This is a genomic window from Vreelandella sp. F11 (genome assembly GCF_042466685.1).
GTDB lineage: Bacteria > Pseudomonadota > Gammaproteobacteria > Pseudomonadales > Halomonadaceae > Vreelandella.
Map to the genome: position 1 here is coordinate 1,084,742 of NZ_CP170448.1, position 57,671 is coordinate 1,142,412.

A 57,671-nucleotide genomic window follows, 5' to 3' on the forward strand; every position below is an offset into this window, starting at 1 on the left:
TGATGTTCCTCGATCCATCGACGTCATTCCTGAGCAGTTCTTGCTTGATCAGCAGGCTCGAGAAATGGCCGATGCCTTTCGCCTATCACCCAATGTGGTTGTGGCTGATGGCTATGGTGGCACCCGGGAACACTCATTGATTCGTGGCTTCAACCGCAACGATAACTTTTATCGTAATGGCGTTCCTTTTAGCCATGAAAGCCGTATTGATCCAGCCACTATTGATAATGTTCAGCTCATCAAAGGGCCCGTGGCCGATATCGGCCGGATGTCGCCAGGTGGCATCGTTAATATAGAAACCAAGCAACCACAGTTTCAACGCGAACATTCCATTTCGACAACCTTCGATGAGCATGGGCAACGACGTGGAACCCTCGACCTCACGGGCCCCGTCGGTGAGAGCCAAAACTTGGCCTATCGGATCACGGGCTCGCTTGAGGACAGCGAGACATTTCGTGATACCAACGTTGATCGGCAGTTTTTATCTTCTGCGTTACTCTGGCAAGGTGATTCCGGTGCAAGCGTAGGCTTCAATCATGAGTATTCTAAAGATCGCCGAGAAATAGATAGAGGATTAATTACGGTACCAGTGGGGGATTTGCGACGCCGACTAGCGGATGTTCCTTTTGATACTCGCTTCGATGGAAATATTCCCAATGAGCGCAACAGTGAATATCACCTGGCTGAGCTTGACGTTGTCATTCCGTTGGCAGATTCAGCCTGGGAAATCGACAACAAGCTCTTTTACTCAAGAGAAACGGGAGAAGACCTTCGTGCCGAAGTCATTTCTGTTGGAGCCGATGTTAGCAGCGAGCTTGCTGGAGATACACTAATCCGGCGTGTTGGTGCCAACCAAGACCGCATGCGTATATATAAATTTGCTCGCTCCCAGCTCATCGGTGAAATCGATACGGCTATACCAATACGTGTAGCAACGGGCGTGGAATATCGAGAGTTCAGCCATGAGTGGCGTTACTTAAGCGGTAATCCTCAGATTGGGGGCACTGTATCATCGCCGGACTCTTTCACTCTTATTAATGACCTTGACTCTCCCAGCAGCGAACAATCTTACGATGTTAGCCAAAAATCGCATGGCGTGTTCTCGGCTACCGAGTTCTCGCTAACGGATTCAGTGACGCTTGACATTGGGCTTAGATATGAAATATCGGAGAGCAGCTACCATAACGATAACTATTTGACAGGTTCAACAAGCGATATCGATTCAGGTAGTAGCAGTAAGCTTACGAAGGGGCTCGGATTAGTCTGGGAGACCATGCCGGGCCTGAATCTATACTTCAGCTATGCAGACACCTTCGAGCCTCAAAATATATATGTAGGAAATCAAGAAGTTTTCGAACAGGATCCTAGAGAAGGTCGACAGGTCGAAGCAGGCGTGAAGTGGAGTTCTGCCGATAACCGCTACTTTATTACCGGCGCGGTTTTTGATCTTGAAGAAGATAACGTGGTCGAAACCATCAACGGAGAGCCAGTGCCTACTGGTGGCATCACCTCTAGAGGCGTAGAGGTCTCTATCGCCGCTAACCCTGTCGATGGCTTCAACTTGCGTGGCGCTATTGGGTTGCTTGATGCTGAGATAGTTAGCGATAACGAAGCAACGAACGGCAATCAACCGCGTAACGTACCTGACACGACTGCCAGCCTTTGGGCAAGCTACGAATTCCAGAACCCTGAAAGCGCTCTTCGGGGGCTAGGTATCGGCAGTGGCATTACCTATGCTAGCAACCGCTATGGTGATAATGGCCACGTTAATAATCTTGGCGAGACTCTTCATGGCTTTGAACTTGGTGACTATACCGTTGTTGATGCCGGCCTCTGGTACTACCTCCCTGTCGGTAACGGCAATCGCCTACGTTTTGACTTGGGCATCAAGAACGTTACCGATGAAGAGTATATTGTTGCCTCAGGCGGCAATACCCGGATAAGCGTGGGTGACCCGAGAACACTCTATAGCGGTGTCCGCTTCGAGTTCTGATTGAACTTGCTATGTTCAAAACATCAGCCTCAAAAAAAGAGGAAGGGGGCAGCAGCCCCCGTTCTTGGAATTATCAATACTCGTTCTTAGTCGATCATAAGAGAATATCATGCCGGGTTTCACGATCATCCTTAGGCGTTTATTTAATAGCGCAGTGACAATTGTCGTCATTGCGATTTTAACGCTGCCTACTATAAGCCTAGCGTCTTCTAATAGTTCAGCCATTGCCGCTCTCGATATCCGTATCGTCGAAACAATGGTAGCGATGGATATAATACCTACGTCGCTGACGGATCCTAAGGCCCAATACTTCTCTACCACTAGGTTGATGGAGTCTACTAACCTTGGCATAGGCTTCCAGCCTAACTTGGAACTTCTAAGTCAAGTTTCGCCACAGCAGATTTTGGTTTCGCCGAATTTAGCTCAAATTTCTGCTCGGTTATCTGGTATTTCTTCAGTGAAGAGCCTAACGCCTTATGACATTGAAACAAGAGCAGACCCATGGCACCAGCTGACCTCTTTCACTCGGGAACTTGGCAAATACATCGATGATGAGAGGTCTGCGGAACGCTTAATACGCGAAACTGAACAGCATCTCTATGCATTGCGGGATAGTATCCCAGATAACCAGCCGCCCCTTTTAATCATTCGCTTAATGGATAACCGTCATGCTCGTGTTTTTGGTAACAGCAGCATGTTTCAAAGTGCCTTGGAGCAGTTGGAGCTAACCAATGCCTGGCAAGGGGAAAGCAACCACTGGGGGGTTACGACTGTCAGCATTGACGCATTGATCGACATTGATGCCCGCTTGGTGATATTGGAAAGCCCCTACGCTAACAGCCCCGTTCATGAGCAATTCTCCACACAAGGTACTTGGCAACATATGCGCAGCTTGCGGCGCGGGGATGAGATCTATTTGCCCGCGACGTTTCATCATTTCGGTGTTCTTCCTTCTGCCTTAAGCTTTGCTGTTCTCCTGGTCGAGGCCCTCGACGTGCGCAGTGAGCATTGATGACAATATGATCGAGTTATTGACCCCTATCTTTAAAGGCGAGTGGGCCCACTTCGGTGAAGGTCTGATCTGTAGGGAGAAGGCGGGGAGCCACGCCTACCTGCTAGCCGACCTGCTTAATGAGCCAGAGACGTTCGATGCCATTTTGCTGCGGCGCGCTCGCATTTATCATGTTGACGACTTGCGGCCAGTGGCATCTATCTGGTTACTGAAATACGTCACTCTACTAGTTCCGCCTATCGCCGTCGCCGCAACAGTACTGCTGCATGGGTTCCCCGTCAGGCCTCAGGATATATCGGTAGTATTGGATGAAGATGCAGCCCCCGTCGCTTTCGTTATTCCCCATCTTGGCGGAAGCATTGCTGGCCTCGACCCCCTGCGGCGTTACACTCCTCTAATAAAAGAGCATTTGGAGCCGCTTATTGCCCACCTTTCCTCGCGAACTCAAGTGCCGACCAAGATATTGTGGGGAAATGTTGCGCGGCGATTAGAGACCCTTCTTACCCTCGCACAACAGCGGGACACCTTTTCTCCCGACACTGTTCAGCGGGCTGCTAGTGATAAAGCATATCTGCTAGAGCAACGTGTTTGGCACGGTAACAAACGCAACCCGATGTTTGGCTCGAAACGCCAAACGGTACGGATGACAGAGGAGGAAGAAGTGCCTGTGCGGCTTCATCGCCACTGCTGCCTTGATTATCTCTTGCCGAAAGGGAGTTACTGTGGGCTATGTCCACTGTCACCAGAATTTCGCAAGCGAAAGGAGCGACTGCATGTTTCTCGCCGTTGAGCTCGAGCACCTTGTGTTATTTCCCAAACCACATAGATCTCTCTATAAGCAAAACGAATACCCCATTAGCAGGATGATTTTTAGTTATCCATGCTCTCCGTTACCTTAGTGCCAGGATTGACCAACAGGACGCTTATCTGACACTGGGAGCGGGGCAATGTGGGAGAGTTATATCACCGGATTGGTGGTGTGCGGCGGTATTATCATGGCGATTGGAGCGCAGAACGCCTACATTTTGGGGCTGGCGATTCGTCGTGAGTATCACTGGTGGTCGGCGGGGCTGTGTATAAGTGCGGATATTATTCTGCTCACGGCGGGTATGTTTGGAGTGAGCGCCTTCCTGCTGACGATGCCCAGCGCTATGGAAGTCATGCGCTGGGTGGGCGTGGTGTTTTTAAGCTGGCTGGCGGCGCAGGCGTTGTTCCGAGCTGTTAGCGGGCGGCAGGGGTTAAGCGCTGAAGCGGGCAAGGCGCGTAGTTTAACCAAAGTGATTTTGGCCACCCTTGCCGTCACCGTGCTCAATCCTCAGGTGTATCTGGATACTCTGCTGCTGATACCCGCCATTGGCGCCCAGCAGGAGAGCGCCGGTGTGTTTGTGGCGGGGGCCTCTACCGCGTCCATACTCTGGTTTAGCCTGCTGGCCTGGGGTGGCGCCGCGCTCTCGCCTTGGCTTTCAAAACCTATCGCGTGGCGCACTATCGATGGCCTGATTGGCTTGATGATGGCGGGCATCGCCATTCATCTCGCCTTTAATGCCGGCTGAAATAGCCCTCTATTACCGCAACGGTCATATCGATACACGCATCTTCTTAGGCCTTTACCCCGTGAACCAGCGGCGGGCGTTGTGGTAACTGATATCCGCAATAATCTCATCAAGCAGTTTGTGATCATTAGGGGCCAGTCCATCAGTAACCCAGCGCCCGACGATACGGCATAGCAGCCTTCTGAAATACTCATGGCGGGGAAAGGACAAAAAGGATCGACTGTCCGTTAGCATGCCGGTGAATGTGGACAATAACCCCATCTGAGCCAAGTGGTTCATCTGGTTTTCCATGCCGTCAAGCTGGTCATTGAACCACCATGCAGTCCCCGCCTGTACTTTGCCTGCTATGCCACCGCTTTGAAAGTTACCCGCCGTGGTGACGATGATGGGGTTCTTACTGGGATCCAGCGCATAAAGGATGGTGCGCGGCAGCTCATTGGTACTATCCATGCGATCCAGCAATTTGTTTAACGGCTCGGCAATGGGCTTATCTTGAATGGAATCAGCTCCTGAGTCGCTGCCTGCTGCGCGCAATATTTGCGTACTGTTATTGCGCAGCGGCCCTATGTGCAACTGCATAACAAGGTCTGCCCGAGAGTATGCACGGCCTAGCTCTACCAAGACGGCCATACGGAAGCTCTCGGCTTCGTTTGGCGCTAAGGCTTTGCCCTGGCGGCCTTTTTTCAATATGGCATCAAGCTGGCTAGTGCTTAGCTCATCGGCCTGTTCTAGCTGGCCAATACCGTGGTCAGCGGCACGGCAGCCGTTGGCAATAAAGTACTCCAGGCGATCCGTGAGGGCGCTTATCAGATGCTCGAAGGTGCTGATGGGCTGTCCTGTCAGACTCTCCAATTTTTCGATGTAGGCACTGAACCCAGCGCCTTCGATGGCCAGCGCGCGATCCGGGCGAAAGGTAGGTACCATGGTAAGCCCACCTTTGTGTGGCGAGGCAGCAAACGCTTGGTGGTGCTCAAGGCTGTCGAGGGGATCATCGGTGGTGCCAATGAGTTCGACCTTCATTTTTTTTAGCAAGCCCTGGGCGTTGAACTCAGGCTGGCTCAGCATTGCTTGGGTGGTTTGCCAAATCTCCTCTGCGCTGTCGCCGTTGATCAACTTGCCCTCATCACCAAAGTAGCGCCACAGTTCGAGATGGCTCCAGTGGTGCATGGGGTTGCCAATTGCCTTAGGCAGAATCTGGGCAAATGCCAGAAACTTCTCTTTATCTGTTGCGCTACCGGTAATGTGAGACTCTGGGACTCCTGCCCAGCGCATCACGCGCCACTTGTAGTGGTCATGGCTTAGCCATAGATCGCCCAGGTTGTCCCAGCTGCGATTGTTAGCCACTTCTTCGGGGGGCAGGTGGTTGTGGTAGTCAATAATAGGTAAGTCGGCCGCCACATCATGGTAGAGGCGGCGTGCTGTCTCTGTGTCCAGCAAGAAATCAGCATGTAGATAATTATTCATAGGAAAGCCTTCTGGTTTAACGTCTCAGCAATAGTGGCATACGCGAAAGCACCCATACCTAGGTGTAAATATGGTGGCTGAAGTGTTGTGTTATTACGGCCCATCATGACTTCTCCATGGTGATGAAACCATCCCGCTCGATGATTTGGCCACCATAGCTCAAGGGGCGGCTTTCACCTGCGGGTAGCACAATGTTGAGCTGTGAAAACGGGAAAGGCATATTGCCAGCATGGCTGATTTGCAGTTCCAGGCCATGCTCATCGCCGCTAAGCCGTAGAGAGGTAACGCAGTGTGGGCCATCTTTGCTCTCGCCGTCATCGTCATAAATAAGCGAGGTGCAGGAAAAAGATCCAGGCTGGGGAAACAGTGCCAATGTTCGGCCAACTTGCGCCTCCGGCGTTGCTTTTATGGCCTCATTAGCAAGCGGCAGTATTGATCCAGCCTTAACAAACAGCGGCATATCCGCCAATGAAACCGGCTTCTCTAACCATGTTCCTGGGGCATGCAGTTGGCCTGTCCAGTAGTCCCACCACCCTGCATGGTTGTCGGGCAAATAGATGCGCCGCTTATCTGCGCCTTGCTCAACCACAGATGCTACGAGTAGGTCTCGACCTAGAAGGAAATCGTCGGTGTCTGCATAGGTTTGGTTGTCATTCTCATGGTCGAGAAAGGTGGGTCGTAGCATGGGTTCGTGGTGGTTTACCGCCTGCCAAAGGCAGGTATAAAAATAAGGCAGCAAGCGGTAGCGGAATTGTATAGCGGCACGTATGCCATCGGCAGCGCTGGGATGTGTCCAAGGCTCAGTCACAGAGCCATCGTTGTTCCAACTGTGAATGGAGAAGCGAGGGTGAAAAATGCCGTTCTGAACCCAACGGAGTAAAAGCTCGGGGCCAGGCTGGGGGCCAGCAAACCCACCGACATCATGCCCAATGTTGTAAATACCCGAAAGCGACAGCCCCAGCCCCATGCGGATATTCCAGCGCAGGCTCTCCCAGCTGGTTTTGTTGTCTCCTGTCCAGGTCTGGGCAAACTGTTGCAGGCCAGCACAGCCTGACCGGGTCACCACGTAGGGGCGATGTTGAGGCACATGTTGTGACTGCGCCTCCCATGACGCATGAACCATCAACAGCGAGTGCAAGGGCCGTATCAGCCCCACTTCGATCTCTTCACCAAAGCCAACGCAACGGGCACCATGATCCCACACTTCAAATTCGTTGTTATCATTCCAGGTGGAAGTGATGCCGAGGTTCAGCAGTTGTTGCGTGACGTTCTCTTTCCACCAGCTGAGCGTATCGGGGTTGGTAAAATCAAGGTGAGAACCTTCATCGTCCCAGAAGCTGGAGAGCTCCGGCGTGTCGGATTCACTGTCTTGTATAAATAATTTATTCTTTGCCACTTCTGCGTAGCGCGGGTGGTTCCTTAACAAGCAGGGCTTGATGTTGGCGATTAATCGCACCCCAGAGTCATTAAAGGCTTTCGTCAATGTGGTTGGCTCAGGCACCTTGTCGTTATTCCACGTAAACACATAACGCTTATCTTCAATTGAGGTGTAACCCGAAGAAAGATGAAAGCTGTCGCAGGGGATCGCCTCGTTCTCCAGCTTGCGCAAAAAGCCGATGAGCTGATCCTGAGCGTCGGGTGCATCGGTATAGGCCATGGTTGACCCGGAATAGCCCAGCGACCAGCGCGGCGGAAATGCCATCCCCCCGGTTAATGCCAACTGGTTCTTCACCAGGTCTAGAAGCTGTGGCGACCAGCGGAAATAGTAATCCAGGTCGCCATCATCGGCCGTAAAGAAGCGATAAGGGGCGTGGTAGTTATCAAGCTCCTGCCCTATGTTCAACACACAGGTGTTCAAGGTGTCGTAGAAGAGACTAAAACTGCCGGTGGACGTGGTTTGGGTCAGGGTGAACGGCAGGTGTTTATACAGCGGGTCGGTGCGCTCTGCGTCATATCCCATGGCGTCTAAGCTGCGCATTTCGAAACGCCGCCCTGTCCGCTCCAGCAGCCCGGCTTTTTCGCCCAAGCCATAAACCCGCTCATTGGGGTGTCGGCGTAAGTAGTGGGCGTGGGCATGGTTCTTAACGCCCAGCATATAAGCGCCGGTGGGTCTGTCTTCAGTCAAATATTGCCAGCCTTCATCCACAAAGGCTTCCCACCTAAAATGCAGCGGCTGAGAGACGGTGAGCCGTAAGGCACTGGTCTCGATCTGCAGCTGGCCATCCGACCACCCAAGCTTGTACGTGGGGCAACTGAATCCCGTCAGCGAATCACGTGGGCGACCCTTTGGTAAGGTGTTGCCATCCGGGTTTACTGTCCATGAGCGGTTAAGACGCCATACGCTGTCCTTTAGCAGCCGCACGCGAAACAATTGGTTGTCCAGAATGTTGATGCAGATTAAATGTCTATCGTGCACTCTCAGTTGCACTGTGGTGTCGTCGTGGTGCTCCAGGCGCCAGTCTTTTAAGGTTTTCATTGTTTATCCTTTGATTCCTGAATTCAGGATTTAACGGTGGTCATCACCTGGAGCCAACTCGTTAATAACCTAAAATAAGCTGGGGCAAAAATAAGCTGATTTGTGGAACGAAGGTCACCAGTAGAACAATGGCTATCAAGACTAAATAGAATGGCAGGATGGGCTTCATCACTTGACCAATACTCACGCCACTGATGGAGCAGCCGACAAACAGTGCTGAGCCCACTGGCGGGGTACAAATGCCGACACAGAGATTGATTGTCATGATGATGCCAAAGTGAACCGGGTCTATACCGATATCCTGCATCACTGGCATCAGGATAGGGGTGAAAATAAGCAGTGCCGGTGTCATATCCATAAAGGTACCAATCACCAGCAGTACGACGGTAATGCACAGTAGAATGATAATCGGATTATCGGATATGCCGATCATAAATGAAGAGATTGTTAAAGGTATGTCGCCGAACGCCATGGCGCGGGACATAGCAATGGAACAGCCGATTAAAAATAATACGATAGACGTTGTGACGACCGAGTCGATAAAGATCTTGGGAAGATCCGTTACCCCTATTTCTCTGTACCAACATAAAGATAGGAAGAGTGAATAAGCAACGGCGATCGCCGAGGCTTCAGTCGCCGTAAAGACGCCACTAATAATCCCGCCAATCACCACCACAATGAGGCCTAAAGGCAATAACGCCCGGCGTAGTGCTGATTTAACTTCAGCAAGGGAGGGTTTCTCCGCGACGGGGTAGCCCTTTCTTTTAGATATGATCCCAGCCACCACCATCAGGGATAAACCCATGATGATGCCGGGGATATAGCCCGCCAAAAAAAGCGCGGCTATCGACGTGCCACCAGTAATCAGCGAGTAAACAATGAGTGTTGTGCTGGGAGGAATCAACAGACCCGTAGGGCATGAGGTGACGTTAACGGCTGTTGAAAAGGCTGGATCGTAACCCTCCCGCTTCTGGATGGGCGCCATCACGCCCCCAACCGCTGCCGCCGACGCAACGGCTGAGCCGGATAAAGCGCCGAACAGCATATTGGAAATAATATTGACGTGGGCAAGCGAGCCGGGAAGTCTTCCGGCAAGCACTTTAGCTAAATCGATCAGGCGAAGTGCGATGCCGCCTCGATTCATGATGTTGCCAGCCAAAATGAAGAAGGGGATGGCGATTAGTGTAAAGCTATCAAGCCCCGAGGCAATTTGCTGGGCAACAATGCTGAGGGACTGATCAACGCTCATGAATAACAGGAAGGTGAGTGTCGCAGATACGCCAATCGCGAACGCAATGGGTATGCCTAAGACCATTAAAAGCGCGAACGACCCAAAAAGCACCAGGACGGTTATATTCATACTAATCTCTCTCTTGTGGGGCAGGTGCTTGTTGCGGATCTATAGTGAAGCCGCCCTCCGACTTAGGGTTAAGCCAAACTCGCCCTAAAAAGATAAAACAGTAAAAAATGATGATCAGTCCGGAAACCGGGATGGGGCCATATACGTAGCCCATGGGGAGTCTCAGCGTGGGGGTGATTTGGCCTGATGCCAGCGTTCGGGAGACCATTTGCCAACCGCCCCACACCATCACAAAGAAGGCAAAGCCAGCGACAATTAACAGTATGAGTGTGTTAAGTAACTGACGTGAGCGGCCGTTTAAGGCAAGAGGCAATATATCAATGGCGAGGTGGCGGGCTTGGCCAAAGGTATAGGCGCCGCCCAAGAGTGCCAACCACATAAACAATAAGCGTGCGATTTCACTTGTCACTGTGCTTGGTGTGCCTAGTACGTATCGGGATAACACCTGCCACGTCACACTGACGACTATAATCAACAGTACTAAAAACACTGCCGTGCCAAGCACATAGTCCATTGCGCGTTTCATACCTAGACCTCTGGTTTTATTTTTGTGTATCGGTGACTAGCTCCTTACTCTCTAGTCATTATGCAGAGCGTCGCTGCTACTCCAAAAGATGTCAACCAATTTGTCTTATTGGTTGACATGATATAGTCGGTAAGCCATCTTGCATCTGTCACCTAGAAAGTGAGTGTCTCGATGACGGTCGGCTTTCACGACAACAATCACAACAACAAGCAGGAGAAACAGCTGATGACAACAAAAGCCTTGCGACATACGGCTCTAATCAGTGCGGCGCTGTTCGTGTCAGCGGCCTCAGCTCACGCCCAGACGCTTCGGCTGAACCACAATAATCCTGAAGACCATCCTACTCATGTCAGCATGCAGTACATGAGTGAGCGTCTTTCAGAACTCACCGATGGTGAACTGGATATTCGCATTTATGCCAACGCACAGCTTGGCTCGCAGCGTGAATCCATGGAGTTGGTGCAAAACTGTACATTGGATATGGCGCGCAGCAATACGGCCGAACTGGAAGCATTTGAGCCAATGTATAGCGCCATGAATCTACCTTTTATTTTTGAAAGCGAAGAGCACTTTGAACGGGTCATTAACGGAGATATTGGCCAAGATATCCTCAACGCGTCAGGTGACAAAGGATTCATAGGGGTGGCCTTTTTAACCGAGGGGGCCCGCTCCTTTTATGGCGATCGCGCTATTCACTCCCCGGCAGATCTGGAGGGTTTGAAAGTGCGTGTGCAGCCTAGCCCATCCGCTATCAGAATGGTGGAGCTACTAGGAGGTAGCCCGACTCCCATTGATTGGGGTGAGCTCTATAGCGCGCTGCAGCAAGGGGTGGTAGAGATGGCAGAAAATAACCCAACGGCCCTGACGAACGCGCGCCATGGCGAGGTAGTAAGCCATTTTTCCCTTGATGAACATACCATCATTCCTTCCGTGGTAGTCATCTCCAGCTGCGCCTGGGATCGTATGTCGGAGGATCAGCAAGCGGCGATGAGGCAGGCGGCATCAGAAGCTCAGGCGTTCCATTCCGATTCCTGGAATAAAGCGGCAATGGCAGCATTGGAAACCGCTGAGACTGAGATGGGGGTTGAGATTAATGAAGTAGATAAAGCGCCCTTTATTGAAGCGGTCATGCCTATGCACGATGAAGTGGCTAACCAATCTGCTGAATTGGCCGACCTAATCAGCCGAATCAAGGCAGAGGCTAACTAAAACCGCTGCAGGGGAGGTGGGCGATGCTAGAGCGATCATCCTTGGCTGAGAATGCCCTAACGTCGTTACATGACGAAGAGTACGACGTGCCATTGAATCTGCAAAATCTGAACCACTCCACCATGGTGTTCACGAAAGGCCGCACGTCGACGTCGCTGAACGGCCATTGGAATTTTTGCGTGGATTTGCTTGATACGGGGCTGCGTCAAAAATGGTATGAAATGCAGCCCGCCGACCCTGCTGATCGCACTGAACCCTGGGACTACGACCCCTATATGGGTGACTCCGTCCCGGTGCCCTCAAACTGGGCCATGCTAAAGGAAAAATGGTACTTTTTTGAGGGCAGCGCCTGGTACACCAAAAAGCTGACCCCAGAGTTTTTTAAAAAGCGGGATAGTGACGCGGAATCAGGCCATCGCTACATTCTTAGGGTTGGCGCGGCTCAGTACGACTGTAAGGTATTTCTTAACGGAAAATTCCTAGGCAATCACTATGGCGGCTCGACTCCCTTCTACGTTGAGTTGACGGATGACCTGGCCGAAGAAACCAATTGGCTGATGCTGTGTGTCAATAATACCCGTACGCTGGATCGCGTACCGATGCGCAATACAGACTGGTTTAATTACGGTGGCGTTTACCGCGAGGTCGAGCTATTTAGCCTACCCAGAGAATTCATTCGCGATATGTTCATTCGCCTTTCTCAGGATGGAAGGGCGATAGAGGTTGATGTAGTTATTGATAGCGCTGTTGATAGCGCTGCTGATGGCCCCAGCATTCACCATGCTTACCTTGAGATACCTGAATTAGGCATTGCTCAAAAGATTAGCATTGAACAGGGCAAAGGCACCTGCCGAATAGCAGCAGAACCAGAGCGATGGTCGCCTGAAAACCCACGCCTATATGAAGTGGTGCTGACTGCTGGCGAAGATCGTATCACTGACAATGTCGGATTACGTTCAATCGTTCGCCAGGGGGTCGATATCCTCCTAAACGGAGAGCCTATCTGGCTACGCGGCATTTCTGTTCATGAAGACGATGACATCCTCGGGAAAGTGACGTCCGATGAAGACATTCGCAGACGGCTCGTCCATGCGAAAGAGCTTGGGTGTAATTTTCTTCGCCTCGCGCACTACCCCCATCATGAGCGCGCAGCTGAACTAGCCGATGAGATGGGCTTTTTACTATGGCAAGAAATTCCCGTTTACTGGGCCATTGACTTTGATAATCACAGCACGCTTAAAGATGCTAAAAACCAACTCATTGAGTTAATAAAGCGTGATCGCAATAGAGCTAGCGTTATCATTTGGTCGATTGGCAACGAGAATCCAGATACGGATAGCCGTCTCTCTTTTATGCGTGACCTGGCTGAAACTGCACGCCTATATGACCCCACGCGCTTAGTCGCCGCAGCGTGCCTGATTAATCATGCAAAATTGAAAATTGAGGATCGGTTAGTCGACCATTTAGACGTTATCGGCATTAATGAGTATTACGGTTGGTACGATGAAAACTTCGACGACCTGTACGCCATCGGAAAAAATTCCGACCCTGATCGCCCCGTCGTCATTTCTGAAACGGGGGCGGATGGCGATAACTCATCTCAAGGCCCGTCTGAAGGCCTGTTTAGCGAAAAGTATATGGCGGATGTTTACCGGCGGCAGATCGATACGCTGCAAAAATTAGCGTATATCAAAGGCATGTCGCCTTGGATTTTATACGATTTTAGAGTTGAGCGAAGACAAAATATCTTTCAGAGAGGCTTTAATCGGAAAGGGTTGATTGCTGCTGATAAATCTACAAAAAAAGAAGCATTTAATGTTCTAGCTTCTTTTTACCACTCTATAAAAGATTAAAAATGGAAATGAAATCTAATGCATAAGGGTTTACGGCGTTACCAAGAGCTGGCTCGCGACCTGAAGATTTTGATTCAGCAGAAAGGGTATAAAGTCGGCGATCGTATTATGACTGAGCGTCAGATTTCAGAGGCTTTAAACGTGGGCAGATCTGCCGCACGCGAAGCCATACTCATGCTTGAAATTGACGAGCTGGTTGAAGTGAGAAAAGGGTCTGGCATCTATTTGCTTTCCGACAGCCGCTCGGTAGCAAAGCCTGTGGTTGATGATGTAGGGCCATTTGAATTGTTACAGGCAAGGCAGCTGTTGGAAAGCAGCATTGCTGGCTTTGCCGCGGTGACAGTCACCAAAAACGATATTGTACGTATGCGGGAAGCGCTTGATATGGAGCGCAAGGGCATTGAAGAAAAGAATAACGACTACTCCAGTGATGAGCTATTCCATCGCCTGATAGCAGAAGCCACGCAAAACAGTGTGCTGGTCGATATGGTTTCTGAACTATGGGCCAAAAGAGACCAGAGCTTGATGTGGGCCAGACTGCATGAGCGGATATTTGATACCAACTACCGCGAAAAATGGCTAAAGGATCATCAGGATATCCTCTCTGCGCTGCAGCTAAAAGATGCCGAAGGGGCGCGTAAGGCGATGTGGGTTCATTTAGATAACGTCCGAGACACCCTAATGGAGCTTTCCGACGTGGAAGACCCGAATTTTGACGGCTATCTGTTTAACAAGAGCACGATTTAATAAGAGCATTATTTAACACTAACAATACGGGAGAGAAGATTGATGAAACATACATGGCGCTGGTTTGGGCCGGACGATCCAATCAGCTTGTCGGATGTACGACAAGCGGGCTCGACTGGTGTTGTGACGGCTCTGCATCACTTACCGAACGGTTGTGTGTGGCCATTGAATGAAATCATGGAGCGTAAAGCTATCATCGAAGCTGCTGGGCTTGAGTGGACAGTGGCAGAAAGCATTCCGATACATGAGGATATAAAGACTCACGCCGACGGTTGGGAAACGCTGGCGGATGCCTGGGCAGAAAGCGCCATTAATCTTGCCGAGGCTGGCATAAAAACCATCTGTTACAACTTTATGCCCGTCCTGGATTGGACCAGAACCTCCTTACGCCATGAGTTACCGGATGGAGCCTTATGCTTAAGGTATGACGCGCTTAGCGTCGTCGTTTTTGATTTGTTGATACTGCAGCGCTCCGGCGCAGCGTCAGATTATGACGAGAAAACGCAGGAATTAGCCCGGGCTCGCCTATCTGAAATGAACGCAGATCAGGTTGAGGAGCTAACGAATACTATTATTGCTGGCCTACCCGGCGCGGAAGAGAGCTACAGTCTCGATAGTTTCAGCGAGCGGCTCGCTGCCTACAAAGATATTACCGCCGAGGTTTTGAGAGAAAACCTCGCTTCGTTTCTCTCAAGAGTCATTCCAAAGATAGCGCATACAGGCGTTCGATTAGCGATTCATCCAGACGATCCACCGTATTCTCTATTCGGGCTGCCGCGAGTGGTCTCAACCGCTCAGGACTTTAGAGACATTGCGAATATGGTTGCGTCGCCGGTAAATGGCTTCACGCTCTGCTCTGGATCGCTGGGTGTGCGAGCTGATAACGATGTCATTGCGATATTGCAAGAACAGGCGGATAAAGTTCACTTTTTACACTTACGAAACACTACCTTGGAAGATGATGGCGCCAGTTTTCACGAGGATGCGCATTTAGATGGCGATACCGATATGGTTCGTCTGATAGATGTCATTTTGGATATTGAAGAAAAACGAGGGGAGCAACTTCCTTTTCGCCCAGACCATGGACACGCAATGTTGAGCGATTTGCGTAGTGGCTTTAAACCTGGCTACCCCGCCATCGGGCGGTTGCGCGGCATGGCGGAAATTCGTGGTGTTGAGCGTGCGCTTCGATTCAAACGAGGAGATTGAATCAACATCTGAAGATAAACCGTTAATGGTTTACAGCGTGGGCTAATAGGCATATTCAGCTGCCTTTCACCCACAGCTCTCGCCTTTAATGCCGGCTGAAATAAGCCTCCATCACCGCGATGACCTTGTCGATATCCGCGTCATTAATATCGCGGTGAGTCACGAAACGCGTGGCATAAAGTAGCTCAATCAAAATGCCGTGCTCTTTTAGCCAAGCGGAGAGCGGCTGAACGTGTTCATCGGGGAAGCGTGCGAATACCATATTGGTCGCTTGTGAGGTGATTTCGACGCCAGACAGCTTCGCTAGGCCCTCTGCCAGCCGCGCTGCACGGTGGTGATCGTCGGCTAGATCGGCCACGTGATGGTCTAACGCATGCTGGCAGGTGGCAGCGATAATACCTGATTGACGCATGCCACCGCCCACCACCTTGCGCCAACGCCGGGCACGGTCGATCAATGCTTGCGAGCCCACCAGTGCAGAGCCCATGGGCGTGCCAAGGCCTTTTGAGAAGCATAGTGACACGCTATCGAACGGCAGGCACAACTGCTTAAGCGGAGTATCGGTAGCCACTACCGCATTAAACAGCCTTGCTCCGTCTAGATGGGTTGCTAAGCCTCGCTCGCGGGCCAGTTCAGTGGCGTTCAATACGTACTCTGCGGGCAATACTTTGCCACCAATGGTGTTTTCCAGTGCCAGCAGTTTAGTGCGCGCAAAGTGAAAGTCATCGGCTTTAATGGCGGCACTGATTTTTTCCAGTGGCAGCGAGCCATCGGCGTCATTCTCGATGGGCTGTGGCTGGATGCTGCCTAACACAGCTGCGCCACCGCCTTCATAACGATAAGTGTGAGCTGATTGCCCCACAATGTACTCATCGCCACGCTCGCAGTGGGCCATAAGTGCCACCAGGTTACTTTGCGTGCCGCTTGGAAACAGCAGCGCCGCCTCTTTGCCTGTCTGCTCGGCCAGATTGGATTGAAACGCGTTGACCGTTGGGTCATCGCCCCAAACATCGTCACCCACTGGCGCGGCCATCATGGCATCTTTCATGGCGGGGGAGGGGCGAGTCACCGTGTCACTGCGTAGATCAATCATGCGGAACTCCTTTTTGAGTCTTAATTCAACTAATAAGGGCAGCCACTTAGGCACGCTTTATCGAGCAAGTTGTCAGGAACCATCTATGGTTAACAGCATACTGCAAGTCTCTCTAGCATAGGCAACCCGATGGATCTAAAAAGTGGTTATCCCTTTTGGGCGGTAAAGAACGGATTGTTGAAAACCTTTCCTCAACTGACTCGCGATCATCAGTGCGAAGTCGTTGTGATTGGGGGGGGGATTACAGGAGCTCTGATTGCTGATGAGTTAAGTCGCAAAGGCCACCACGTGGTGGTGCTTGAACGCCGGGATGTGGGGTGGGGAAGTTCCGCCGCCAGCACCGCGTTGCTGCAGTACGAAATCGACACCCATATGACAGCGTTAGCCGAACGCTATGGTGAGGCCGACGCCGTGCGTGCTTACCGCGCTTGTGCCGAGGCCATTGGCGAGCTTGAGTCCCTGGCGGCAGGGCTGGGCGATGTGGATTTTGAACGTCAGCAAAGCCTTTACTATGCCAGTAACGAAGAGGATGTTGCGTCCCTCAAGGAGGAGTTGGCGCTGCGCCAAACGCACGGGTTTGAAGCCGAATGGATGGAGCGCGAAGCTATTTTGGCAGAGTACGGCTTTGTGGCACCCGGCGCTATTCTTACCCAGCTAGCCGCCTCTGTTGACCCCTACCGTATGGCGTATCAGCTGTTTTCCAGGGTGGTTGAGCGGGGAGGGGAGGTGTATGACCGCACACAAATGGAGACGATGGTGCCGGATGCTGAAGGCGTGACGCTCACGTTGGCTAATGGCGCCAGGCTGCGTTGTCAGAACGTCGTTATGGCGGCGGGGTATGAGTCGCAATCTTGGCTGCCAGAAAAGGTGGCTATCAACCGCAGTAGCTATGCGCTGATCACCGACCCGCTACCGCCAGAGGCACTGGGTAAACTACGCCACACCATGGTATGGGAATCGGCGCGGCCTTACCTCTATATGCGCACTACCCGCGATGGACGCCTCCTCGTCGGCGGCGACGATGACGACGAAGATATTCCAAAGCGCCGCGACGCACGGGTAGAGGAGAAGGCGGAAGGGCTGGCAGCTAAAATAGAGGCGCTTTGGCCTAAGCTCGATATCAATCCTACTTTCTCCTGGGGTGGCACTTTTGCTGAAACCGACGATGGCCTACCTTTCTTCGGCCCTCATGAGGCCCTTGGCCCACGCGTTCATTTTGCCATGGCCTACGGTGGTAATGGGATCAGCTATAGCATGATTGGCGCCAAGCTACTGCGAGCCCTTATTGAGGGAAGAGAGCACCCCTTGGCGGAGCTGTTTTCGTTTAGGCGCCTAGCTAAAATGACGTGAGCAAATATCTATATGCAGGTTTGAAAACAGTAGCAAGCAAGTTTAAAACGCGTACTCTTAACGGATACTCATAGGGATAGCGGGCGATGGGCCACACACTATATTTACGTGCACTGGAGCGCAACGACCTGCGCTTTGTTCATGAACTAAATAATAACCAGAGCATTATGTCGTATTGGTTTGAAGAGCCTTACGAGTCATTTGATGAGCTGGAGGAGTTGTATAACAAGCATATCCATGACAACGCCGAGCGGCGATTTGTGGCGGAAGATAGCCAGGGCCATGCCATTGGCTTGGTAGAGCTGATTGAGATTGACTACATCCATCGTAGTGGCGAGTTTCAAATCATTATTACCCCGGAGCATCAGGGTAAAGGGTTTGCCCGCACGTTAATTCGCCAAGCGTTGCACTACTCGTTCACGATCTTAAATTTGCACAAGGTGTATCTCATCGTGGCAGTAGATAATGTCAAAGCGATTCACCTTTACGAGGAGAGTGGCTTTATAGAAGAGGGCCACTTGGTGCAGGAGTTCTTTATCAACGGCAAATACCGCGATGTAAAGCGCATGTATATCTTGCAGGATACCTACCTGGCACAACTGTCCGAACAGCAAGAAGAGAATGGCGAGTGAGCTTAGTGGTGATAAGAAAAAATCTTTAAACCCTAGCAACCAATACTCCTGCCAGCCAACATCTTGGTTAACTTGGCAGGAGTACCAGCGGGGCTTAATCTTACTGGAACGAAGCTTCTAGGCGCTCTGCACGGTCACCCGCTGCTGGGTGGCTGGAGAAGACGCTGCTGTTGTTGCCGTATTTGGCTTCAAGTTTGCGCAGGGCTGCAACGGAAGCCTCTGCATTCAAATCGTGGCGCTGCATTAGCTCAATGGCATAGTCATCAGCTTCATTCTCTTGGCGTTGCGAGAACTGAGCATTGACAAGCTTTTCGCCCAAGTCACCAAGTTCAGAGCTTGATAGTGCCGCAGCGGTGTTGCTGCCGCTGGCAGCCGCGGCTTCACGTGCAGCGGAAGCCGCATAGGCAACCTGGAAAGCACGCTTGGAGTGCCCTAACGCCACGTGGCCGATCTCGTGGGCAATAACGTAGCGCACTTCATCGTCGGTCATTTCATCCATCAGCCCGCTATGCAGCCGAATGGAGCCGTTGGGTACCGCAAAAGCATTAACTTCGTCTAAATGATAAACGTTGTAGTCAAGCGTATGGCCGTCGACGGTTTCCAAGCCTTGGGTTAGCTTCGCTAAACGTTGTGCATACTGGCTATCGTCTGCAACAAGGCGGTTTTGGGAATCAAGCTGAGCAATGGTTTGATCGCCAAGTTGTTGCATTTGCTGATCTGACATCGTGGCAGCGCCAGCGAAACTGGAGCCCGCAGACATTAGGCCGCCAAGATCAGCGCCGGATTGACAGCCGCTAAGAGCGAGAGTCACCGCTAAACCTAATGCATAAGATGTTTTGCGAACCAAAAAAGGTGTTTGCATCGTCCGTTCCTTCGTCAATGTGCGTGCATAACAAGAAAAGTCTGCACGTTGTGTATTGCGCCTTTATTAGCCGAATTAATATTAGACTAATTCTACATGTAACTCCATACCTTATCGCAAATTAGCTTATAGGGATTGACAGTGAACAACGAAGCGTTGCAATTAAAGTCAATGCTTGGCTAGACATTGCGCTAATTGCTGCCGCTTTAAATTTTTTAAAGTTTTATTAGCCGTAGCGATTGAGACTCTTAAAGCGATTTATCTTTACGAGGAGCGTCGCTTAATTGAAAGCCGAGCTTGCCAAATCAGCTGGTTGTAAGTCTAAAAAAACGCCTCGTGTAAGCGAGGCGTTGTATGGAGCTGAAACTGCATGCTGGTTCTCTATATTTAACGCAAGTAAGCCTTAATAGCGTCAAGTGCCGCACGCTGCTGCTGAGCGCGTTGCGCCCACACTTCCATAACATCAGCTTCGAACGCTTGTGCTGGGGTGACTAAGTGTTGCATGGCGTTTATTCCTCTTTCAGGGGATCAGAGAATGTGTTGAGACCTTGTTGTAAAAATAATGTTGTAAAAGCTCATGCCGTAAAAAGCGCATGTTGTACACAGCTTGTGTTGTGCAAAGCAGCAATGCAGCTGTGGTGAGATATTAAGAGCTTTATTTGCGAAGGGCTAGTCCTAACGATGTAGGTGATTTGCCATTTTTCGTAAGCCATGGCTTACAAATGGCTTTATGACGATATTAGGTCTTTGAATGGAAAAGGTTTTCATAGTCATAAAAAAGCCGGAAAATATTCCGGCTTCGGTGACTATCTTTGGTCTAAAAGGGTGCAAAAGCACCTGAATTAGCCTAAATAGGCTTTCAGCGCTTCGACTGCGGCACGATGCCACTGAGCATTCAAGCTCCAGAACTCTAGAACTTCATTATCGCGTGCAGGGGGGGTTATTAAAACAGTCATTGTGCGGTCCTCCTATTGGGACGACACCTCCATTATAGTCTATTTTTGTTGCGGTGCAGCATTTCTTGGTATAACACCGTCGTTGTGCGACAAAGTGTCTTAGGCTGAGTAGGATTGGTTAGGGTACTTAATTAGGTATTTGCTATGGAGAGCCCTATGCGTTTGCGTATTTTGTCTGATCTACACCTGGAATTTTTTGACGGCAACCGCGAGCTGCCTGAGGTGGAGGCCGATGTAGTGGTTCTGGCGGGGGATATTCACCGTAAGAGCGAAGGGCTTGCCTGGGCGCGCCACCAGTTTCCAGACACGCCGATTATCTATGTACCAGGCAACCATGAGTTCTACGGTACCTGCATGCCGCTGCTACGTGATGAGCTGGCTCTCGAAGCCGAGCGGCTCGACATTGAACTGCTGGATAATCGTGCCATTACCCTCAACGGCACACGTTTTTACGGAACTACGCTATGGACTGATTTTGCGCTATACGCCGGTGATCCAACTCAAGATCCCGCTGATACGGAGTCCAAGGCGCTACGCTACATGCCCGATTTTAAAATCGCTCAAACTTCGCCCGGGGTAACGCTCACACCTCAGGCAAGTCAGCAGGTGCACGCTGAAGCACTCGCTTGGCTTGAAGGCGAACTTTCCCAACCTTTTGACGGCCCGAAAGTGGTGGTTAGCCACCACGCCCCGCTGCACGACTGCATCCCTGAACAATATTTAGGTGATGCGCTTTCACCCGCCTTTGCTTCCAATCTGCCTCATCTCATGGGCAAGATGGATATATGGGTTCATGGACATGTTCACGAGCCCGTAGATATTCTGCGTAATGGCACGCGTGTCATTGCCAACCCCGGCGGATATCCTTATGAGTTTACGCCAGAGCTGTTTAAGCCAGGCTATGTGATTGATATATAAAACAAATAAATCAGTCGATTAGTATTTTTAAGAGGTGATTGATCCACCGCTGGCCCTCAGGCTGGTAAGTGCTACTTTGGTTTAATTTTCACCACTGCAGCTTGCGTCTGAAAGTCATGCTACTTATCTTCTTGTTTGTATGATGTATGACATATTGGTCTGAATAATTGGATCGCCTATGCCAAGCAACGAAGAGTGGGTTTGAGTTTAAAAGTCTTTGATTGACCAACAAGGGCTGTGTTTGCCCACCTTCGTTTTTTAAATGCGGCAATGAGCGGGATCCTGATCTGCGCGCTGACACCGCCTAATGGAGAATTGTTTATGTCGAGTCACGACACTCCCACGATAACCGATATGCAGGTCATTCCCGTGGCAGGGCGCGATAGCATGTTGCTCAATATCGGTGGAGCGCACTCGCCGTATTTTACCCGCAACCTGGTTATCCTCAAAGATAGCCACGGTAATGTAGGGGTGGGTGAAGCCCCCGGTGGCGAAACGATTCAAACGTCTCTTGAGCAGTCGCGAGAGATGGTAGTCGGTCAGTCGATCGGAAAAATGCGCTCCATAATCGCGTCGTTACACAATGCCGGGCGGAGTGCCGATTTTGAAGATTTCGGTAAAGGATCCTGGACATTTGAGCTACGCATCAATGCAGTTGCCGCGCTTGAAGCGGCATTACTTGATTTGATGGGTAAGTTTCTGGGAGTGCCGGTGGCAGAGCTGCTAGGCAACGGCAAGCAGCGTGACAGCGTTGACGTGCTGGGATACTTATTCTTTATCGGTGATGGACATGCTACGCCTCTGGATTTCCGCCGTGGCACCGGGGGCTTGAATCACGACTGGTACCGTTTGCGCGACGAGGCGGCCATGACCCCTCAACACATTGTTGAGCTAGCTCAGGCGGCGCATGATCGATACGGCTTTAAAGACTTTAAGTTAAAGGGCGGTGCTCTGGCTGGCGAGCAAGAAATAGCGGCCGTCACGGCGCTGCACAATACGTTTCCGGAGGCGCGCACGACCATTGACCCTAACGGTGCTTGGTCGCTCGAAGAGGCGATCTGGCTGTGCAAGGATCTCCACGGAGTGATTGCCTACGCAGAGGATCCTTGCGGGGCGGAACAAGGCTTCTCCGGTCGCGAGATTTTAGCTGAGTTTCGCCATGCCACCGGGTTGCCTGTTGCCACCAACATGGTAGCCACCAACTGGCGGGAAATGGCCCACGCGCTGATGCTGCGCTCAGTCGATATTCCATTAGCCGACCCTCACTTCTGGACACTTTCCGGTGCTGTACGAGTCTCTCAGCTTTGCCAGGATCATGGTATGACCTGGGGCTCGCACTCCAACAATCATTTCGATATTTCGCTTGCCATGTTCGCCCAGGTGGGGGCTGCCGCCGTGGGGCGTACAACTGCGCTTGATACCCACTGGATATGGCAGGAGGGCGACGCTCGTCTGACTCACAACCCGCCGGAGGTTGTGGGTGGCAAAGTGGCCGTCACCGATGCGCCGGGGCTGGGTGTAGAGATCGACATGAAGGCCATTGAAGAGGCTAACAGGCTCTATCGTTCACTGCCTGCTGGAGCTCGGGATGATGCGATGGCAATGCAGTATTTGATAGATGACTGGAAGTTTGATCCGAAAAAACCAGCGTTGGTGCGCTGAGCAAATACCCTAAATGTGACAAAGAAGGACATTACAATGAATAAAATAGTACTCAATTTATCTGTTGCGTCAGCGATGCTGGCCAGCACCGGTGCATTTGCCGAATATCCTGAGAAAAACATCGACATGATCGTGCCCTTCTCAGCCGGCGGCGGTAACGATACCTTCGTTCGCGCACTACAGCCGCTACTGGAAGAAAAGCTCGATACCAACTTGGTTATCCGCAATATCTCGGGCGGCGGCGGCGCTGTGGGGCTGACGCGTGCTCAGGCATCAGAGGCAGATGGCTATACCTTGGCTGCCGCCAGTAATGCCTTGCTGACCTTGGAGGCGTTGGGCAATGTCGACTTTACCCACGAAGATTTTGATTTTGTCGCCAAAATTCTTGAAGAGCCCTATGTCATCGCTGTTGGTGAAGACAGTGAATACGCCGACTTGGACGCTATGGTCGAGGCTGCGAAGGAAGGCACCTCGGTGCAAGTTGGCGTTTCGGGTGTAGGATCCTCCGCTCACATTGCCGCGGTGGCGTTTGCTGATACCGCTGAAGTCGATTTTAACTTTATTCCCTATCCTGGTGGCTCTGAGACTATCGCCGCTGCTATGGGAGGGCACGTGGATGCCGTGGTGCTAGGTGGGGCAGAACTTCGCTCGGCTCTGGAGTCAGGTCGTTTGAAAGCCCTTGGTATGTCCTACAGTGAGCGTAGCGAGTCGCTGCCCGATGTCCCAACTTTCCAAGAGGAAGGCTACAACCTGTCTTTGACAGTATGGCGTGGTATCGCGGGGCCTGATGGCCTCCCGGAAGAAGCTAAGGAAGCGTGGGTCAATGCCATTAAAGAAATTGTAGAAGAAGGTTCCTTCGAAGAGACCGCCTCGAATCTGGGCTTGGATATTGTACCGCTGTATGGAGACGAGCTAGAGGCGTTTATCGCCGAATCGGCGGAAATAATGAAACAAAGTGCTGGCGACTTAGCTGCTAAATAAAATAAGGAGTTAGGGACTGATGGCAACGGATATAGGTAAACCGATCTTTGATCTGTTTCTTGTGGTGGCATCGGCAATTGGGTTTTATATGGCCACTACGCTGCCAGCAGTCAGCATGGCGGGGGGGCTTTCCCCCGCTTCTTTTCCAAAACTGATTTCTGGCTTGGTTTTTGTATGTGCCGTGCCCTGCTTAATACGTGATTCTTACGAATGGCTTGTTGCAAGGCGAGTGAGTAAAGCCGAAACAAACCTTAATGCCACTGCTTCGAAGAAAGGCGCACTGCAGTGGCTGACCATCGTGGCTTTGATTATTGTTTATATCAATTTGTTCGAGCGGTTGGGGTATCTCGTAAGCACAGCGCTGTTTTGCTTCTTTAATGTCGTTTTCCTTGTTGTAGTTAGCGGTGAATTCAAGAAGTTAAGCAATAGCCGTAAACTGCGAAACTTGGCAGCTTATATAATTTTCTCGGTCGTATTGTCATTGGTTATTTATTATGTATTTACCGAACTGTTCAATATCCCGCTACCGGATTGATGAAGGAGAAGTGAGATGCTGATGGGATATATGGAAGGTTTGGGGTTAGTCTTTCAGTTCGGAACATTACTGGCAATCGCTGGGGGAACCTTCCTTGGCATCATCATGGGGGTACTGCCTGGCTTAACGTCGGCGATGGCGATAGCGCTATTATTGCCGGTAACCTTTGGAATGCCGCCTGTGATGGGTATTGGTATGCTGCTGGGTACCCTGTGTGGCGCTGGTGCCAGTGGCTCGATACCCGCCATATTGCTGAATATTCCAGGGACGCCATCCTCGGTCGCGACGACGTTCGACGGCTTCCCAATGGCTCAAAAAGGGGAAGCGGGGAGAGCCCTGGGGTTGGCAATTGTTGCCTCTTTCTTTGGCGGTGTCGCTAGTATGGTGGTGTTAAGTCTTCTCGCACCACCCATCGCTGAATTTGCATTGCGATTTGGTGCTGCGGAGTATTTTTCGCTGAGCATTTTCGGGCTAGTCATTATTGCTTCTGTTGCGGGCAAGTCCCTCCTTAAAGGTTTGATTGCAGGCCTGATAGGTTTCTTTTGCTCTACCATCGGTACCGATCCTATTGCGGGGGTCGACCGTTTTACGTTTGGGCAGCTTTCTTTATTGACCGGGATTAACCTTTTACCGGCGCTGATTGGGTTATTCGCTGTGTCACAAGTGCTGAAAGATGCCTTCGAATATGACCCCGCCAGTAAACTTCAGAATACCCCCCATAAGGTCGATATTGCACGCCCGCGGTTTATTGAAACGCTGCGCAATTGGCGTGCCCTTCTCGTCGGTATCGTGTCTGGATCTGTCGTGGGCCCAGTGCCTGGCGCTGGGGGCAGTATCGCCTCGCTGGTAGCCTATGACCAAGCACGTCGCTTTTCTAAAACACCTGAAAAGTTTGGTAAGGGTCATGGTGCTGGCATTGTCTCTGTTGAGAGCGCGAACAATGCGTTGTTAGGTGGGGCGTTAATTCCGACGCTTGCGCTGGGCATCCCTGGCGAGGCCGCGACGGCCGTTCTGTTGGGTGGTTTGATGATTCAAGGCGTTACACCAGGGCCGATGCTATTTGAAAACCAGAGCGGCATTATTTACGGGATATTTTTAGCGTACTTAGTCGCTAACTTCTTCATGCTTATCATCATGTGTTTAGGCATCAAGCTGTTTGTTCGTGTACTGCTAGTGCCAAGAAAACAGTTGATATCGGCTATCATTGTTTTTTGTTTTATCGGTGTTTATGGCGTTGATGGGGATGTGTTTAACCTCTACATAATGCTGGCTTTTGGGTTGCTCGGCTATTTTCTCAATCGATATGGCTTTGGAACCGCTCCGGTAATACTGGGTTTAATTCTGGGGCCGATAGCGGAATCTAACCTGAGGCGGGGGCTGCAGACCTTCGGTGGTGATTGGACACCGTTTTTCACCCGGCCCATCAGCGTTACCTTTTTAGTCATCGCCTTAGGGTTGCTGGCGCTGACACTGTGGCAGAACTACCGTACTCGACAGCAAAGCACGGCATCTGGCGCTGCTTGAAGTCCATGACCGCCATTCGAGGCGGCTGGGGTGTTGAAGCCCACTCGCGGAGTGGGCTTTTTTAATGGTGGGGGTAAGTGATGGCTAACATCGATTTTGAGACGTTGCGAAGTACGATTGAAAAATCACTATTGAAGGCGGGGCTAAAGCCCGCTGATGCTGAGACCTGCGCGCGAATCCATGCTGAAAGTACCCGCGACGGCGTGTATTCGCATGGTATCGGGCGGGTTCCGCGTTTCATTGAGTACGTCGGGAAAGGCTGGGTCGATATCGACGCTAAGCCAAGCCTTGTTCAGCGACTGGGGGCGATTGAGGTGCTGGATGGAGGTTTTGGAATAGGCGTGGTCAACGCACTCCATGCCACAGAACGGGCCATTGCACTTGCGCGTGAACACGGTATGGGGCTGGTGGCGTTACGTGATACAACCCACTGGATGCGGGGCGGAAGCTATGGTTGGCATGCGGTTGAGCAGGGGTTCGCTACGATTATGTGGACCAATACCGAGTCGTGCATGCCTGCCTGGGGTGGTGCTTCCCAATCGATTGGCAATAATCCGTTGGTGATGGCCGTACCGCATAGCACCGGGCCTCTGGTGCTTGATATGGCAATGTCTCAGTTCTCCTATGGGAAGCTACAGACGACTCAGTTGAAGGGCGAGCAATTGCCCGTTGACGGTGGTTTTGATGAGCGTGGAGCGTTGAGCCGTGATCCTGAAGCGATCGCTACGACGCGTCGCTTGCTGCCGACCGGGTACTGGAAAGGTTCTGGGTTGTCGATTCTACTAGATGCGTTAGCAGCACTGCTCGCTCAAGGGCGTCCTAGCCATGCCATTGATAAGGTTCAGCGCGGCAGTGGTGGCGGTTGCAGCCAAGTGTATATGGTGTTTGACCCTGAGCAATTCGGCGGCCGCGAAGCTTGCGATAGCATTGTCGAAGGCATTCAGTCTCATCTAGCCACCACCACGCCTGCCGAGCCGGGGCGCTCAGTGCGCTGGCCAGGCGAGTCGACCGCTGAACAGCGATATGGAGAGAGGCCGATTGTTATCGATGACATGCTATGGCGCTCTGTTTGTGAGCTTGCAGGTGACTAGTTAAATGCACTTTATCTCTCAACAGGTTTACAGAGTATGGCTGCTACTTTGGTTTAAATTTCGATAGTTCTGCTTGCACCCTGGGAGCAGGATACTTATCTTCTAGGTTGTATGATGTATGACATAAGGTTGTTGGCTAGCTAATGATGTCTGCTCATTCAGTGGTCAACACATTTTAAAGAGGGCGCAAAGTGACGTTTTCAAGACAAGAAGTAACAAAAGCCATCGGCGATGGCCTGCTATCGTTCCCGATTACCGATTTCGATAGTCAAGGTCGTTTCGATGAAGCGAGCTACCGCAAGCGGCTTGAGTGGTTTATCAGCCACGAGATCTCGGCGGTCTTCGTCGCGGGTGGTACTGGCGAGTTTTTCAGTCTTTCGCTGGATGAGTATCGCGAGATTGTTCGCGTCGCTGTCGAAGTAATCGACGGTCGCTTGCCCGTTATTGCCAGCGCGGGCTTAAGCGTTGAAGCCGGCAAGGCCTTTGCAAAAGCGGCCGAAGAGGCGGGCGCTGACGGCATTCTACTGATGCCGCCATACCTTACCGAGTGCCCGCAGGATGGCTTGGTGGAGTATGCCCGCCAGATTTGTGATGCCACGTCAGTCAACGTGATTTATTACAACCGCGGTAATGGCATCTTGAATGCTCATTCTGTTCAGCAGCTCGCCGACCAGTGTCCTAACTTGGTGGGGCTAAAAGATGGCAAAGGCGATATTCAGGCGCTCAACAAAATCGTCAAAACTGTGGGTGACCGTTTGGTGTATATCGGCGGCGTTCCCACGGCTGAAATTTTTGCCGAGGCCTATGTCTCCATTGGCGTAAATACCTACTCATCGGCTGTTTTCAACTTCGTGCCGGAGATGGCAGTGAAGTTCTACAAGGAGTTGCGTAAAGGTAATAAAGACGTTGTGAAACAGATCACTAACGACTTTTTTATTCCTTTCGTAGACCTCAGGGATCGAAAAGCGGGCTATGCCGTTAGCCTGATCAAAGCAGGCGCAGAGATTGTTGGCCGTCCCGCAGGCAGTGTTCGCGCGCCGCTGACAATGCCAACCCAAGAGGAGTGTCAGGAGCTTAAAAAGCTGATTGATCGCGTTAAGTCCTCATAAATGACTGAGTAGTACGCCACTCATCACTCAATAAGCCAAAACAATTGAACAACGAGCGAAAGAGGTGAAAGTATGATCATTGCTAAAAAAACAGTGACAAGTGTCGGATCCGCAGCGCTGATGGCAACGTTGAGCATCAGCTCTGGTGTGGCAATGGCCCAGGATGGCCCGTTGCGCGGTAATATTCGCGTGGTTATCGGCTCAACGTCCACCGGTGGAGACACTTATCAAAACTCTACCATTGTCGTGGATCACCTAGCTGAAAAGCTGGATCTCAACATGAAGGTGGATGCGGTGGGCGCAAGCTCTGCTTTTCGCACCCTCGACCGGGACTCGCGCGGCAATACGCTGATGATCTTCCACGATCAGTCCTACCTTGGTCATCTATATGGCGTTGAGGGCTACGACGATATTTTTGAGAAGTATACCATTGGCCCGACCATTGCCATCAACCCCGGCAATGCCTACCTGGTGCCTAAAGACTCGCCTTACGAAACTCTCGACGACATCATCGCTGCCGTAGGCAATGGTGACACCGTGCGTGTTGCAATCCAGCCAGGTGGCGTCTCTGAGATTGGTTTCAGTGCCCTGAAAAATGCCATCGCCATTGAGCATCCCGGGCAGGAAGAGAACCTGGTCGCTGTTAACACCGGCTCTCAATCCGACAAAAACCAGCAACTGTTTGACGGTCAAGCTGACGTGATTAATGGCACCGTGCAGGCTAACGAGCAGTACACGCGGTTACCTGAAGATGACCAAAAAGCGATGCGTTTTGTCTGGTTAACGGCCCGTCAAGACACCATTGAACAGGCGCCGGAAGAGGGGCTTGGGCAGACATCTCGCGAGCAGCTGCTGGAGTATGTAGAGCCGAACGTGCACGTCACCATGGGAGAGGACGAGAGCTTCACGTTCGATAAAGAGTTCTTCTTCCTCTACAACAAAGACATGGATCCGGCGATTGTTGAGCAAATCGATGAAGCGCTAGCGGAGATCTACGAAGAGGGTGAAATACAGGAAATTCAGAAAAACGCCTTCTTTATCCCTAACTTCAAGCCTTCTGATGAAGCCTCTGAGTATCTTTCCGATAAAATGGCTCGCTACGAAGAAATCATCAATAACATCAAGTAAAAGGTGTGGCACCTGCTATGTAGGCGGCCGGTGCCTCACCCATGCGTGAGCCGCTATAGAACCGCTATAGAAAGAACAATAGTAAGCAGGGTGTCTGCTGCTAATGCCCGGAGCCGTTATGGAATCAGGTCTTTCAACTCTGCTAAGTGTCTCAATCGATTTCGAGACCTCCCACCTGTTCTTCCCTAGGATAATCCACTGGATCATGGCGGGTCTCTTTGCCCTGATTCTGGTGACGAAGGTAGCTCCTTTCATGGCCGCAGTGAAACGGGGAGAGCGCACCATGCCCATTATTGGTGAGGCCAGGGATAATTTCCGCTTCTTCGGCACGCTCGCCTTGATTGCGGCGTATTTTTACTTCATGGCCGTGGTGGGCGATATGTTCCCCTACACAGGCTATGGCTTCCTGCTGGTATCGATGGTTTTCGTTCTTCTGATGTCACTGCTCTATCTGCATGATTGGACGAAAAAGGCGCTTACCATCGTCGTGGTCAATGCCATCGTCGCCCCTAGTCTGGCCTGGTTCGTTCTCGCCAAGCTGTTCACTATCACCTTACCGTGACCGGAGCGAGTGCCACCATGGAATTCCTCTCACTTCTCGATATAACCTTCTTTTTACTCGCCGGGTTCGGTGCTCTGGTCGGCATCATCTTCGGTGCTATCCCTGGCATGACCGCTACTATGGCAGTGGCTGTTTGCCTGCCGCTGACTTACGCCCTTGGTTTACACCATGGCTTAGCGCTGCTGCTTGGCCTCTATGTGGGCGGTATATCTGGCGGGATGGTTCCGGCAGTACTGCTCAATATTCCCGGTACACCCTCTTCCATTACCACCACCTTTGATGGCTACCCGATGGCTCAAAAGGGGGAGGGTGAAAAAGCACTAAAAATATGCGTCATCGCTTCAGTGATCGGTGGCCTTATTAGCGCCGCTATACTCTTCTTGTTTGCGCCTCTGCTGGCCGATTTTTCGATCAAGTTCTCCTATGTAGAGAAGTTTTTGATCATTTTGTTAGCGCTGAGTGTCATTGCTTCGCTCTCCAGCAGCATGCTGATTGGCATCTTTAGCGGCGTTATCGGTATCTGGCTGAGCCTGATCGGTGACTACAGCATCTCTGATGGTGGCAATGGCAAAACCCGGCTGATGTTTGATTTCATGGAACCCTACTTATTTGAAGGGTTTTCCCTGCTGCCGGTGCTGATCGGGGTGTTTGGTATCTCCACGATTCTGCTTGAGGCGGAAAAGGGGGCGAAGAGTGATTTGGCCAACCAGCGCATCAAACTCAGCAAGGGAGCAGGCTTTTCGCTTTCGATCTTTAACGGACGCCTAACGAACCTGGTGCGTTCGTCTTTTATCGGCACCTTCGTTGGCATGTTGCCTGGGGTCGGTGGCAGCGCCGCCTCCGTATTGGCTTATACCCAAGAGAAAAACTTAACCCGTGATTCATCGCAAATGGGCAAAGGGGCGCCTCAAGGGCTTATCGCCTCGGAGTCCGCCAATAATGCGTTGACCGGTGGTGCGCTGATTCCACTTCTCTCATTGGGCATCCCCGGTGATTCAACCACCGCTGTGCTGATTGGTGCGTTCACGCTGCAGGGCATTCAGGTCGGGCCGCTATTTATTCCCGAGAATACCGACACCTGGTACGTCATGATGACGGCCCTGGTGTTCGCCAATATCGTGATGTTTTTCTTAATGTTCTATGCCATTAAGTACATCGCCAAAGTGGTCATGGTGCCCAAGCATATTCTCTTCCCCATCATTGTGATGATGTGTGTGGTCGGTGCCTATGCCATCAACTACGGCATTATGTTTGATGTCTGGACGCTGCTGATTTTCGGCGTTTTAGGCTACCTGGTGCAGAAAATTGGTTTGGAAGTGGCCCCGCTAATTATTGGCTTTATCTTGGGGAGCCAAGCCGAGGTCTACTTCGTCAAGAGCCTGGAGTCGTTCGGTACTTTCTCGATCTTTTTCACCAAAAGCCCCATTGCCATGGTGCTATGGGGGTTGATTGTTGCCTCGCTAATGTTCGCGGTCGTCATGGGCTTCAAGTCCCGCGTCAGGGAAAAAATGGAGCTGACCCAGGTAACGGGCAGTACACACACAGCCTCAGGAAAGGGTCATGACACAGACAACGACTAATACGAGCGTAATTCGCATACACCCCAACGATAACGTCGCCATCGTGGTTGAGCAGGGCGGTCTCGCTGAGGGTGCCGCCATTGAGGGGGGGATCACCACCACAATGGCTATTCCACAGGGGCATAAGGTGGCCCTAACGGAGCTGGCGGAGGGTGAGCGCATCATTCGCTACGGTGAAGTGATCGGTACGGCAGCTACGCCTATTCCCCGAGGCGGCCACGTCAGCGAGACCAACTTGCACATGCCAACACCACCGCCACTTGCGGATCTACCGCTGGCGACCCGGCCAGCACCGAAAACCGAGCCGCTTGAAGGATATACCTTCGAGGGCTTTCGTAACTCTGACGGCAGTGTGGGCACCAAAAATGTACTGGGTATCACCACCAGTGTGCAGTGTGTCGCCGGTACCGTCGACTTCGTCGTGCAGCGGATTAAACGCGAGCTGCTGCCGCGATTTCCCAACGTGGATGATGTGGTGGGGCTTAATCACTCATATGGTTGTGGCGTCGCCATTAATGCGCCTGCGGCTATTGTGCCCATTCGGACGCTTAAAAATATCGCCCTGAATCCCAATTTTGGTAACGAGGTAATGATCATCGGTTTGGGCTGCGAGAAGCTGCAACCCTCGACACTACTGTCCGATCGACCGGTGAGAATTTATGAAAACACCGAGGCTGCCGACCCTGACGCCAACGTGCTGAGCCTTCAGGATGACTCTTTTCAGGGCTTCGGCGAGATGGTCGAGGGTATCCTGTCCATGGCCGAACGACACCTTGAGCGACTCAATCGACGCCAGCGTGAAACCTGCCCGGCGTCCGAGCTCGTCGTCGGCATGCAGTGTGGCGGCAGCGATGCCTTTTCGGGGGTGACGGCTAACCCTGCGGTGGGCTTTGCAACCGACCTGATTGTACGGGCAGGCGGCAGCGTGATGTTCTCTGAAGTTACCGAGGTGCGCGATGCCATCCATCTGTTAACCCCGCGCGCTATTGACGAAGAGGTGGGTAGGGCACTGATTGAGCAGATGGCGTGGTACGACAACTACCTGGCTCAAGGCCAGGCAGACCGTAGCGCCAACACCTCCCCGGGCAACAAGAAAGGTGGTCTTTCCAATATCGTTGAGAAGGCGCTGGGCTCGGTGATCAAGTCTGGCAACTCGCCGATTGTCGATGTCATCGGCCCCGGTGAAAGGCTACGCCGTAAGGGATTGACCTTCGCCGCCACCCCGGCCAGTGATTTCATCTGTGGCACGCTCCAGTTAGCTGCGGGCATGAATCTGCAGGTATTCACCACAGGTCGGGGTACACCCTATGGCTTGGCCATGGTGCCGGTGTTGAAAGTTTCCACCAACTCAGCGTTGGGAAAACGGTGGCACGACATCATCGATCTTGATGCGGGGCGGATTGCCACTGGAGATGCCAGCATTGAAGAGGTGGGCTGGGAGCTTTTCCATCTCATTCTTGAGGTGGCCAGCGGCCGCCAACAGGCCGCCGCTGATCGGCTAGGTATTCATAACGATTTGGTGCTGTTTAATCCTGCGCCAGTGACTTGATCACCTGAATAAAGTTTCAACTTGGGTCAATAATAAGTAGAGGTTTACGAGATATGTTTCCAAAAATTAAATCAATGAAAGTGGTACCTGTCGCTGGTTACGACGGTTTCTTATTAAATCTCAGTGGTGGTCACGCCCCCTGGTTTATCCGCTGTGTGGTCATCCTTGAGGATTACGCAGGTAATCAAGGCGTGGGTGAGATCCCTTCCAGTGGCGGCATTCTTAACGGGCTGGAGCAGTGCCGTGAGTTGGTAGAAGGCTCGCAAATCAATAACATCAAGCACACCCTCAATCAGGTTCGCCTGCGTTTAGCCCAGAACGGACGCGAAGAGAGGGGCCGTCAGACGTTTGATTTGCGCGTAGCGGTACACGTCATCACGGGAATTGAGTCCGCGCTGTTAGACCTCTATGGGCAGGCGCTACAGCTACCCGTCGCCGACCTGCTGGGTCAGTACGGTCGTCAGCGTGACGAAGTCGAGGCATTGGGCTATCTGTTTTTACTGGGTGACCCAGGCAAGACAGACCTGCCATACCCTAACGCGCATAACCCTCAAGATAGGTGGGACGAAATACGCTATCAAGAAGCGCTAACACCCGAGGCAGTGGCTAATTTAGCCAAAGCCGCCTATGAGCGTTATGGGTTTAAAGACTTTAAATTAAAAGGTGGTGTATTACGTGGCGAAGACGAAGCCGATTGCATTCGAGCGCTCCATGACGCCTTCCCCGACGCTCGATTGACGCTTGATCCCAACGGTGCCTGGAAGCTCGATGAAGCGGTGCGAGTGCTAGAGCCTATCAAACACCTACTCAGCTACGCCGAAGATCCCTGTGGCCAAGAAGAGAGCTATTCCGGTCGTGAAACAATGGCTGAGTTCAAGAAGCGTACCGGTCTGCCCACCGCTACTAATATGATTGCGACAGATTTTAAACAGCTGCAGTACGCCGTTCAGCTAAATTCCGTTGATATACCTTTGGCAGATTGTCATTTCTGGACGATGCAAGGTGCTGTCAAAGTGGGTGAGCTTTGCAACGAGTGGGGCATGACCTGGGGCTCTCATAGTAATAACCACTTTGATATTTCGCTCGCCATGATGACCCACGTTGCGGCGGCTTGCCCGGGTGAGATTACCGCGATTGATACCCACTGGATTTGGCAGGACGGGCAGCGGATCACTAAAGACCCTCTGCTCATTCGCAATGGCAAACTCAAGGTGCCCACCACGCCAGGGTTAGGCGTTGAGCTGGATGAAGAGAAGCTTATGGAGGCGCATAGTCTTTATAAGTCGTTGGATACCACACAGCGAAATGATGCCATGGCGATGCAGTTTTTGATTCCTGGATGGGAGTTTGATCCGAAGCGTCCTGCACTCGTTCGTTAAAGCGCTTTCTCGATCACGATGGATTAAGCCAGACGTATTACCGATAGAGAGATGTGGACAGCTGGGCAGGCGCTCGACTTTGGTCTAGCTTTTATATCTTTCTATTGTAGAGCGAGCAAGAACACACTAAGTTTCAGGTTGTATGATGTATGACTTGATCGTGAGAAAAGTCTGCTGATAGGTTTTTAACCAAGGAGTACACAATGTACAAAAACAACAAAGCCCTGCTAACCCTGACCGCTGCCGTCGCTTTATCCTCACTATCTGGCGTGGCGCTAGCTGACTACCCTGAGCGCGATATTCGCGTGATTGTGCCTTGGGGGGCTGGTGGAGGTACCGATGGTATCGTCCGTAAACTGACCACCATCGCTGAAGAAAATCTTGATGTTTCCATGTACGCAGAAAACATCGAGGGTGGCGTGAGTGCCACTGGCATTGGCCAGCTAATGAGCGCCCGTCCAGATGGCTATACGATTGGTGCGTTGACCTACGACAGCCTGGTCACCGTGCCTTGGCAAGCCATGCTGCCCAGTTACGATATTGATAAATTGAAACTGATTGCGCGAGTGACCAGCGAGCCCGACGCTATCGTTGTTGACGCCGATTCGGACTATCAAACGGTTCATGACCTTATTGAAGCGGCTAAGGCAAATCCTGGTGAGATTCGTGTTGCCATTCAGAACCTGGGCGGGCGTATCCATCTAGCGATCCTACAGCTTCAAGAGTTGACCGATACGGAGTTCCGCATCGTCTCCTATCCTGGCGGAGCTGCTCCCCAGAAAGAGGCCATTCTGTCCGACGAAGTCGATGTGGCCCTCACCAGCCTGGGGGATTTTTCCAATCTCCTGGAAGATGGCACCGTTCGCGGTCTCGTTGAGTTCTCCGATACGCAGAACCCGACGTATCCCGATGTGCCTACCACCGCTGACGAGGGGATCGATCTCCAGATTGGCAGCTTTATTGTGTTCGCCGCACCCGCAGACACCCCGGAAGAAGCCATTAACGCACTGGAAAGTGCTTACAAAACGGCGTACGACAGCGATGAATTTCAAGAGTGGGTGGCTAACGTCGGGGTAACGCCGAACTGGCTGGGTACCGATGAGGTGACTACTTGGACTGATGAAACGGCCGAATCACTGTTCAGCGAAATGGATGCGCTGGTAGAAGCAGGCGTGATGTCCAAGTAATTCGCCACTCACCGAGCGTGGCGCCGGTTATCGGTGCCACGGCTAGCTAAAGCAGAGGATTTTGAGTCGATGAACAACGTCGAACGCTTTAGAAGGTCGTCAGTACTGTTTCCTGCCTTCTTGCTGATATTGACCACGATCTACCTGGCGGAAGCCTTGAGCATACGCTCTCAGTTTGGTGGCGACACCATTGTGGGGCCGCGTTTCATGCCTATCCTGATGGCGTTCATCATGTATGCAGCGCTGATAGTTGTAATCGTAGGAGAGTGGCGAAAAGAAGCAGAGGCAGCCGCTGGTGGCTCTCTGTTAAGGCCATTGCAGATTGTGGTGGCAACAGGCATCTACATCGCTTTGTTTCGTCCTTTGGGATACGTGCCCGCTACGCTGGGGTTTCTGGTAGCCCTCTTTGTTATTTTTGACTTTGAAAAACAGCGTCCTGCCTTCTTTATATTTTACGTGATCGCCGTCACAGCGCTCTTTTATGGATTATTTGCGGGTATTTTTGGGGTGCGGCTGCCTCCTGTGCTGGGAGGGTTCTGATGGAGATCTTTGTTAGCTTTTTGGGCGGTTTTGAAGCGCTGTTGAGTTGGGAAGTGCTGGGTTTCATGATTGCCGGCTTCTTGATTGGTACCTTTTTCGGTGCGATGCCAGGCCTTACCTCTGTACTGGCAATAGCCCTGCTATTGCCGATTACTTACACGATTGACGTTGTTCCAGCGCTGGTCATGTGTGCCTCGATCTTTATGGCGGGGATGTACTCCGGCAGCATAACGGCCACGACCATCAATATTCCCGGCGCGCCCTCTTCAATGATGACCGCTGTGGAAGGCAACGCCTTGATGTTAAAAGGGCAGGGCGCCAATGCGCTGGGGCACGCGGCGCTGGGCTCGATGATCGGTGGGTCAATCGGCGCGTTACTGCTCATGGCGTTCATGCCCATTGCCGGTGAGCTGGCGCTATTGATCCGCACCCCAGGGAAGTTCTCACTGGTGCTTTTTGCGTTGGTGGTGATCATCATTGTCGATAAGGGCGCTATCGCTAAGGGCATTGTCGCTACGACGCTGGGCATCATGCTGGCGACAGTAGGCATTGATGTACTCCAGCCGATTCCACGCTTCGAGTTTGGCACTGAACTGCTGGTCGAAGGTATTGGTTTAATGCCGGTGGTCATCGGTGCCTTTGCGGTCAGTGAGCTACTGGTACAGGCGCAGAACTGGAACCTCTCTTTAGAGGGTACTCTGAAGCGGGCGAAAGGCTTAAAAATTCGTCGGCGCGATTTTATTCCCCCCTGGTCTGAAATCTGTGAAGTGGGCTTCTTTACCTATATTAAGAGCGCCTTCATTGGCTATGCGATTGGCATTTTACCCGGCGCGGGTGGCTCGATGGCCGCTTTTGTGGCTTATGCTGATGCCAAACGCGGTTCGAAGAAGCCCGAGGAGTATGGCAACGGCAGTCGAGAAGGTATTGCCGCGGCGGAGTCTGCGAACAACTCCATGTGCGGCGGTGCCTTTGTGCCGATGCTGATGTTCGGGATTCCGGGCGATCCAACTACCGCTATTGTACTAGGCGTTTTGGTTATCAATGGCTTACAGCCGGGGCCTCGTCTTATAGAGCAGCAGGCTGACCTGATTGCACCCATGTTTGCCTCGTTATTTGTGAGTGCTTTGATCCTCATACCGCTAACGCTGTTTCTGTTTGGGCCGTACTTTATTCGCATCGTCTCAATCTCTCGCGGCCTGCTCTACAGCTCAATTGCCGTGGTGGCGCTCGTTGGCAGCTACGTGGCCACTTACTCAATTTTTCAGATGTTCCTGGCGCTGATGTTTGGCGTACTGGCCTTCTTCCTGCGTAAGCATAACTACTCGGTAGTGGCTATGCTGCTGGGCTTTATTCTAGGGCCGGATCTGGAACAGTATTTGCGACGCTCCTTGTCGTTCAATGACGGTAACCCGATCGTCTTTTTGACCAGTATGGACAGTCTGGCTTTCCTGGCGCTAACCGTCGTTTTCGCTTTTCTAATTCTGCGCAAGAAGCCGAAGCTTGATGCCATTCCCTAGCTAGAGTGCAACTGGATTAGCTACTGTTACTCGCTATGCGCCCCCGTACTGATCGTCATGAACGACTGGGGGCGCGCTTCTCTGTTATTAGGATGCTGACATGACAACAAAAACTCGCCCCTTGCCGCGTACCGGCGGAAAAGTACTGGTTGACCAGCTTCTTATACACGGTGCTGATAGTGGCTACTGTGTGCCGGGGGAAAGCTACCTGGAAGTGCTTGATGCGCTTTATGATCAGCGTGAACATTTCACCCTCTACAATGCGCGGCACGAGGCTGGAGCGGCGAATATGGCCGAGGCTTATGGCAAGCTGACGGGGCGCCCCGGGATTTGCCTGGTGACACGCGGCCCTGGGGCCTGCCATGCCGCTATCGGTGTGCATATTGCGCAGCAGGACTCGACACCCATGATTCTTTTGGTCGGCCAGGTCGACCGTCACTCTATGGATCGAGAGGCGTTTCAGGAAATTGATTACCGGGTGATGTTCGGCGGTGTCGCCAAGTGGGTTGCGCAGATAGAGGATGCGAGCCGAATACCCGAATACATGGCGCGCGCCTTCCGGGTAGCGACGTCAGGCCGCCCAGGCCCGGTGGTGCTGGCGCTACCTGAGGATATGCTGACCGATATCGTTGAAGTCGAAGACGCTGAACCCTACTCTCCGTCAAGACCGGGCGTTGCCGTGGAGGAGATCGAGAAGATCGCTGCTCTGGTGGCGCGTGCCGAGCGTCCAATGATGTTGGTCGGCGGGTCGGGCTGGACGGACGAGTCCTGTGTGCAGATACGCAGCTTCGCTGAAACTAACGGTATTCCAGTGGCCTGCTCTTTTCGCCGTCAGGATATAGTGGACAATGCCTCAGACTGCTATGTCGGTGATTTCGGTACCGCCGTGGTGCCGTCACTGATTAAGCGCCTTGCTGAGGCGGACCTGCTGTTGGTCGTCGGAGCCCGGCTCGGCGAGATGACTACCCGAACATATACTACGCTGGCGTCTCCTACTCCCAGCCAAACGCTGATACACGTGCATATTGACCCGGATGAGATAGGCCGTGTGTTTAGCCCGGCGCTGGGCGTTGTTTCGGCCCCTGATAAGCTGGCTGCAGCGTTAGCCGCTCACGACTGGGGGCAGCGCAGCCGCTGGAGTGAGTGGTGCAAAACGTTGCGAGATGAGTATCTTGCCGATATTTTGCCTCCGTCACACGATTACCCGCTCGATATGGGCGCGGCAATGCATGCGTTGCGCGACAGCTTGCCGAAGGAGTGTATTGTCACTCTGGACGCCGGAAACCATACCGGATGGGCGCAGCGCTTTTTGGCCTACCAGCGTCCTGGTCGGATTATTGGTTCAACCTGCGGCGCGATGGGGTATTCGGTACCTGCCGCTGTGGCAGCTTCTTTACGCGAGCCCGATAAGTGTGTACTGGCGTTTGTCGGCGATGGCGGCTTTATGATGAGCGGTGTTGAAATCGCTACCGCCGTACAGCATGGCGGGCGGCCCATCGTGCTGCTATTCAACAACGGTACTTACGGCACGATTCGCATGCACCAGGAGCGTGAGCACCCCAACCGTGTCTCGGGAACTGACCTGGTGAATCCTGACTTTGGCCAATTGGCAGCAGGGCTGGGCGCGCATTTCGAACGTGTTAGTGATACGGCCGGTTTCAAGCCCGCTCTGGAGCGGGCTATGGCCTCGGGTCGCCCTGCCGTGATCGAGCTTGTGACTGACCCAGAACGGATTTCAACACGTACTACCGTCACAGCACTGCGTTCAGCTAAAGCTCGTTCATGAAGAGAACCGTTAAGAAAGAGATCAGTCTTTAAAGAAGGGGGCGGGGACAACAATCTTGTTTTCCTGGCTGATTAGATAACCTGCCTCACCGCTTTTCTTGAGGTAGGCGGCCCACTCTGGGTCGCTCTGCATGGCGGCGCGCCGCTGGCTACGGTCAGCGGCATCTTTGAACACCCAGATATGTACATAGGAGTTCACATTGCCGGTTTCGACCGGCCCGTATAGCAGAGGATCGCCAAGGTGGCGTTTTTGGATGGCCCAGCCATGCTCTTCGTAGAGCGCCATCTGTTTCTTCAACGTGCCAGGTGTGCAGGTATAGGTGCGGTGGTCATACAGCATGGTGATACTCCTTGATGATTACTCTATTAAGGGCCGCGGGTTATCCGCCCAAGGTGGCGATATGCAAGTAAAGAACCTTGTGTAATCTCGCCGGTATGAGGGTTACGTTAAGTCTTATCGTCTTTTTGCTCCCTCTATTAACCATATGTTGTATTACATCATACAATGCTGCAACAAAAAGCATGCACCGATTGCGCCATGGGCAAGAGAGGATAAGGCCTACTTTTTTCTTGTATGATGTGTTGTATCTGGCATGAAAAAATATTCGTCATTACTTCGTGATGACATTAAAAAGAGAAAACAGGCTGTCTGGGGTCATTCAGAAGCCGTTTAGTGGCACTTCCAAAACCAAGGTTGTACGATATAATACAACTTGGATATTCATGAAGGATTGCTTCCATGGTCAAAACCAGCGCAACGGCATCTACCCTAAAACCGCTTCAAATAAGTAAAGTGACACAGCAGGGAAGCTTGTCCGTGCATGTGGCCGACCAGTTGGAAGCGTTGATCACTCAGGGAAAAGTAGGGGTGGGAGAAAAGCTGCCCACCGAGAACAGTCTTTGTGACTCCTTCGGCGTTAGCCGCACTGTCATACGGGAGGCCATCACACATCTTAAATCACTGGGGCTTGTGGAGACCCGGCGTGGCGTAGGCACCTCTGTGCTGCGCTCTTCTACGGTAGAGGCGCGGCCCGCCGAGCGTATCAACCCGACCACCGTGGAAGATATCTTGCACCTACTGGAACTGCGGCTAACCTTAGAGCCAGCGGCAGCCGAACTGGCGGCCCTACGCCATGACGATGAGGATCGCCAGCGGCTTGAGGCGCAGCATATAGCCTTTAGCAAAGCATATACTGCCAAAACCCAAGCCCGTGAAGAGGATTACCTGTTCCATTTTGCGATTGCCACAGCGACCAAAAATCCTTTTTTCCAATCTTTTTACAAGCAGTGGAGTCAGAGTGTGATTCCCCGCGCGAAGCTACTAAGCATTGATATTAATCCTATCTCCTCCGAGCGCTATTTAGAGCGAGTTCAGGAAGAGCACGCCTACATTCTCGAAGCAATTCTTTCTCGTGATGCTCAAGCTGCCCGCGAAACCATGTACCAGCACCTTAACCGGGCGCGCAACACGTACGCCCAGTATCGTGACCAGTGACATCACTGACCCATATAAGGAGCAACATATGACGATTCGAGGCGAAATGCTGATCGGTCAACAAGCAGTGACCGGCACCCAAGCCAATATTCAAGCGGTTAACCCCGCCACCGGCGAAAAACTAGAGCCTGTCTATATTGGCGGCAGTCGAGCCCATGTTGAGCAAGCCTGCGAGCTAGCGGAAACGGCCTATGCCAGCTATCGCGAAACATCTCTCGAAGAGCGCGCTACGTTTTTAGAAACTATCGCCAGTGAAATAGAAGCGATTGGTAATGAGCTGATTGAGCGCGCCATGGCTGAAACGGGCCTGCCCCAGGCGCGCATTGAAGGCGAACGAGGCAGAACCTGCGGGCAACTGCGGTTATTCGCTTCCGTTGTACGTGCCGGTGAGTGGTTAGATGTGCGTATTGATCCGGCGATGCCCGATCGCCAACCGCTGCCGCGTGCTGACCTACGTCAGCGCCATATCGCTTTGGGGCCTGTCGCTGTATTCGGCGCCAGCAATTTCCCGTTAGCATTTTCGGTTGCGGGGGGGGATACCGCGTCGGCCCTAGCGGCTGGCTGCCCTGTCGTGGTTAAAGGCCACTCAGCGCATCCAGGCACTTCTGAGCTGGTAGGGCAAGCGATTCAAAAAGCCGTGAAGGCTTGCAACTTGCCTGAAGGCGTTTTCTCGCTGCTATTTGGTGCCGGTAATGAAATTGGCCAGGCGCTGGTCGATGACCCCCGCATTCAAGCCGTTGGTTTCACCGGCTCGCGCAGCGGCGGTACGGCGCTGATGAAAACTGCCCAAGCGCGGCCTCAGCCGATCCCGGTTTACGCTGAGATGAGCAGCATTAACCCCGTCTTCTTGCTACCGGCAGCCCTTAAAGCACGTGGTAAAGCGCTGGGTGAAGCCTTTGTGGGTTCTCTCAATATGGGCGCAGGCCAGTTCTGCACCAACCCTGGCTTGGTCATTGCGGAAAAAGGCCCTGAGCTGGATGCCTTCATTGAAGCAGCGCGAGGTGCCGTGAAAGCCAGCGGCGCGCAGACAATGCTAACGCCGGGTATCCACCGGGCGTATCAAGAGGGTGTGGCCAGCCTGAGCAGCGCCGGTAAGGTGCGCGAAATCGCCCGTGGCCAGACTGGCAGCGACTATCAGTGCCAGACAGGCCTGTTTGCGGCGTCGGCTAGCGATTTCCTCGCATCTGAAGCGCTGCAAGCGGAAGTGTTCGGTGCCAGCTCGTTGATTATTGAGTGCGAAGATGCGGCGGAAGTAAAGCGTGTTGCTGAACAGCTTGAGGGTCAGCTTACCGCTACATTGCATATGGACGACGCTGATATTGATGCCGCCAAAGCCTTATTGCCCACCCTAGAGCGTAAAGCTGGGCGTATCCTCGCCAACGGCTGGCCCACAGGTGTTGAAGTTTGTCACGCCATGGTGCACGGCGGGCCGTTCCCGGCCACATCCGATTCGCGCACGACCTCTGTGGGTTCGGCGGCCATTCACCGCTTCCTACGGCCGGTATGTTACCAGTCCTTGCCAGAAGGCTTGCTGCCGGATGCCCTTAAAGAGGGCAACCCGCTTAAAGTATCGCGGTTAGTTGACGGCAAACGCGAGCTGTAATTAACGGGTGGTCACTCTACATTGTTGTATTTTTCTAGCGGCCTTTGGGCCGCTTTTTTATGCACTATGCTTGGGGGCTAATTCAAAAACTGTCTAGACTAATTGCCATGGTTCTACCCCTTAGGGAGCCAACTTAGCACGTCGGGGCAGGGCAAATACTCACGTGTAAACAAGAACCCAATTGGAGAGCATGCCCATGGAGACCCTTGAGCTACTCATAGCCCCCCTGCGCGATGGTATCTACGCCATCATGATGCCGGTCAGTAACTTTATCTGGAGCTATATTCTTGTCTATCTACTGCTAGGCGCTGGCTTGCTGTTTACCATTATGACGCGAGGTATGCAGTTCCGTCTGTTCAGGCATATGGCGTATGTGACATTCAGCGCACGCGGCGCCGGGGATGGCATTAGCGGCTTCCAGGCGTTTGCCACCTCCATGGCGGCGCGGGTTGGCACCGGTAACCTAGCCGGGGTCGCTCTGGCGCTCTGGATTGGCGGTCCGGGGGCTATTTTCTGGATGTGGGTGACAGCACTGGTGGGCTTTGCCACTGCGTTTATCGAATCAACCCTGGCCCAGGTCTATAAACATCGCAATGAGGATGGCGTATTTCGTGGCGGGCCAGCCTATTACATCGAACGCTGCCTGGGGTGGCGCTGGTTAGGTGCGCTGTTCGCTGTGTTTCTGATCATTGCTTACGGTTTAGCGTTTAACGCCGCCCAATCTAATACCATCGCGCAAGGTATGAATGGCGCCTTTGGCATACCCAATTGGCTCACCGGGGTGGTGATTGCCATATTGGCAGGCTCGGTTATTTATGGCGGTCTCAAATCGGTGGCGCGCACCGCTGAGAAGATTGTTCCGGCAATGGCGATTGCGTATCTGCTAGTCGCGCTATGGATCCTGTTGACCAATCTGCCAGCTGTGCCCGATATGCTTTCGCTGATTGTAATGAGTGCCTTTGGCCTCGGCCCTGCGGTGGGTGGTGCTGCGGGCTACGCGATCAAAGCGGCGATGGAGAATGGCGTCAAGCGCGGCCTGTTTTCCAATGAAGCCGGCATGGGCTCAACGCCTAATGCGGCTGCCCAAGCGACGGTCAAGCACCCTGCGGCCCAGGGTTTAGTGCAGTCATTTGGGGTGTTCGTCGATACCATCGTGATCTGTAGCTGTACGGCGGTGGTGATTCTGCTTTCCGGGGTTTATGAGCGGCTGATGTCGGAGTCGCCGGGCGACAGCATCGAAGGTATTCAGCTCACCCAGGATGCCATAGTCGACCACTTAGGTGGTTTTGGAGAAATATTTATCGCCCTGGCGATTCTGTTTTTTGCCTTTACCTCTATCTTGGCCAACTTCTCGTTCTCGTCGGTGAATATCGAATTCCTGTTCCGCCGCCACGCCAAGAAAGCGGTCAGCGTGTTCAAGGTGATTATTATCGCCATGGTGCTGTTAGGTTCCGTCGCGGAGCTAAGTGTGGTCTGGGACTTTGCCGACTTGGCTATGGGGTTAATGGCGACCACTAACTTATTTGCCATTCTGATCATGGGGCCGATTGCTGTCGCCGTGCTAAAAGATTATGAGCGCCAGCGCCGCGACGGTATTAAAGAGCCGATATTTGATCCGGCCATTCTTAAACGCCCTGAGCTGGTGGATGCGGATGTGTGGCCAGTGAAAGAGGCAAAAGAACAGTAAGTATTTAACGCACAGCTTCAATAAACGCTTTCGCCCTCGGATCCTGCATATAGGCAACGTTAAGTCGAATCCAGGGCGTTGGCTGATGGTCAGCGAAGAATAAGTGCCCCGGTGAGAGCGTTATTTCCCATCGCTTGGCCAGTTTGCCCAGCGCGTCGGGCGTAATGGTTGAGGGTGGCTTTGCCCATACAAACATCCCCCCAGCCGGTTGGGTATACACCTCCCAACCGGCATTTTTAAGCATCGTTAGTGCCACTGCCATTTGATTGGCGAGCTTGATGCGCAGCCGCTCGGTCAGTTTCCGGTAGCTGCCGTTTTGCAGCAGGGTAGTGACCACCTGCTCGGCAAAGCGCGAAGCGGAAATACTGGTCAACATTTTGATATCTACCAAGCGCTGTACTTGCTCAGGCGGGGCAGCGATAAAGCCGACTCGCAGTGAAGAGGAGAGGCTTTTCGAGAAGCTGCCCAGATAGAACACCCGGTTTAACCCATCTAGTGCGGCCAGTCGGGTAGTGGGAGTGTGCTGAAAATCCGCGTAGATATCGTCTTCAATAATCTGAAAATCGTGTAGCTCGGCGAGCTGTAACACTCGGTGCGCCACTGCCGGAGTGAGCGTGCTACCCGTAGGATTTTGAAAAACGCTGTTGATGTAGAACAGCTTCGGGCGATGCTGGGCCAACAAGGTTTCCAGTTGTTCGATATCAGGCCCATCGGCTAATCGCGGCACGCCAATCACGCGGATTCGCAGTAAGTGCAAAAGGCCGAACAGGTTGTAATAACCTGGCGACTCTACAAACACCACATCGCCAGGCTCAAGCAGCATACGCACCAGTAGATCCAGCGAATGACTGCCGCCACCGGTCATCACGACCTGCTGGGCGTCCGCAGTGATCGCCAGTGGGCGCAGGCGTTCCTGGATTAAACCGCGTAAATCCTGCGGCCCTTGAGGGGTACTGTACTCGAAAAGTCCCGAACGGCTTTTACGTGCCACTTGGCGAATGGCGTGGGTGAGGTCGTCGCCTTCGCGCCAGTCGCTGGGCAGCCAGCCGCAGCCGAGTTTTAGCATGTGCTCATTGGCACTGAAAAGCCCCCATAGCCCATTGGTGACCTCTTGCAAGCCGTTAGCGCCTACCGGGTGCGACACCAATGCGCCTGCGCTATCCGCCACATAAAAACCTGAACTGGGTCGTGAGCGCACTAAGCCAGAAGCGACAAGTCGTTCGTAGGCTTCAATCACCGCGTTGCGGCTAATGTTATGGGTGGCCGCTAGGCGGCGAATAGAGGGCAAACGGCGGCCACCACCCGCACCGTGGGCTGCAATCCAGGCGCGTATCCCCTTTTCGAGCTGCTGAGCGATGGGAGTCGCAGAGTGGCGATTAACCTCTAGCTTCATAACGTGCCCTGTTGTTTTTAACTGTTCGCTAAAAGGGGGGAACAGTGTTTGAAAAGTGGTGGTGAAGTGTACCTTACCGCTGCCCGGTAAGCGTGCGAGCTTAGCGGTTCAACGACTCGTTTATTTAGGACTTTGCTATGAACCGCGCTGCTACTCCAAGGCTCAATACAAAAAGTGCCGCCTGCCTGGCGTTTGCGCTATGTACGATTACCACGGCGGTTAACTTACAGGCCCCGCTTTACGATGTGCTGGCAGCGCGGGATGGCTTGGGCGTCGGGGCCACCAGCATCGCTTTCGCCTGCTATGTGGTGGGCATTATACCGGTGTTGCTGGGATTAAATGGCTTGGCCGATCGGGTAGGACGAAAGCCCTTAATCGTTACTGCGCTACTGTTATGTCTCTTGTCCACCGCGATGACCCTGATAGCGCCGGGTTTGCTGGCGCTGGGGGTTGCCCGCTTGCTGCTGGGTATCAGCACGGGGCTAACATCCGCGGTGGCGCCTGCTTATATGCAGATGCTGTTGGGTGGGCAGGATAGCCGTGTGGCGACTAACTATGTTACCGCCAGTACCGCGCTTGGTTTTGGCCTGGGGGCAGCGGTGACGAGCCTGTTTGTTTTCCACACCCCAAGCGTATCGCCACCCAGCCTGTGGATTTATTTAGCCACTGCTTCGCTGGCGCTGGTGGTGGTTACCACGCTTAAGGATCGCGCACCGAGCGCCACTAAAAGTCCTATGCTGCGTTTGCCCAGCTACCCCCAAGGGGCATTCTCCTATGGGTTGGCGATTTTGTTGGCCTGGGCGTTGGTGGGGTTGGTGATCGCGATTCTGCCTTCGGCGTTAAGCCAACACGGTTTATCCGCCTGGAGCGGCTTCGCCACCTTCGGTATTTGCAGCTGTGGGGTGCTTTTTCAGCCCTGGGCGAGAAGGCTTGCGCCGCGTAGCGCTACCCAACTGGGGCTGGTGATTTTGCCGATTGCCTATGGGTTGATCGCTTGGGGTGCTGTTCACGGCAACCTTGTGGCGGTGCTGCTGGGCACGGTGGCTGCAAGCAGCGCTTGCTATGGATTTATCTACCTGGGGGGATTAAGCGGCGTGTTGGCGATAGCGGACGCCACGGCTAGCCAACAAGCCACTCAAGCTAGCGCGGGCTATTTTTTGATGGCCTACCTGGGGTTTAGTATCCCGGTGATCACTACCGGGGTGCTGATAGATGGCGTGGGGCATGCACTGGCGTTAACGCTGTTTGGCCTTGCGCTACTGGTGGGCGTGATCGCCACGCTAGTTCTACTGCGCAAGGCTCGGTAATCTGGATAGAGGGTCTAGGATTGTTTCTCTACCAATAGACCACAGGAGGGGGCTGCCCATCGGGTGTCGGCAGTAAACACCACGTCACACACTACGGGAGAGTAGTAGCGGCGCACCTCGTCATCGACGCGTGCCCTGAGTAAATCCTGGGTGGAGACCGAAACATCGGATTGATCGGGCAGTACCACATGTACCATCACATAGAGCAGTCGCCCGGGGCGCACCATGCGCACGCGCACTTCTTGGGTCTCGCTAGCCGCCAGGGCACTCGCCACGGCTTGGCGAACGGGCACCGCGATAGCCTCTTCCGGCGTTTTGTTGAGCAGCTCCTTCAATGCTTGAGAGGCCATTCGCACCGGTACACCCAAGCAGAGCACCACCACCGCAATGACCAGCACCGAATCCACGTAGGGCAGAACCGCCTGCCAGCCTAGGCGCTCAAACAGCATCACTAGGCAGAAGGCGGCTAACACGGCAGCAGAGATCACGCTATTGACTAACCAGTTGAGCTTATCTGCTGCTACCAAGGGGCTGCTCATATGGCGCTGACTGCGGTGCATCACCCAGGCAGTTAGCGAACAGGCTGCGGTGGCGAAAAGGGCATACAGCACCGCCAAGCCCGCTGCGATCTCACGGCCCCCGGTGAGTAGGGCGGCAATGGCATCCACCAAGGCAAAAATAGACACGCCTAAAATAAGCAGCCCTTTGCATAGATTCACCAGCGACTCAAAGTAGCTATAGCCGAACGGATAGGATTCGCTATCGGGGCGGCTGGCTAACTTGCTCACCTTGATCGTGACCAGGGCGACACTGAAATAGATCAGATTGAACAGCCCATCCAGCAGGATCGCTTGGGAGTTGGAGGCGAGTGTGGCCACGATGCCTGCACAACCAATTAACAGCGCCATAAATGCTGAGAAGGCTAAGGTGCTTGATTCAGTCTTCATGAACGTTATGGCTCCAGTACATACTTAGCGAAGGGGCTGGCAAGCATAGCAACATCATTGGTCGCAATGTCAGTATTTTGTTTATCTTAGGCTCATGGAAATACCCTCTTGCATCCCCGCTTTGCGTTCTAGAGAGAGACATGCTTATGCGCCACACTAACGACTTGACCTTCGCACTCGTCAACCCAGAAGATGCCGCTGATCTGTTGGTATTTGAAACGCAAGAGCGTGAATGGTTTGAGCAATATATTGAGGCGAGGTCAGAACGCTTTTATACCCTGGAAGGTATTACTCGGCATATTATCGAGTGCTTGGCTCTTAACGCTCAACGCCGCATGAAACCGCTACTTATTCGTGATAAAGGCATCCTCATTGGCCGTGCCAATTTACGCGATATGCACAACGGTCATGGCAAGGTAGGTTATCGCATCGCAAAGCAAGCCTGCGGGCAGGGGGTTGCCCAGCGTGCATTGCAACACCTGATTAATGAAGCCAGCTGCGTTTATCGTCTGCATACTCTCACTGCAGTTGTATCGCTGGAAAACGGCGCTTCCCAGCATATGCTGGAAAAAGCCGGATTCGAAGTGTCGGAAACGTTGCCTGAGTATTCATTGGTGGGGGAGCGAAGACTTGATTGCGTGGTTTATAAGCGCTCAATAGGCTAGGCATCATGGGGAAGAGCAAGCCAGCCTCGCTTAGCTAAAAGCAATCTTTCACCCCTATTTTGTAAGATAACTCTTACATGTGTAAGCCATATCTTACAAGCGTGTAAGAGATCTCTGTCACTTGCCCTGAAATGGCTCTGTAAGGGTTGCTATTCGCATTGGCATCGCTATCCTAATCCGCTCTTATTAGCAGGTGACGATCCAAGGAGCGGAGCGATGTCAGATAATACGGGCCTGCAATTTAACCTGGCTCTACCTGGGGCTAATGACACCGCCGTGGTGCGCTTTACCCATCGCGAATTTACCCTCTCCGTTGATTTTGCCAGCCGTACTCATGATTTGTCGCCCAGCGACTGTCTGGATCAGGACGCTTGGCGAAAAAATCATTGAAATGAGATATGTCGTAACGCGCTTTGGGCTTGTGGCACACGCCGCTAGCCAGCAGGCTTAGCCCACTTTTTCCTTTAGGCGCGGTAGTTCAAGATAAATGTTTAACACCCAACCTAAAGAAGTTAAACAGCGCCATGCTCGGCAACCAAATCGGCCGATCACCGCATCTTCGTCGAGGTGTATGCCGAGGAAGCAGCACGTTCCGCCTGAAGTGCCGGGAGTGCAGCAGCCAGCGCGCTCAGCGATAGTGCATCAATAACCCAGTATTGGAGAGTACATCAATGAGTGAAAAAGAAGTCAGCACAAAAGAAGAGAAAGCCTTAGTTGAAAACATTGATTTCGAGTGTCCCTCATGCAGCTCTTGTTTCTGCGAGGAGTCACCATGGATTGCCGACCTTTTGAAAGCCAATAAGGCTACTTGCCCAGATTGTGAAGGTGAGTTGCTGATTGGAACTGAAGACAAGGATCGCCTAGCGGGTGTTATGAAGAAAAGAGAGCGATTCGGGAAGGCGATGGTTGTCTTTATGCTGCTCTACACCATCGGGGGTCTAATTGTATCTCTCTACTTTGGCGGACTTGGTTTTATTCTTTATATGCCCGTCGGTCTTGGAGTTTTCGGTTTGTTGAAGGTGCTCGTTGATAATCAGCCTGATTTGACTATCAGTCTGAATCAAGCCTGATAATGGTCATGCTGTTTATTTGGTCTAGGGTTAGCCTGTATGTTACAAGCGCGGCTGGTTTTTTTATGATGTTAATGTTATGTCTTTTTTGGTTTAGGATATGCTATGAATAGTCGTATGCAGGTGCAAGTAAACGCGCTTCAAGAAAGTAAAATTTCCACATTTTCTCTACGCGACAATATTTTCTATCTTTTAAACTATTCACCCAGCAATAGCCGCACGGATTTGAAGCAACGATTACGGCATAATGTTCAGCAATCCTACTTAAACGCCGAGGAGGCTAACACGATTGAGTCTATTCTAGTAGATTCAGGTATGCGTTTAAAGGCAGAAGTGGCGTGGTTGCCAGGTGTTGCTTTTACCCAAGCCCTTCAGTTGGTTGAAGGGCAGCTTGATAAAGGTGCGCTGAGCGCATCATTAGCTAGACTTAATTTTTCGGTTCAAGATTTAACAACCGAAATTATGTTAATGCCTGATGCGTTAAACGATATTTTAGATGAGTGGCAGAAACTAAATAAGGCTGCTCTATTAGATAGTATCAACCAGCAGCGACGTTCCGGTCAATTCAGTGAAGTGTCATTGGCAGAGCTTGAAAATGCTCTAGCATGGCATGCTCAGTGCATTGCTCATGCGGTAGTGAATGCTTTTGAACAGCATGCTGATTCTATGCTCGGTAGTGCCTTGTTGGTGATAAGTGAAGATAATAAAATCGATATTGTTGGTAATGAAATAGCTACTTTATTGTTCGCTGTTTATCATAGTAAAGTTGCTGAAGAGCTAGCGGAATTAGAAGAAGATATTGAGTCTATGTCTAATGAAATTTATCAAACGGTTGGTTTAGAGAGAGGGTTGTCCTATGAGGACATAATGTCGAATGGGCTCATGGAGTCAGAAAAAAAGCTTTTTGAGTATGTTGCCATCACTGAAGATAAAGCTCGTAAGTGGGCGTCTATTGCTCAGCCATTAGTAGTGTTTCATAATCGAGCGGGCAGTCGTTTTGTTCCCCATGAACATTTAATGTGGCTTATTTCAGAGTGCTCTGCAAATTTTAGTTCATCAATTCGCCTTGTTACCAGAGATCTGAACGAACGCTTGGTTAATCTAGCGCTAGAAGTAGCCTCGGGTGCACCTGATGCATTGGATAGTGCACATTTGATACAAGAACTCCATGTGTATATGACTGAACCGTTAGCTAGCGATAAATATGAACCTAGCGCTATGCAACGAGGGGGAGGGCAACAAGATTTACTAAACGGTATTAGACAACATTATGCTCGCCTTGAAAAGGCAGGCAGCCCCATGGCGCTTAGTAATAATTTCTTCAGTGAATTTATCGAGTACTTGAAACAGAGCCCCTCCGAACAAGACCAATTGCAAGCGTGGCATACGCTTTTTATTATGGTAAACAGTCTTTTATTGGATCATGCAGAGTATGATCATGCTGCCTCACAGCTATTGTTGGTTGAACAGGCCTTTCCCTTAACTAGTGAGCCTGGGCGCCGCCTAAAGCAGTGGTGGTTAGCGTTTATTGAGGATGAAGTTATCAGCCTGCCGCCAGAGCAGGGTGGGCAGCCAATGCCTAAAACCTGCGCGGTTACTCAAGGTGAAACAGTGCTAGATAATGCTGAAACGACTCAGCACTCTACAACAACGACGCTACTCTCACGTTTTTCTGTTAAGAACATTTTGAAATGGTGGGAGTGGGTAATGCCTTCCAAAAAATAATGATTGCCAAAAGTAGAGCTGCTGCTAGCCACCCTTAACAGAGTTAGCCGTGCTATCTCCCCAACCGCAAAGACTCTTTACCCTCATGCGCGCGGGATCGTGAAAGTCGAGGGCTAGCAGTAATACCTGCGCTCCTATTGAACGTATCAAGAGCTACTAATGGCCTACTTTGGTAAGTCCAAACGGGTTGTACTAGCCTTATGTGGCACATTAATGATTCACGTTAAGCCAAACAGGAGGGTGAGACGATGCCAATGCTGAGCGTAGGAACGCAAAAGGGCACGCCGGTTGAGCTTTATTATGAAGTGCGCGGAGCGGGCAAGCCCGTTGTGCTGATTCATGGCTGGCCGCTGAGTGGCCGCTCGTGGGAACAGCAGGTGCCAGCGCTGGTTGAGGCGGGTTATAAGGTGATTACCTATGACCGCCGAGGCTTTGGCAGATCGACTCAGGCCGACGGTGGCTACGACTATGACACGCTAGCGCTAGATCTCAAGAAACTGATCGAGACGCTGGATCTTCACGATGCCACCCTGGTGGGCTTTTCCATGGGCGGCGGGGAAGTGGCGCGCTATCTTTCCAGTTACGGCACGGCGCATGTCCATAAAGCCGTTTTTGCTGCGGCGGTGCCACCTTACCTGTATAAAGCCGATGATAATCCTGAAGGCGGTCTTGATGATGCCACCATCAATCAGTTCCTTGAGGGTGTAAAAGATGATCGCCTTGCCTTTCTGGAGGAGTTTACCAAGAGCTTCTTTACCGCAGGCGAGCGCAGCGATTTAGTCAGCGAACCGAATCGCCAGTACCATCGCGATATTGCCGCCTTTGCGTCACCCCAAGCGACCTACGACTGTATAAAAGCCTTTAGCTACACCGATTTCCGCAAAGACCTGACCAAGATCGATATACCCACATTGGTGTTGCACGGCGACTCAGACGGCATCGTGCCCTTTGAAGTCAGCGGTAAACGGGCCCAGGAGCTACTGCCCAATGCGCAAACGCAAGTGATCAAGGGCGGGCCCCATGGTCTCAATGCTACCCATCCTGATGAGTTTAATCAGGCGCTGATTAGCTTTTTGAATGAATAACGTTCGAGAGTAAAAGCTACTAACAACAACGCCGCCCTAATGGCGACGTTGTTGATCTAACAAAGCTAATCAATGTTGCTAACCCTCTACCCACACCTCATCACCTTTAAACTTAATCTTCCAGGTACGTAGTTTGACGTTCTCATCTTCTAGGCACTGGCCATCTTCAAGCCGGAAGTGCTGCTTGTAGATTGGGGAGGCGACCACCGGCGCGCCTTTCAGGTCGCCGACAATGCCACGAGCGATCACATTGGCGTTAGAGAAAGGGTCATGGTGGTCGAGGGCATAGAGTGCGCCGTCCTTGCCGTTTTCCAACCCAGGCAAGTAGAAAATGGCGACCTGGGCGGAGCCGTCGGCGGTTTCCAGCCAGGCGGCGATGCCAGAGAACGCTACCAGATCATCTTTGGTACACACTTTTTGCCACGCCGTGTTGTTTTCAGAAGCCTCGCTGTCAGGGGTGTCTACCATATCCATCTCTTTTTTCAGTGCCGTTGCGGTCATGGGGTGCCTCGTTTTTATTCAGTCTCAGTCAGTGACAGTGCTTATCGTCGCTTAAGCAGGGCGTAGCTGGCCGCGCTCGGAGGTCATAATGATTGAGGGATCCGGGCGGTCGTCGTTGACGAAGCTGCGGAAGCGCTTGAGCTTCTCTGGGTCGCTGATGGCGTCGGCCCATTCGCACTGGTAGGTATCCACTACGCTTTGCATCTGGCGCTCCAGTTCGTCGTTGATGCCTAGGCTATCTTCCAGAATCACCTCTTTGAGGTACTCCAGGCCGCCATCGAGGTTTTCGCGCCACACCGAGGTGCGCTGCAGGCGGTCGGCGGTGCGCACGTAGAACATCAAGAAGCGGTCGATGGTGCGGTAGAGCTGCTCGTCGTCCAGGTCGGTGGCAAACAGTTCGGCGTGGCGCGGGCGCATGCCGCCGTTACCGCACACGTAGAGGTTCCAGCCGTTTTCGGTGGCAATAATGCCGATATCCTTGCTCTGGGCTTCGGCGCACTCGCGGGTGCAGCCGGAAACGCCGAACTTGATTTTGTGCGGTGAGCGTAGACCCTTGTAGCGGTTCTCTAACCAGATCGCCATGCCGACGCTGTCCTGCACGCCGTAGCGGCACCAGGTGCTGCCCACGCAGGATTTCACCGTGCGCAGCGATTTACCGTAGGCGTGGCCGGTCTCGAAACCTGCAGCAATCAATTCGCCCCAGATATCTGGCAGGTCTTCCAGGCGGGCGCCGAACAGGTCGATACGCTGGCCGCCGGTGACTTTGGAGTAGAGACTGTATTTTTTGGCCACTTCACCCAGCACGATGAGTTTGTCCGGGGTGATCTCGCCACCGGCAACACGCGGCACTACTGAGTAGGTGCCGTTCTTCTGCATATTGGCCATAAAGGTGTCGTTGGTATCCTGCAAGGGGATATGCGCCGCGTCGGTGATCGGCTCGTTAAAGCAGGAGGCCAGAATGGATGCCACGGCGGGTTTGCAGATATCACAACCCAAGTGGTGAGTGTCGGCATTGCCGTGTTTTGCGATCAGTTCGCTAAAGGTTTTAATGCCTTCAACGCGCACAATGTCGTAAAGCTCCTGGCGGGTATGGGCAAAGTGCTCACAAATCGATTTATCCACTTCCACGCCGCGGGCTTCCAGCTCATGATCCACCACGCTTTTAAGCAGCGCGGTACAGCCACCGCAGCCGGTGCTGGCTTTGGTGGCCGCTTTGACACCGCCTAGATCCACCGCGCCATCGTCAATAGTGGCGCAAATATCGCCCTTGGAGACGTTATGGCAGGAGCAGATAGTGGCAGTTTCCGGTAGCGCTCCAGGGCCGAGGGTGGGGGCTGCGCCGCTGCTTTGGGGCAGGATCAGCGAAGCGGGTTCATCGGGGAGCTCAATACGGTTTGAGTAGTACTGTAGCAGCGTGTCATAGACGCCGTTGTCGCCCACCAGCATGGCACCGAGCAGCTTTTTACCATCGCTGGAAACCACCAGCTTGCGATACTCCTGCTTGATGGGATCCAGGTAGCGGAACATCCGCGCGCCGGGGTTCTGATTACCGTGGGCATCACCAATCGAGCCTACGTCAACCCCCATTAGCTTAAGCTTGGTGCTCATGTCGGCGCCGCCAAACTGGGTGTCACCGCCGATCAGGGTTGATAACGCCGCTTTGGCCATCTGGTAACCGGGGGCCACCAAGCCAAAAATACTCTGGTTCCACAGTGCCACTTCGCCAATGGCGAGAATGGCCGGGTCGCTGGTCAGGCACTGGTTATCCACCACCACGCCGCCGCGCTCGCCAATCTCTAAGCCGCAGTCCCGGGCCAACTGGTCGCGGGGGCGGATGCCTGCCGAGAACACAATCAGGTCGGTTTCCAGCACCTTGTCGTCTTGGAAGACCATACGGTGGCGGCTGGCTTCGCCATCCTCAATACGCTGGGTGGCCCGTTCCAGAAGTACCTGTACGCCCAGCGCTTCGATTTTTTCGCGCAGTAGCTCGCCGCCTTCGTTATCCACCTGCATGGGCATTAGGCGCGAGGCGAATTCCACCACGGCGGTATCCAGGTTTAACCCGCGCAGAGCATTAGCCGCTTCCAAACCGAGCAGGCCGCCACCCACCACCACTCCAGTGGTGGCGTTTTCGGCGGCAGCGCGGATATCGTCTAGATCGTCCAGGGTGCGATACACCAAACAACCTTCTCGGTCATTACCGGGAATCGGCGGTACAAAGGGGAAGGAGCCGGTGGCCAGCACCAGGCGGTCGTAGGGGTATCGCCCTTGGTCGGTGATGACTTCTTGCTGGTCGCGGTCGATCTCAATCACAGCTTCGCTTGTGCGCAGTTCAACACCGCTGGTGGCGTAGTAATCCGCCTCGCAAAGGGCGAGCGAATCGGCATTGCGACCGCTGAAGTATTCAGATAGGTGTACCCGGTCATAGGCGCGGTGGCGCTCTTCGCCAAACACGGTGACCTGAAAGCGCTCAAGGGCGCCATTATCGACGAGCTGCTCGACCAGGTGGTGGCCGACCATGCCGTTACCAATAATAATAAGCTGCTGTTGGGTAGACATTTAAGCCGCCTCCGACGTTGAATGAGAAGAGTGTTTTGAAGAAGATTGTTTTGAAAAGTGTTCAGAAGAATCAGGGCTGTGTTGAGATGCTTCGCGTAGCACCTCGACATCAGCACCACCAAACAACAAGGCTTGGCGGTAAGCGTTGAGATCGGTACCTGCGAGCGCCTGCTCGAAGTACCAGGGGCCTTGGCTGGTGTCGCCGTAAAGCACCGCGCCTTCAATCTGGCCGTCGCGCAGTAGCAGGCGGCGGTAGTCGCCGCGCTCAAGGTCGTGGTAATTCAGCACTTCATGCTCGGCGCTGGCCTCGGTAGGGCCAAAAGCGTAGAGCGCTACACCACTGATTTTGAGTTTGGTGGCGCTCGGGGCATCCGCGTAGCCTTGGGTATGCGTGCCGCACAGCGTCGCGGCGAGCACCTCTACCTGTCGCCAGATTGGTTCCACCAGGCCGTAGGTGGTGCCCTCGAACTGGCAGCACTCGCCCAGCGCTGAGGCCGCCGGGTCGCTGGTGGTGAGCCATTCGTCCACCACAATAGCTCGATCTGTGCGCAGACCTGCCTGGCGGCCAAGTTCCGCATTAGGGGTAATGCCCGCGGCAACGATCACGCTGGAGGCGTTCAACTGGCGGCCATCGGCAAGATGCACCTTGGCGACCCGGCCCTGGCCGTCACTCTCTAGCCGCGCTAGCTGGGCGCCCGTGATGATCTGTAAACCGCGCTGAGAGAGGGTGTCTTTAAGCAGGTGCGCGGCGGTGGTATCCAACTGGCGGTTCATCAACCGCTCGCTGCGCTGAAGCACGCTAACGTTGTTACCGTTGCCACGCTTACGCAGCCCTTCAGCCGCTTCAAGACCGAGTAGGCCGCCACCAATCACGACAGCGTCGCCGCCGCGCTGAGCAATGCCCTCAAGTGCTTCGGCATCTTGCAGGTCGCGAAAGCCGTGTACGCCCTCAAGTTCAATCCCGGGAACATCGGGCAGCGCTGGGCGTGATCCGGTGGCGATGACCAAATGATCGTAATCAAACGATTGGCCGCTATCGGTGGACAACGTTTGGCTTGCGCGATCAAGCGTCTCGACCTTTTCACCCAGTATCAGGTTGACGCCCTGTTCGGCGTACCACGCGGTGTCGCGCAGCATAAGTGCATCCTGCTGCATTTCACCGGCCAGCAGTGGTGAAAGCAGAATACGGTTGTAGGCAGGGCTCGGCTCTGCGCCAATCACCGTGATGCGCTGGGGGCGTGTGGGCTGTTTTACCAAAGCCTCGATTAGGCGGTGGCTTGCCATACCATTGCCAATGATCACCAGATGGTCGTTTTGATGGTCGTTGGGCGAGCACCGGGAAGTGGTTTCCATGGGGGGCTCCTCTGTGTCTTTGCGGCTGCTTGAGCACCAAACAAAAAACGCCCCTGTCTCGCATCCCTTTGCAAAGCATTGCAAAAGTGTGCGTAACAGGGGCGTCGTTGCCCGATAGCGTTTTTTAAACGCGCGACAACCGCCATTGGCTGTCAGCTGATTAAAAATCTTACTCCGTAATAAGCAAGGAACTAGCCAACTGGCCATTAACCATCTTTTATATAATTATTTCAGTTGCTTAGGTTTGGTGGTTGGATTACTGGCGGCACGGCTCTGCGCATAGGCTGCACAGCGATGGTGCGAAAAGGGCGGTAGCGTGCACCCTCACATGCCATTTAACGTGCGTAGAGTGCTAAAAAGCGTGCCGCGTGATGATTCGTTGTTTTTTAACCATCTGTTTTTAAATAATTATTTTTAAATAGTGCGGTTTTCGGCTTGGCTCTTGCAGCTGTCAGGGCAATAAGTGAGTTAACAAGGGATAAGCGCTCATTGCTTGGCGATGGCAGCGAACAACTCCAAAGCCGTTAGAAAAATAACTCGCCGTTAGAAAATGTGTAGCTGTTAGTAAATCTTCATTTGTTTGAAGAGACTATTGTAAAGAGTAAGGCACCGATGAAGGTGCGCTGTGGCAACGACGTCCAGCCCTCTTCTCTTAATACGTTGATAGAGCGTATTAGAGAACGGGACTGGACGTTTTTTTATGCCTGGCGCTAATGAGCAACCCGAGGAGTAGCTATGACTCAGGCCAAAACCACATGCCCCTACTGCGGGGTCGGCTGTGGCGTGACGGCGACCGTTGAAGCGGGCACGCTGAGCGCTGTCGAGGGCGACCGCGAGCACCCGGCGAACTTCGGGCGGCTATGTGTCAAAGGGTCTGCACTACATGAAACCCTGGGCGAGCAGGGCCGCCTGACCCATCCTCGGGTCGATGGTTTTGAG

Annotated in this window: 48 protein-coding genes (2 of these 48 running past the window's edge); 36 read left to right on the forward strand and 12 right to left on the reverse strand. The window is 52.7% G+C overall.

Translation table 11 applies throughout. The features are described from left to right. From ACFIOZ_RS04865 to ACFIOZ_RS04880, 4 genes are all read left to right on the forward strand, one after another. Positions 1-1,993, forward strand: the 3' portion of a protein-coding gene (locus ACFIOZ_RS04865) for a TonB-dependent siderophore receptor (RefSeq protein ID WP_386082569.1). 476 nt of this gene lie to the left of the window's left edge; 1,993 of the gene's 2,469 nt are visible here — the last part of the coding sequence; the start codon falls outside the window, past its left edge; its stop codon occupies positions 1,991-1,993. A 109-nt stretch (positions 1,994-2,102) separates the two neighbouring features. Continuing rightward, a complete protein-coding gene (locus ACFIOZ_RS04870) occupies positions 2,103-3,005 on the forward strand; it encodes an ABC transporter substrate-binding protein (protein ID WP_386082570.1) in 903 nt (300 codons plus the stop codon). Positions 3,006-3,012: 7 nt separating this feature from the next. Beyond that, the gene (gene fhuF, locus ACFIOZ_RS04875) at positions 3,013-3,795 is read left to right on the forward strand and encodes a siderophore-iron reductase FhuF (protein ID WP_386082571.1); all 783 of its coding nucleotides are present in this window, start codon (positions 3,013-3,015) and stop codon (positions 3,793-3,795) included. Between the two features lie 157 nt (positions 3,796-3,952). Beyond that, a complete protein-coding gene (locus ACFIOZ_RS04880) occupies positions 3,953-4,558 on the forward strand; it encodes a LysE/ArgO family amino acid transporter (protein WP_386082572.1) in 606 nt (201 codons plus the stop codon). A 54-nt stretch (positions 4,559-4,612) separates the two neighbouring features. Here the strand turns inward: ACFIOZ_RS04880 and uxaC are convergent, their stop codons facing one another. The 4 genes from uxaC to ACFIOZ_RS04900 all read right to left on the reverse strand — a co-directional run bounded on the left by uxaC (position 4,613) and on the right by ACFIOZ_RS04900 (position 10,384). After that, positions 4,613-6,022, reverse strand: a complete 1,410-nt coding sequence (gene uxaC, locus ACFIOZ_RS04885; RefSeq protein WP_386082573.1) for a glucuronate isomerase — start codon at positions 6,020-6,022, stop codon at positions 4,613-4,615. 103 nt (positions 6,023-6,125) lie between these two features. Continuing rightward, entirely contained in the window at positions 6,126-8,498 is a 2,373-nt protein-coding gene (locus ACFIOZ_RS04890; RefSeq protein WP_386082574.1) for a TIM-barrel domain-containing protein, read from the reverse strand. A gap of 61 nt (positions 8,499-8,559) precedes the next feature. Then, positions 8,560-9,858 (reverse strand): TRAP transporter large permease, encoded by a 1,299-nt coding sequence (locus ACFIOZ_RS04895; RefSeq protein ID WP_386082575.1) that lies wholly within the window; start codon positions 9,856-9,858, stop codon positions 8,560-8,562. Between the two features lies 1 nt (position 9,859). Then, positions 9,860-10,384: a TRAP transporter small permease gene (locus tag ACFIOZ_RS04900; RefSeq protein WP_386082576.1), complete on the reverse strand. Its 525-nt coding sequence runs from the start codon at positions 10,382-10,384 to the stop codon at positions 9,860-9,862. Between the two features lie 225 nt (positions 10,385-10,609). On the opposite strand from ACFIOZ_RS04900, the gene ACFIOZ_RS04905 reads away from it, so the two are divergent. The 4 genes from ACFIOZ_RS04905 to uxuA are packed head-to-tail and all read left to right on the forward strand — an operon-like array spanning position 10,610 to position 15,402. Then, complete coding sequence (locus ACFIOZ_RS04905; RefSeq protein ID WP_386082577.1) at positions 10,610-11,593, forward strand: TRAP transporter substrate-binding protein; 984 nt, start codon at positions 10,610-10,612, stop codon at positions 11,591-11,593. A gap of 23 nt (positions 11,594-11,616) precedes the next feature. Then, the gene (locus ACFIOZ_RS04910) at positions 11,617-13,446 is read left to right on the forward strand and encodes a glycoside hydrolase family 2 protein (protein ID WP_386082578.1); all 1,830 of its coding nucleotides are present in this window, start codon (positions 11,617-11,619) and stop codon (positions 13,444-13,446) included. A gap of 18 nt (positions 13,447-13,464) precedes the next feature. Next, positions 13,465-14,193: an FCD domain-containing protein gene (locus ACFIOZ_RS04915; protein WP_386082579.1), complete on the forward strand. Its 729-nt coding sequence runs from the start codon at positions 13,465-13,467 to the stop codon at positions 14,191-14,193. A 42-nt stretch (positions 14,194-14,235) separates the two neighbouring features. After that, a complete protein-coding gene (uxuA, locus tag ACFIOZ_RS04920) occupies positions 14,236-15,402 on the forward strand; it encodes a mannonate dehydratase (protein WP_386082580.1) in 1,167 nt (388 codons plus the stop codon). 85 nt (positions 15,403-15,487) lie between these two features. Here uxuA and ltaE read toward each other — a convergent pair whose 3' ends face one another. Continuing rightward, complete coding sequence (ltaE, locus tag ACFIOZ_RS04925; RefSeq protein ID WP_386082581.1) at positions 15,488-16,495, reverse strand: low-specificity L-threonine aldolase; 1,008 nt, start codon at positions 16,493-16,495, stop codon at positions 15,488-15,490. A gap of 177 nt (positions 16,496-16,672) precedes the next feature. Between ltaE and ACFIOZ_RS04930 the strand changes: the two genes are divergently transcribed. Together ACFIOZ_RS04930 and speG are read left to right on the forward strand one after the other, a co-directional pair. Further along, positions 16,673-17,845 (forward strand): NAD(P)/FAD-dependent oxidoreductase, encoded by a 1,173-nt coding sequence (locus tag ACFIOZ_RS04930; RefSeq protein ID WP_386082582.1) that lies wholly within the window; start codon positions 16,673-16,675, stop codon positions 17,843-17,845. Between the two features lie 86 nt (positions 17,846-17,931). Continuing rightward, positions 17,932-18,477, forward strand: coding sequence for a spermidine N1-acetyltransferase (gene speG / locus ACFIOZ_RS04935; protein WP_386082583.1), 546 nt, complete (start codon positions 17,932-17,934; stop codon positions 18,475-18,477). A gap of 100 nt (positions 18,478-18,577) precedes the next feature. On the opposite strand, the gene ACFIOZ_RS04940 is transcribed toward speG, so the two are convergent. Further along, positions 18,578-19,339 (reverse strand): M48 family metalloprotease, encoded by a 762-nt coding sequence (locus ACFIOZ_RS04940; protein WP_386082584.1) that lies wholly within the window; start codon positions 19,337-19,339, stop codon positions 18,578-18,580. A 1,112-nt stretch (positions 19,340-20,451) separates the two neighbouring features. Here ACFIOZ_RS04940 and ACFIOZ_RS04945 point away from each other — a divergent pair. The 16 genes from ACFIOZ_RS04945 to ACFIOZ_RS05020 all read left to right on the forward strand — a co-directional run bounded on the left by ACFIOZ_RS04945 (position 20,452) and on the right by ACFIOZ_RS05020 (position 39,343). Continuing rightward, on the forward strand, positions 20,452-21,213 hold the full coding sequence (locus ACFIOZ_RS04945) for a metallophosphoesterase (protein ID WP_386082585.1): 762 nt from the start codon (positions 20,452-20,454) through the stop codon (positions 21,211-21,213). A 321-nt stretch (positions 21,214-21,534) separates the two neighbouring features. After that, the gene (locus ACFIOZ_RS04950) at positions 21,535-22,875 is read left to right on the forward strand and encodes an enolase C-terminal domain-like protein (protein WP_386082586.1); all 1,341 of its coding nucleotides are present in this window, start codon (positions 21,535-21,537) and stop codon (positions 22,873-22,875) included. Between the two features lie 36 nt (positions 22,876-22,911). After that, positions 22,912-23,856, forward strand: coding sequence for a tripartite tricarboxylate transporter substrate binding protein (locus tag ACFIOZ_RS04955; protein WP_386082587.1), 945 nt, complete (start codon positions 22,912-22,914; stop codon positions 23,854-23,856). Positions 23,857-23,875: 19 nt separating this feature from the next. Beyond that, on the forward strand, positions 23,876-24,391 hold the full coding sequence (locus ACFIOZ_RS04960) for a tripartite tricarboxylate transporter TctB family protein (RefSeq protein ID WP_386082588.1): 516 nt from the start codon (positions 23,876-23,878) through the stop codon (positions 24,389-24,391). 15 nt (positions 24,392-24,406) lie between these two features. After that, on the forward strand, positions 24,407-25,915 hold the full coding sequence (locus ACFIOZ_RS04965) for a tripartite tricarboxylate transporter permease (protein ID WP_386082589.1): 1,509 nt from the start codon (positions 24,407-24,409) through the stop codon (positions 25,913-25,915). Positions 25,916-25,995: 80 nt separating this feature from the next. Beyond that, positions 25,996-27,006, forward strand: coding sequence for a 3-dehydro-L-gulonate 2-dehydrogenase (gene yiaK / locus ACFIOZ_RS04970; protein ID WP_386082590.1), 1,011 nt, complete (start codon positions 25,996-25,998; stop codon positions 27,004-27,006). Between the two features lie 191 nt (positions 27,007-27,197). Beyond that, the gene (kdgD, locus tag ACFIOZ_RS04975) at positions 27,198-28,115 is read left to right on the forward strand and encodes a 5-dehydro-4-deoxyglucarate dehydratase (protein ID WP_386082591.1); all 918 of its coding nucleotides are present in this window, start codon (positions 27,198-27,200) and stop codon (positions 28,113-28,115) included. A gap of 72 nt (positions 28,116-28,187) precedes the next feature. Then, positions 28,188-29,243, forward strand: coding sequence for an ABC transporter substrate-binding protein (locus tag ACFIOZ_RS04980; protein ID WP_386082592.1), 1,056 nt, complete (start codon positions 28,188-28,190; stop codon positions 29,241-29,243). A gap of 118 nt (positions 29,244-29,361) precedes the next feature. Then, positions 29,362-29,805, forward strand: coding sequence for a tripartite tricarboxylate transporter TctB family protein (locus ACFIOZ_RS04985; RefSeq protein ID WP_386082593.1), 444 nt, complete (start codon positions 29,362-29,364; stop codon positions 29,803-29,805). Positions 29,806-29,822: 17 nt separating this feature from the next. Then, positions 29,823-31,385 carry a tripartite tricarboxylate transporter permease gene (locus ACFIOZ_RS04990; RefSeq protein WP_386082594.1) on the forward strand — a complete coding sequence of 521 codons (1,563 nt, stop codon included), beginning with the start codon at positions 29,823-29,825 and terminating at the stop codon, positions 31,383-31,385. Beyond that, the gene (gene garD / locus ACFIOZ_RS04995) at positions 31,366-32,934 is read left to right on the forward strand and encodes a galactarate dehydratase (RefSeq protein WP_386082595.1); all 1,569 of its coding nucleotides are present in this window, start codon (positions 31,366-31,368) and stop codon (positions 32,932-32,934) included. The genes ACFIOZ_RS04990 and garD overlap by 20 nt, the downstream gene beginning before the upstream one ends. A gap of 53 nt (positions 32,935-32,987) precedes the next feature. After that, complete coding sequence (locus tag ACFIOZ_RS05000; RefSeq protein WP_386082596.1) at positions 32,988-34,313, forward strand: enolase C-terminal domain-like protein; 1,326 nt, start codon at positions 32,988-32,990, stop codon at positions 34,311-34,313. Positions 34,314-34,516: 203 nt separating this feature from the next. After that, positions 34,517-35,500 (forward strand): Bug family tripartite tricarboxylate transporter substrate binding protein, encoded by a 984-nt coding sequence (locus ACFIOZ_RS05005; RefSeq protein WP_386082597.1) that lies wholly within the window; start codon positions 34,517-34,519, stop codon positions 35,498-35,500. Between the two features lie 69 nt (positions 35,501-35,569). Then, entirely contained in the window at positions 35,570-36,040 is a 471-nt protein-coding gene (locus ACFIOZ_RS05010) for a tripartite tricarboxylate transporter TctB family protein (RefSeq protein WP_386082598.1), read from the forward strand. Then, positions 36,040-37,557: a tripartite tricarboxylate transporter permease gene (locus ACFIOZ_RS05015; protein ID WP_386082599.1), complete on the forward strand. Its 1,518-nt coding sequence runs from the start codon at positions 36,040-36,042 to the stop codon at positions 37,555-37,557. The genes ACFIOZ_RS05010 and ACFIOZ_RS05015 overlap by 1 nt, the downstream gene beginning before the upstream one ends. Positions 37,558-37,657: 100 nt before the next feature. Next, positions 37,658-39,343 (forward strand): thiamine pyrophosphate-binding protein, encoded by a 1,686-nt coding sequence (locus ACFIOZ_RS05020; protein WP_386082600.1) that lies wholly within the window; start codon positions 37,658-37,660, stop codon positions 39,341-39,343. 21 nt (positions 39,344-39,364) lie between these two features. On the opposite strand, the gene ACFIOZ_RS05025 is transcribed toward ACFIOZ_RS05020, so the two are convergent. Beyond that, complete coding sequence (locus tag ACFIOZ_RS05025; RefSeq protein ID WP_386082601.1) at positions 39,365-39,682, reverse strand: NIPSNAP family protein; 318 nt, start codon at positions 39,680-39,682, stop codon at positions 39,365-39,367. A 399-nt stretch (positions 39,683-40,081) separates the two neighbouring features. Between ACFIOZ_RS05025 and ACFIOZ_RS05030 the strand changes: the two genes are divergently transcribed. The 3 genes from ACFIOZ_RS05030 to ACFIOZ_RS05040 all read left to right on the forward strand — a co-directional run bounded on the left by ACFIOZ_RS05030 (position 40,082) and on the right by ACFIOZ_RS05040 (position 44,127). Beyond that, positions 40,082-40,837, forward strand: a complete 756-nt coding sequence (locus ACFIOZ_RS05030) for a FadR/GntR family transcriptional regulator (protein WP_386082602.1) — start codon at positions 40,082-40,084, stop codon at positions 40,835-40,837. A gap of 28 nt (positions 40,838-40,865) precedes the next feature. Then, positions 40,866-42,440 (forward strand): aldehyde dehydrogenase (NADP(+)), encoded by a 1,575-nt coding sequence (locus ACFIOZ_RS05035; protein ID WP_386082603.1) that lies wholly within the window; start codon positions 40,866-40,868, stop codon positions 42,438-42,440. A gap of 196 nt (positions 42,441-42,636) precedes the next feature. Beyond that, on the forward strand, positions 42,637-44,127 hold the full coding sequence (locus ACFIOZ_RS05040) for an alanine/glycine:cation symporter family protein (protein WP_386082604.1): 1,491 nt from the start codon (positions 42,637-42,639) through the stop codon (positions 44,125-44,127). 4 nt (positions 44,128-44,131) lie between these two features. Here ACFIOZ_RS05040 and ACFIOZ_RS05045 read toward each other — a convergent pair whose 3' ends face one another. Beyond that, positions 44,132-45,520 carry a PLP-dependent aminotransferase family protein gene (locus ACFIOZ_RS05045; protein ID WP_386082605.1) on the reverse strand — a complete coding sequence of 463 codons (1,389 nt, stop codon included), beginning with the start codon at positions 45,518-45,520 and terminating at the stop codon, positions 44,132-44,134. A gap of 137 nt (positions 45,521-45,657) precedes the next feature. Here ACFIOZ_RS05045 and ACFIOZ_RS05050 point away from each other — a divergent pair, with 137 nt between their 5' ends. Continuing rightward, a complete protein-coding gene (locus tag ACFIOZ_RS05050) occupies positions 45,658-46,827 on the forward strand; it encodes an MFS transporter (RefSeq protein ID WP_386082606.1) in 1,170 nt (389 codons plus the stop codon). Positions 46,828-46,841: 14 nt separating this feature from the next. Here the strand turns inward: ACFIOZ_RS05050 and ACFIOZ_RS05055 are convergent, their stop codons facing one another. Next, the gene (locus ACFIOZ_RS05055) at positions 46,842-47,774 is read right to left on the reverse strand and encodes a cation diffusion facilitator family transporter (protein ID WP_386082607.1); all 933 of its coding nucleotides are present in this window, start codon (positions 47,772-47,774) and stop codon (positions 46,842-46,844) included. A 146-nt stretch (positions 47,775-47,920) separates the two neighbouring features. Here ACFIOZ_RS05055 and ACFIOZ_RS05060 point away from each other — a divergent pair, with 146 nt between their 5' ends. The 5 genes from ACFIOZ_RS05060 to ACFIOZ_RS05080 all read left to right on the forward strand — a co-directional run bounded on the left by ACFIOZ_RS05060 (position 47,921) and on the right by ACFIOZ_RS05080 (position 52,319). Then, positions 47,921-48,439, forward strand: coding sequence for a GNAT family N-acetyltransferase (locus ACFIOZ_RS05060; protein ID WP_386082608.1), 519 nt, complete (start codon positions 47,921-47,923; stop codon positions 48,437-48,439). Positions 48,440-48,655: 216 nt separating this feature from the next. Next, positions 48,656-48,829 (forward strand): hypothetical protein, encoded by a 174-nt coding sequence (locus tag ACFIOZ_RS05065; protein ID WP_386082609.1) that lies wholly within the window; start codon positions 48,656-48,658, stop codon positions 48,827-48,829. A 281-nt stretch (positions 48,830-49,110) separates the two neighbouring features. After that, a complete protein-coding gene (locus ACFIOZ_RS05070) occupies positions 49,111-49,509 on the forward strand; it encodes a hypothetical protein (protein ID WP_386082610.1) in 399 nt (132 codons plus the stop codon). Between the two features lie 105 nt (positions 49,510-49,614). Beyond that, entirely contained in the window at positions 49,615-51,234 is a 1,620-nt protein-coding gene (locus ACFIOZ_RS05075) for a hypothetical protein (protein WP_386082611.1), read from the forward strand. Between the two features lie 248 nt (positions 51,235-51,482). Beyond that, the gene (locus tag ACFIOZ_RS05080) at positions 51,483-52,319 is read left to right on the forward strand and encodes an alpha/beta fold hydrolase (RefSeq protein ID WP_386082612.1); all 837 of its coding nucleotides are present in this window, start codon (positions 51,483-51,485) and stop codon (positions 52,317-52,319) included. Positions 52,320-52,397: 78 nt separating this feature from the next. Here ACFIOZ_RS05080 and nirD read toward each other — a convergent pair whose 3' ends face one another. Genes nirD through ACFIOZ_RS05095 form a run of 3 tightly spaced genes read right to left on the reverse strand, consistent with a single transcriptional unit; the run spans position 52,398 to position 56,732 of the window. Continuing rightward, on the reverse strand, positions 52,398-52,820 hold the full coding sequence (gene nirD / locus ACFIOZ_RS05085) for a nitrite reductase small subunit NirD (protein ID WP_386082613.1): 423 nt from the start codon (positions 52,818-52,820) through the stop codon (positions 52,398-52,400). A gap of 51 nt (positions 52,821-52,871) precedes the next feature. Next, positions 52,872-55,379 carry a nitrite reductase large subunit NirB gene (gene nirB, locus ACFIOZ_RS05090; RefSeq protein WP_386082614.1) on the reverse strand — a complete coding sequence of 836 codons (2,508 nt, stop codon included), beginning with the start codon at positions 55,377-55,379 and terminating at the stop codon, positions 52,872-52,874. After that, positions 55,380-56,732, reverse strand: coding sequence for an NAD(P)/FAD-dependent oxidoreductase (locus ACFIOZ_RS05095; RefSeq protein WP_386082615.1), 1,353 nt, complete (start codon positions 56,730-56,732; stop codon positions 55,380-55,382). A gap of 735 nt (positions 56,733-57,467) precedes the next feature. On the opposite strand from ACFIOZ_RS05095, the gene ACFIOZ_RS05100 reads away from it, so the two are divergent. Further along, positions 57,468-57,671 carry the start of a molybdopterin-dependent oxidoreductase gene (locus tag ACFIOZ_RS05100; RefSeq protein ID WP_386082616.1) on the forward strand. Its footprint extends 2,514 nt past the window's final position, so only the first 204 of its 2,718 coding nucleotides appear in the window; its start codon is at positions 57,468-57,470; its stop codon lies off the right edge, out of view.

Coding starts and splice junctions, on each gene's coding strand:
- ACFIOZ_RS04990 (WP_386082594.1), top strand. CDS start 29,823: ATGGAATTCCTCTCACTTCTCGATATAACCTTCTTTTTACTCGCCGGG.
- ACFIOZ_RS04880 (WP_386082572.1), top strand. CDS start 3,953: ATGTGGGAGAGTTATATCACCGGATTGGTGGTGTGCGGCGGTATTATC.
- ACFIOZ_RS04905 (WP_386082577.1), top strand. CDS start 10,610: ATGACAACAAAAGCCTTGCGACATACGGCTCTAATCAGTGCGGCGCTG.
- ACFIOZ_RS05025 (WP_386082601.1), bottom strand. CDS start 39,682: ATGCTGTATGACCACCGCACCTATACCTGCACACCTGGCACGTTGAAG.
- ACFIOZ_RS05080 (WP_386082612.1), top strand. CDS start 51,483: ATGCCAATGCTGAGCGTAGGAACGCAAAAGGGCACGCCGGTTGAGCTT.
- nirB (WP_386082614.1), bottom strand. CDS start 55,379: ATGTCTACCCAACAGCAGCTTATTATTATTGGTAACGGCATGGTCGGC.
- ACFIOZ_RS04900 (WP_386082576.1), bottom strand. CDS start 10,384: ATGAAACGCGCAATGGACTATGTGCTTGGCACGGCAGTGTTTTTAGTA.
- ACFIOZ_RS05015 (WP_386082599.1), top strand. CDS start 36,040: ATGGAGATCTTTGTTAGCTTTTTGGGCGGTTTTGAAGCGCTGTTGAGT.
- speG (WP_386082583.1), top strand. CDS start 17,932: ATGGGCCACACACTATATTTACGTGCACTGGAGCGCAACGACCTGCGC.
- ACFIOZ_RS05055 (WP_386082607.1), bottom strand. CDS start 47,774: ATGAAGACTGAATCAAGCACCTTAGCCTTCTCAGCATTTATGGCGCTG.
- ACFIOZ_RS04870 (WP_386082570.1), top strand. CDS start 2,103: ATGCCGGGTTTCACGATCATCCTTAGGCGTTTATTTAATAGCGCAGTG.
- ACFIOZ_RS04895 (WP_386082575.1), bottom strand. CDS start 9,858: ATGAATATAACCGTCCTGGTGCTTTTTGGGTCGTTCGCGCTTTTAATG.
- ACFIOZ_RS04960 (WP_386082588.1), top strand. CDS start 23,876: ATGGCAACGGATATAGGTAAACCGATCTTTGATCTGTTTCTTGTGGTG.
- ACFIOZ_RS05070 (WP_386082610.1), top strand. CDS start 49,111: ATGAGTGAAAAAGAAGTCAGCACAAAAGAAGAGAAAGCCTTAGTTGAA.
- garD (WP_386082595.1), top strand. CDS start 31,366: ATGACACAGACAACGACTAATACGAGCGTAATTCGCATACACCCCAAC.
- uxuA (WP_386082580.1), top strand. CDS start 14,236: ATGAAACATACATGGCGCTGGTTTGGGCCGGACGATCCAATCAGCTTG.
- ACFIOZ_RS05010 (WP_386082598.1), top strand. CDS start 35,570: ATGAACAACGTCGAACGCTTTAGAAGGTCGTCAGTACTGTTTCCTGCC.
- ACFIOZ_RS04965 (WP_386082589.1), top strand. CDS start 24,407: ATGCTGATGGGATATATGGAAGGTTTGGGGTTAGTCTTTCAGTTCGGA.
- yiaK (WP_386082590.1), top strand. CDS start 25,996: ATGGCTAACATCGATTTTGAGACGTTGCGAAGTACGATTGAAAAATCA.
- ACFIOZ_RS05050 (WP_386082606.1), top strand. CDS start 45,658: ATGAACCGCGCTGCTACTCCAAGGCTCAATACAAAAAGTGCCGCCTGC.
- ACFIOZ_RS04915 (WP_386082579.1), top strand. CDS start 13,465: ATGCATAAGGGTTTACGGCGTTACCAAGAGCTGGCTCGCGACCTGAAG.
- ACFIOZ_RS05040 (WP_386082604.1), top strand. CDS start 42,637: ATGGAGACCCTTGAGCTACTCATAGCCCCCCTGCGCGATGGTATCTAC.
- ACFIOZ_RS05020 (WP_386082600.1), top strand. CDS start 37,658: ATGACAACAAAAACTCGCCCCTTGCCGCGTACCGGCGGAAAAGTACTG.
- ACFIOZ_RS05075 (WP_386082611.1), top strand. CDS start 49,615: ATGAATAGTCGTATGCAGGTGCAAGTAAACGCGCTTCAAGAAAGTAAA.
- ACFIOZ_RS05060 (WP_386082608.1), top strand. CDS start 47,921: ATGCGCCACACTAACGACTTGACCTTCGCACTCGTCAACCCAGAAGAT.
- ACFIOZ_RS04890 (WP_386082574.1), bottom strand. CDS start 8,498: ATGAAAACCTTAAAAGACTGGCGCCTGGAGCACCACGACGACACCACA.
- uxaC (WP_386082573.1), bottom strand. CDS start 6,022: ATGAATAATTATCTACATGCTGATTTCTTGCTGGACACAGAGACAGCA.
- ACFIOZ_RS04980 (WP_386082592.1), top strand. CDS start 28,188: ATGATCATTGCTAAAAAAACAGTGACAAGTGTCGGATCCGCAGCGCTG.
- ACFIOZ_RS05030 (WP_386082602.1), top strand. CDS start 40,082: ATGGTCAAAACCAGCGCAACGGCATCTACCCTAAAACCGCTTCAAATA.
- ACFIOZ_RS05035 (WP_386082603.1), top strand. CDS start 40,866: ATGACGATTCGAGGCGAAATGCTGATCGGTCAACAAGCAGTGACCGGC.
- ACFIOZ_RS05005 (WP_386082597.1), top strand. CDS start 34,517: ATGTACAAAAACAACAAAGCCCTGCTAACCCTGACCGCTGCCGTCGCT.
- ACFIOZ_RS04910 (WP_386082578.1), top strand. CDS start 11,617: ATGCTAGAGCGATCATCCTTGGCTGAGAATGCCCTAACGTCGTTACAT.
- ACFIOZ_RS04940 (WP_386082584.1), bottom strand. CDS start 19,339: ATGCAAACACCTTTTTTGGTTCGCAAAACATCTTATGCATTAGGTTTA.
- ACFIOZ_RS05000 (WP_386082596.1), top strand. CDS start 32,988: ATGTTTCCAAAAATTAAATCAATGAAAGTGGTACCTGTCGCTGGTTAC.
- ACFIOZ_RS04945 (WP_386082585.1), top strand. CDS start 20,452: ATGCGTTTGCGTATTTTGTCTGATCTACACCTGGAATTTTTTGACGGC.
- ACFIOZ_RS05065 (WP_386082609.1), top strand. CDS start 48,656: ATGTCAGATAATACGGGCCTGCAATTTAACCTGGCTCTACCTGGGGCT.
- ACFIOZ_RS04950 (WP_386082586.1), top strand. CDS start 21,535: ATGTCGAGTCACGACACTCCCACGATAACCGATATGCAGGTCATTCCC.
- ACFIOZ_RS04985 (WP_386082593.1), top strand. CDS start 29,362: ATGGAATCAGGTCTTTCAACTCTGCTAAGTGTCTCAATCGATTTCGAG.
- ACFIOZ_RS05095 (WP_386082615.1), bottom strand. CDS start 56,732: ATGGAAACCACTTCCCGGTGCTCGCCCAACGACCATCAAAACGACCAT.
- nirD (WP_386082613.1), bottom strand. CDS start 52,820: ATGACCGCAACGGCACTGAAAAAAGAGATGGATATGGTAGACACCCCT.
- ltaE (WP_386082581.1), bottom strand. CDS start 16,495: ATGATTGATCTACGCAGTGACACGGTGACTCGCCCCTCCCCCGCCATG.
- ACFIOZ_RS04955 (WP_386082587.1), top strand. CDS start 22,912: ATGAATAAAATAGTACTCAATTTATCTGTTGCGTCAGCGATGCTGGCC.
- fhuF (WP_386082571.1), top strand. CDS start 3,013: ATGATCGAGTTATTGACCCCTATCTTTAAAGGCGAGTGGGCCCACTTC.
- ACFIOZ_RS05045 (WP_386082605.1), bottom strand. CDS start 45,520: ATGAAGCTAGAGGTTAATCGCCACTCTGCGACTCCCATCGCTCAGCAG.